We start from the raw sequence: 53,443 nt of genomic DNA, 5'->3' as shown, positions 1-53,443 counted from the left end.
ACGTAGTCGTTGTTGACCAGGCCCGTGGCGGAGATGGTGACCACCCGGCCACTGCCGCTGCTGCTCTCGCCGGCCGATACCCGCAGGGCTTCGACGCGGTGCTCCTGGGAGGGAGCGCGCAGGGGGGCCTCCGGGGCGAACTCGGAGGAAATTCCCGTCTCGTTGCTCACCAGCGCCTTGAACGGTCCTTCGGTCGAGACGATCACCACCCGGCCACCGGCACCACGCACCGGCACCGCTTTGTCCTGGTGGAGCGCCTTGCCCAGGCGGAACTGGGTGCCGCTGGAATCTCCCTTCACTGAGGCTGCAGCTCCGCGAGCGAGCTGCATCAACCAGGAGAACTGACGTCCCTCATGCCCTTTGGAGTAATCCCAGCCGTGCAGGTAGGGCACAGTGTCAAGACCGAAGCGCTCCTGGTATTCGTCGCTGTCGATGTAGGAATCGATCTCTGCGTCATAACCCTGGTCCTGCAGGATCGTGAAGTGATGCAGCATCTCCGCCTTGTTCTGGGGTGCCCGACCCAGCAGATGCTTGTGGTTCAGTTCAATGAAGCGATAGGGATTGCAGTTCTCAAAGAATCTGGATCGATACAGGCCACTCTTGGCCACGGTCCGCACCAGTTCCCGCACGTTGAGAACGCCGTTACGGAACAGGGACTCAGCCCCATTGAGCCGCTCACTGGCCATCACATACTGCTGACCGAGCACCTGCTGATAAACAGCCCGAAGGATCGCTTTGGTGTCCTGTTCGGAGCCGTATGACCAGCTTTCCCTGTTGCGATCATTGGCGAAGCGATCAATACCTAAGGCGGACGCCTGGACCAGTGCCATGGGTAGGAATTCGAGTGGGACGGGAGGAAGAGAAGGGCGACCAGTAGAAACCGAAGCCAGTCGACATGCTGGGAATCGAGGCTTGAATGACGAGCCCTTCGTTCTTGGTGCCTGGCAGACTCTACGCTGAGTTAGCGTTTCCGCGCATTACTCCATAAGCCTTCAACCATCGCAAGATCTCTTCACGATATGGAGTGGCCTGTGGCCATCGCTCCGCATCAGCTCTGGCGGGTTGCTGCAATCCATCGGTCTGACCAGATTGATCACCTCTTTCGGGGCATCAAGGCTGAACTTCTCAGGTCCAGGATAATTGTATGTTGATGAGGGAATGTATAGCCAAAACCTGCTTTTCTGCTATCGCCACCGCTCCACGGAGCTTGAGTTGATTCCCTGGTGAGGGCAGGACCAGCCTGCCTGGTTATCACTCCTCTGCGGCGTGATAACTGCTGCGCACCAGGGGGCCACTGCGCACCTGCTGGAAGCCGAGTTCCCTCGCGATCGCCCCGAGACGCTCGAACTCGGCGGGTTCCCAATAGCGGGCCACCGGCAGGTGGGCCAGAGATGGGCGCATGTACTGGCCCAGGGTGAGGCGCTGGCAGTCGGCCCGCCGCAGGTCTGCCAGGGCCGCCACCACCTCCTCAACGGTTTCGCCCAGCCCCAGCATCAGCCCGGATTTGGTCGGGATATGGGGGGCCAGCTCCCGGGCCGCCGCCAGCAGAGCCAGCGAGTGTTCATAGGTGGCGCCCCGCCGCACCTCCCCCTGCAGCCGTTGCACCGTCTCGAGGTTGTGGTTGAAGCAGACCGGCTCGGCGGCCAGCACGGCGGCGAGCCTATGGCGCTGGGCGGCTTCGCCCTGAGTGCGGAGGGCATGGCCACCCCAGAAATCCGGGGTCAGCACCTCAATCGCGATCAGGGGATTGCGGCGCCTGATCGCGGCCATGGTGGCTGTGAACAGCCCGGCGCCGTGGTCGGCCAGATCGTCGCGAGCCACAGCTGTGAGCACCACATAGCGCAGGCCGAGCTGCTCCACCGCCTCAGCCACCCGCTCCGCTTCCTGGGCATCAAGAGGCGCGGGCGCGCGGCCCTTCTCCACCTGACAGAAGGCGCAGCTGCGGGTGCAGACCGGTCCGCCCAGCAGAAAGGTGGCGGTGCCGGCGGCGTAGCACTCACCTCGGTTGGGGCAGCGCCCTTCTTCGCAGATGGTGTGCAGCCGCTGCCCCTTGACCACGGCCTGCACCGTTTCCAGGGCCGAGGCACTGCCGATCGGGCGGCGCAACCAGGCGGGCAGCCGCTCAGCGGGGGCGATCTGGCTGTACCGGCTGATCGGGCGAAGCATGGCGCTCACTCCATCCGGCGCCGGCCCTCGAGGGCCCGCGCCAGGGTGACTTCATCGGCGTACTCCAGCTCGCTGCCCACCGGCAGCCCATAGGCGATGCGGCTCACCAGGCAGAACGGACGCAGCAGCCGGGCCAGGTAGAGGCTGGTGGTGTCTCCTTCCACGCTCGGCGGCAGGGCCAGGATCACCTCCGTCGTTGTCTCCTGGTCCACCCGGTTCACCAGCGGTTGGATCTGCAGCAGTTCAGGTCCGATGCCATCCATCGGCGAAATCAGCCCGCCGAGAACGTGGTAGCTCCCCTTGTATTCGCGGGTGCGCTCCAGGGCAAGCAGGTCGCGGGAGTCGGACACCACACAGAGCTGGCCATTGCGCCGTTCCTCATTGCTGCAGATGTCACAGAGCGGCTCGGCCGAAAGGTGGAAGCAGCGGCTGCATTGACCCACCTGGCGGCGGGCCGCGATCAGGGCGTCGGCGAAGGCGTGCACCTGTTCTTCGGGCTGGCGCAGCAGATGCAGGGCCAGGCGCTGGGCGGTGCGCGGACCGATCCCAGGCAGGCGCTCGAACTGATCGATCAGCCGCGCCAGGGGCCTGGTGAAGCCGCTCAGGAATCCGCCGCAAGTCAGCGCAATCTAGGAGCGAGGCCACCGGCAACAATGGTTGTGGTGTGATCCCACCCTTCCCGCTTGCTCGGTACCCCATGGCGCAGCGACCTTTGTTCTCCTGGCTTCTCTCGGCGCAACGGGGCGTGCTCGGCCTGCTGCTGGGAACCCTGCTGGCGCTGGGTGGCCTGAGCGGTTGCAGCGCGGCGGCGGCCGGGCTGAACTCCTTTCAGAGCCCGGACGGCCGCTATGCCTTCCTCTATCCCACCGGCTGGACCCGGGTGGCAGTGAGCAACGGCCCCCAGGTCGTGTTTCACGATCTGATCAACAGCGATGAGACCCTCAGCCTGGTGATCTCGGACGTGAACGCCACCAACGAACTGGAATCCCTCGGCAGCGCTGTGGCAGTGGGCGAAAAACTCGGCCGCATCGTGATCGCCCCGGAGGGCAGCGGCCGTGAGGCTGAGTTGGTGGAGGCAAGCGAGCGCGAGGACGGCGGCCACACCTTCTATGACCTCGAATATGCGGTTCACCTCTCCGACCGCGATCGCCATGAGCTGGCCACTGTGGTGGTCGACCGCGGCCGCCTCTACACCCTGGCGGCAAGCACCAATGAACTGCGCTGGCCGAAAGTGAAGGACCTGTTCCGCAATGTGATCACCTCCTTCACCCTGCAGATCTGACGCCTTGGCCGATGTGCTGGTGATCGGTGCTGGTCTGGCCGGCTCCCTGCTGGCCCTGGCCCTGGCCGAGCGAGGCGCAGTTGTGGAGCTGCTGGATCCGGGCCAGGGGTGTTCTGCCACCGGCCTGAGCTACGGCGGAGTGCCCTGGTGGGCCGGAGCCCCAGGCCCGATGGACCAGCTGATGGCCTCAGCCCCGGCGGCCTGGAGCCACCTGGAGCAGCGCCATGGTCCCCTGGGCTGGAGCCCTTGTTCCCTGCGGCTGCACTGGAGCGATGCCGAAGCCGAAGCCGAAGCCGAAACCGAAGTAGCTGCAGCTGCAGGGCAAGTGGCTTTCGGTCATTCAGGGCTGGATCAGACCCTGGCCCGGGTGGAGGCTCTGGCGCGCCGCCACCTTGGGCCCGACCAGGTGGAGCGGCTGGAGGCCTCGCCTGGCCCGGGGGGGCGGCGGGTGCTGCGGCTGGACTACGGCCGCATCGACTGCCGCCAGCTCTCGCTCGCCCTGCCCCAGGCCTTGGAGCGCGCCGGTGTGCGGCGGCGGTGGGGCCGTTGCTCCCCCCTGCAGGCCGGAGCGCTGCCCGGCCGGCAGGTGGTGCTGGCCGCCGGGGCAGGCTGCCGTGAGCTCTGGTCGGCCTTGCCGGATCGGCTGAGGGTGAGCTGGGCCGGGGTGCTGCGGCTGGAGGACGGCTCGCTCAGCCGCGAGCTGCTGAATACCTCCGCGCTCACCCAGCCCAACGACATCCTCATGCCGCTCTTCGCCCAGCGTCAGGGTCTCGAGCAACGGGCTGATCAGATCGAGCAGCCGGAGTGGGTCGTCGATGCGGGCCTGGCCCCCTGGGGTGAGGGCCTGCTGCTGGGGCAGACCAGCCTGATCAGGCCGGGAACGGCCTGTGGTGCCTCGCCTCAGGCCGCAGCACTGGAGCTGGAGCTGCGCCAAGCTCTGAAACGCATCGATCCCCGACTTGGCCAGGTGCCCGCCAGCTTCCAGCAGGTGCCAGTGAGCTTCAGCAGCAGTGGCACGCCGCTGGCGGGGCCAGTGGCTGGGGCGCCTGGTCTGTGGCTGTTCGCCGGACTGAGCAGCCCCTTCGCCCTGGCACCTGGCCTGGCTGTGCTGCTGGCGGAAGCCATCAGCGGCGCGCCTGGGGCGCTTGAGCGGCTACCGGGGGCCACAGAGGAACCCAATCCTGGCTGGGCCTGAAACTCAGAACAGGAAGCGCTGGCGGCCCTTGCTTTCACCCGGTGTGGCGTGGCTGGCTTCCACATGGCTGGGTGGCCAGTCGGCTTCCCAGTAGCTGATGCCGTTCAGATCGAAGGGTCGGCCGCTCAGGCGCTCCGCATCGAAGCGGGTGGTGGCCATGGCCGTGATCAGTCCGCCGATTTCCATCGGCCCCAGATCCGTTTGGAGGTCCTCTCCGGCAGCTGCGATCAGGCTGGGCAGACGCACCAGGTTCTCGGGTCGCGTCAGTTTGCTGAACAGGGCGGTCAGCACGAGCTTCTGGCGATCGATCCGGCCGATGTCACCCTCTTCATCGTGGCGCCAGCGCAGGAAGCCTTCCAGATCACGGCCCTTGAGGGTCTGCAGGCCTGGCTGAAGATCGATGTAGAGGCCCTGGCTGTTGTCGACGTAGTACATGCGCTTGGGCACGTTCACCTCGACACCGCCGAGCACATCTCCCATGCGGCGGATCGCCCCCAGATTCACCAGCAGGTGATGGTTGATTGGACGGCCCAGGCGCTCAGAGAGTTCCTGCTTGACCGCATCGGCTCCCCCGTAGGCATAAAGGGCGTTGGCTTTGATGCCGCCGTAACGAGCTGAGTCGATGTAGGTGTCTCTCGGCACCTGGGTGACATGGGTGACGCCGTTCTCGATGCGGATCGAGAACATCACATCGGTGTTGCCGCCTCCCACGTCGCTGCCAAGCACCAGAACATCGGTTCCCGGTGCCCCCCAGGCGACGAAGGGATTGCTGAGCTTGCCGGTGAGCCTGGCAGCATGTGAGGCCCAGTCATCGGGCAGGAATGAAGCCAAAGGGCCGGAGAGGGCCAGACCTCCTCCCAGACCCAGCAGCATCGCCAGGACGATGGGCAGGGGGCGGGATCGTTGGCTGGAGGTCATCGGGACCGTAGGGTTTTGGAGCTTCAGGAGCGCTGCGCCGAAACTGTCGTTGCGACGACTTGAAGCCGGTTGAGGGCGTGGACTGAAACGCTGGGCATGATCGATGGCGACAGAGGGGAAGACCCCTTGTCACGTTGATGAAACCTTATTTCATCCTCGCCGATCGGATCTCTTCCGCCCCAGGGCGGCTTGTTCCAGTTCCCTGGCCGGACTGGCTCAGGTCGCGGGCGGTCCCCCCTGGCCCGTCTGGCCGCGCACAAGACGCCTTGCCTCGGGCAGGGCGGGGCTGAGATCCATGGAAGCGAAGGCGGGCAGGTTCTGGCGACGCAACCAGCTGCCCCAATGGAACTCGAGGAAGGGCACCTGGGGCTGGGCGCGGATCAGGCCCTCCTGTTTCAGTTTCCAGACCAGGCTGCGGAAGGGATCGTCCTGCAGGCCGCCCAGGTCCATCGGCAGGCGCTCGGGCGGGAAGGGCCCCCGGCCTTCGCCATCACGCAGGTAGAGCCAACCGCGGCGGTTCAGTTCCTCCAGGCAGTGGGTGCGACTGGCTCCCTCCAGTTCCAGCACGACCGAGCAGAAGGCCGTTGAGCTGGAATCCACTTCAACCAGGGCCCGCAGCCGGTGGTGACGATCGATCATCCAGTACTCCCCGGCACTGCTCACCGCCACTGGCACTGGCCGGGTGCGCAGGTAGCGGACCCGCTCCGCAGCCGTTTCCCTGGCGAAATCCATAGCCCTGGAGCGGACTTCCGCCAGTCCAAGGCAGAGCTGGGTGGGCTGAAGCCTGCTGATCGGCAGCTCCAGCAGATCCAGCCGGGCGAGCGGCGGCAACTCGAAGGGACCGGATGTCTGGGCCATGGGCGAGGGCCCGCCGCCGCTGGCGACCTGAAATCAATTCACTCCATGCTGGTGCATTCAGGCCAGGAGTGCCTCGTCTTCGCGCAGGCCGGCCTGTACTCGCCAGAGCCGGGCGTAGGCCCCGCCGCGGCGCAGCAGCTCGTCGTGGCGGCCTTGCTCGACGATCCGGCCCTGCTCCATCACCACGATTTGATCGGCGTGACGCACGGTGCTGAGCCGGTGGGCGATCACCAGGGTGGTGCGCTCGGCGGTGATCAGGTCGAGTGAGCGCTGGATCGCCGCCTCCGTTTCGTTGTCGACGGCGGCGGTGGCTTCATCGAGGATCAGGACCGGCGGATTCTTGAGAATGGCCCGTGCCAGGGCGATGCGCTGACGTTGACCGCCCGAGAGCCTCTGCCCCCGCTCCCCCACCACGGTGTCGTACCCCTGGGGAAGCGCTTCGATGAAGCCACTGGCTTCGGCCAGGGCTGCGGCTCGGGCAATCGAGGTCTGGCTGGCCGCAAAACTTCCGTAGGCGATGTTCTCTTTCACCGTGCCGTGAAAGAGGAACACCTCCTGACTCACCAGGCCGATGGCATGGCGCAGGTCGCCCAGCTGCAGCTCCTGAATCGGCTGGTCATCCAGCAGGATCTCTCCCTGTTGCACGGCATAGAGCCGCAGCAGCAGTTTCACCAGGGTGCTCTTCCCGGAGCCGGTGGCACCGACGATGCCCACCGTGTGTCCAGCTGGAACCACCAGGGAGAAGTTGACCAGCAGGGGCTCCCGTTCCGCGTAGCCAAAGCTCACCGAGCGGAACTCGATGGCGCCGCGCACGCCGGAGAGGGGGAGGGGCCGCTCGCCGCCGGGGATCGTGATCGGCGTTTCCAGCAGATCCAGCACCCGGTTGCTTGAGGCCATGGCCCGCTGGTAATCGTCAAGCGTGCGGCCCAGGGTGGTGAGGGGCCACAACAGCCGCTGGGTGATGAACACCAGAAAGCTGTATGAACCTACGGCGATTGTGCCTCGCCAGGCCTGAAGTCCACCGATCACCAGGATCGCCAGGAAGGCGAAAAGGATGGCGAATCGGATCAGGGGAATGAAGGCAGCTGACAGACGGATGGCCCGCTGGTTGCTTGTTCTGTAGGCCGAACTCTGGCCCCGGATTCTCTCCAGTTCCCAGGCCTCGGCGGCATAACTCTTGATCGTGAGCATGCCGCCGAGATTGTTCGAGAGGCTGCTGTTGAGATCGCCAGCGCGCTCGCGGACGTCGCGGTAGCGGGGAGCCAACCGTTTCTGGAACAGAATCGAGCCCCAGAGAATCACTGGAATGGGCAGAAAGGCCAAACCTGCCACACCAGGAGAGATGGCCGTCATCACACCACCAACGGCCAGCACCGTGGTGATCAGCTGCAGCAGTTCGTTGGCGCCGTGGTCGAGAAAACGCTCGAGTTGATTGATGTCGTCGTTCAGGACTGCCATCAGCCGGCCGCTGCTGCCGGCCTCGAAGAACGCCATCTCCAACTGCTGCAGGTGGCCATAGGTCTCCAACCTCAGCTCGTGCTGCATGGTCTGGGCAAGGTTGCGCCAGAGCACCCCGTAGAGGTACTCGAACAGAGATTCGGCGCTCCAGATCACAAAGGAGGCCACCGCCAGCGCCGTGAGCTGGGAGGGGACCGTCCTGAACCCCAGATCCGCCAGCCAGGAGGTCTGCTGACGTACCACCACATCCACCGCCAGGCCGATCAGCACCGGTGGGGCCAGATCGAACAGTTTGTTCAGCACCGAACAGCTCGAGGCCAGCCAGATGAGCCGGCGGTGGGGCCTCAGGGCCTGTAGAAGGCGGCTGATCGGTGGGCGCGCAGTCTGGTGGGCCATGAACTCAGGCGGGACTTGCCGACGTCAATGCTTTGGCTTTTTCAAGACTGCCACTCTGAAGCGGCTCGGGTCCCACGGAGCTGTGGAGTGGCCTTGAAGCCTCGAAGGGGCGGTGATGATACAGGGGTGAGACACGCACAGACGCTGTCTCCATTGCTGTGCTGTGATCCAGGACACGGTGTGACGCTTGCGCCACAGGCCCTTTGGCTTGGCGAGGAGCGATCAGGGATTGATGGCGAAGCGTGAAGTGAAGTGGAAGCAAATCCAAGGGATGGAGGCGACCATGGCGGGATGACCCAATGTCATGAAACCAAGACGAAATGATCCCGAAGCAATGGCTGCCCCCATTCCCTGGAGCCTCGCCTGGTGTGAGGACGGTGAGCTCGCTCATCAAGATCGCTTCGATCTCCTGCAGACCCTGGTGCTCTGCGAGACCCCGGAGGTTCAACTCAGTCTGATCGGCGCCATTGAGAAGCTCTCCCTGCGGCAGGTGAGTGTCATGGGTACCGATGATGTCACCGGTCTGTGCTCCTGAGACTGGAACCTGATTCCTGAGGCTGGATCTGGACCGGAGCTCAGAGGCTGTAGCGAGCCATGGTCCGCTGGCGGCAGGTGCTCTGGGCCACATCAAGGCCAGCACCCTGGTTCACCTGATCCACGAAACAGGAGCAGGCGAAAGTGCCAAGCCCCGGCGGGGGAACTTTGCGTGCGGCCTGAAAGGCAGCACTGACGGTGGCAAGACAGAACTTGCTGACGTGCTCATCCCTCTGGCCTGAACTGGCCGAGGCCTTGAGCAGCGCCTCGGCCTCCACGGCTCCCGCAAGCATGAGATCGGCCAGACCTACGAGAGCGAGGCTGGCCAGACGCGAGATCATCCCGATGGGGATGGAGAAAGTGCGCTGGCCGTTCGCCGCTGTGCTGGAGATTGAGGACATGGAGGAGCTGAAGAGAGCGCCGGATCGGCGTGCAGGCCTGACTCAGGCGTTGTGCCGGGTGATCTGAAGCTCTTTGTTCATCACACGCAGGCAGCGCAGAGCCTTGAAAACATCTTCGGGCATCCCACTGGGAAGATCCACAGTGCTGTGCGTGTCGAAGATCTGGATGCGTCCGATGCTGCGTCCGTTCAGGCCGGCTTCGTTGGCGATGGCACCGACAATGTTGCCGGGCTTGACCCTGTCTTGCCAGCCCACCTCAATCCGGAACCTTTCCATGTCGGCATCAGGAGGTGTGGAGGCTTCCAGGCGGCTGCCGCCAGCACGGGATGGTGAGCGGCGATCTCCGCCGCGGCGGTCGTCGTCGCCGCTGCGCTGACGTTCCCGGCTGGGGGCGGGTTGGCGCCAGGTTTCGGTGCCTTGCACCAGCAAGGGGCGGTCGCCCACGGCAAGTTGGAGGGCGGCCAAGGCCAGTTGCTCGGGGGTGGCGCTGATCTCGTTGCCCACCCGCTGCAGGATTTCGCTGAGCAGGGCCAGTTCCTGCTCCTCGGAGCGAGGTGTTCCGACCAGCGCGGTAAGGCGCTCGCGCAGGCGATCGAGCCGGCTCTGGTTGATGTCGGAGTTGGTGGGCACTTCCATCGGGGTGATGGCTTTGCCCACGGCCCGCTCCAGTCCGCCCAGGAAACGGCGCTCCCGGGGGGTGAGGAAGAGGATCGCGTCCCCTTTGCGGCCCGCACGGCCGGTGCGGCCGATGCGGTGGACATAAGCTTCGCTGTCAAAGGGGATGTCGTAGTTGATCACCAGAGTGATCCGATCCACATCCAGCCCCCGGGCGGCCACGTCGGTGGCCACGAGCACGTTCACCTGACCGCTGCGCAGTCGCTCCACCGTGCGCTCCCGCTGGTTCTGAGGCACATCGCCGTTGAGCACGGCCACGTCGTAACCCTGTTGCTCGAGGGCCTCGGAGACGGTGAGGGTGATTGCTTTGGTGCGGGCGAAGATGATCACCCCTTCGCTGCTCTCGGCCTCCAGCACTCGCGTCAGGGCCTCCAGCTTCTGGGCACCGTGGACCACCAGATGGCGCTGGCGGATGGTGCTGTTTTCTGCACCTTTCTGCTGGATGGTGACTTCAGCAGGGTTCTGCAGATACTTACGCGAGAGCCTGCGGATCTCAGAAGGCATGGTGGCTGAGAAGAGCACAACCTGCCGCTGCTCAGGCAGTTGTTCAAGCACCCACTCGACGTCATCGATGAAGCCCATGCGCAGCATTTCGTCGGCCTCATCGAGCACCAGGCAGCGCAGTCCGGAGAGATCCAGTGTTCCCTGGCGCATGTGGTCCATCACCCTCCCCGGGGTGCCCACCACGATCTGCACGCCCCGCTTGAGGCGAACGATCTGGTCACGGAAATCAGCACCGCCGTAGATCGGCAGCACCCGTACCTGGGGGAGCTTGGCGGAGTAACCGTTGAAGGCTTCTGCCACCTGAAGCGCCAGTTCACGGGTGGGTGTGAGCACCAGCACCTGAGGGGTGCGCTGCTGGGGATCGAGACGCGCCAGCAGAGGCAGGGCGAAAGCTGCGGTCTTGCCGGTGCCGGTCTGGGCCTGGCCCACTAGGTCGCGGCCGAGCATCAGCTCGGGAATCGCGGCCTTCTGAATGGGAGACGGGGTGCTGTAGCCGCACTCGGCGATGGCACTCAGAAGCTCAGCTCCCAGACCAAACCCTGCGAATCCACCAGTGGCCGGTGCCTCCTCAGCAGCTTCGCCGGGTTGATCGAGCGGGCCGATCAAGGTTGATTCGACGGCAGTGGCTTCGGCCGACGGTTGCCCCTCAAGGGCACTCAGATCGACGCAGCTGGAGAGTTGGCTGGGCTGGATGGAAGGGGTGGTTGTGATGGGATCGCTCGCGATGGGTTGGATTGGGGATTGGGCGGGATTGTTGCTCAGGTCGATCGAGCACGCAAAGCTCTCGCTCGCGTAGGACTGGGTCACGGTGAGTTGATGGGGCCTTGGCCTGGGAGTTCCTTCAACGCAGGCCGGCAGGTACCCGTATCTCGCGGCCACATGGCCTGAAAAAAGACTGCCTTGCCCTTTATCAAAGGGTGAGTAGTCATCGTAACACCACCCGTTGATGCTCAGCTTTGAGGCGGGTGGTCCACCAGCAGATCAGCCGATCGCCCGTAGTCGTCGGCGAAGCGCTCGATGTCCTCGTCAGTGAGGTCGTCGCCCCGTTGCACTTCCACGATCATCAGCCCCAGGTCTCCGGCGCTGGCACGGTGCATGGCCAGGGTGGGGATCGTCAGGGTGACACCCGGAGCTGCGTTCAGCTGAGCGCCATCGCATTCCAGGATTCCGTTGCCTTCCACAACCACCCAGTGCTCGCTGCGGTGGTGATGGCGTTGAAGGCTGATGCGGCTGGAGGGGTTCAGCCACAGTCGCTTGATCAGGTAACCCTGCGCAGTGGCGATGGTTTCGAACCAGCCCCAGGGGCGTTCACTGCGGATCACGCCACCTGCGCCGGATTCGGTCATGGATGATCAGCCGAAGGCGGCTGGTTTCCAGGCCTGAGCTCTTGCCTGGCTGATTTCGGCGATCTTGTCGTGGGCGTGCAGACGGCGCTGAATCTGGTTGGTGCAGCCCTGCCAAGTGGGTGGGGTGGTGCTGGCGTCGAAGCAGGCTTCGCTGCGGTCATCCAGCATCCGGCCCAGCGTCGGCTCCTCGCCTTGGGGTCCCGGCAACAGAAGGTAGTAGCGGATCATCCGGGCCGGGCTGGGGACTCTTCCAGTCTGTCTCATGGCGGCGGGGGTGTCAGTGCCGAGCCGCCTGGCTCAATGCTCCGCAGCAACAGACGCTCGGCGCCTCTGTAGCAACGGCTTCATCTAAGGGGATGCCTGCCTACTTGGATGGCAGCCAGAAACACGGTTCTTCATGCCCAGCCCCAACCGTCTCGCCGCCATTCAGCGCACCCAGGAACGCCCAGCGGCGGTCACCGCCCCCATCTCCTCCCTTGATGAGATCTGGGCCGTTGACGTCTTCAACCTCTCCAAGATGAAGTCGTCCTTGCCCAAGGACATCTTCAAGTCGGTTCAGAAAACCATTCAGCAGGGCGGCAAGCTCGACGTCACCGTTGCCAACGTGGTGGCTCAGGCGATGAAGGACTGGGCCGTCGGCCGCGGTGCCCTCTATTACGCACACGTCTTCTACCCGCTCACCAATTCCACCGCCGAGAAGCACGACGGCTTCATCTCCACCCAGAGCGACGGCTCAGCCATCTGCGAATTCACCGGCAAGGTGCTGGTCCAGGGTGAACCTGATGGTTCCTCATTCCCCAACGGCGGCATCCGCTCCACCTTCGAGGCTCGCGGCTACACCGCCTGGGACATCACCAGCCCGGCCTTCCTGATGTCGACGCCCAACGGCGTCACCCTCTGCATCCCCACGGTGTTCGTCTCGTGGACAGGCGAGGCCCTCGACAAGAAAACGCCTCTGCTGCGCTCCAACGCGGCCATGAACAAGCAGGCCCAGCGTCTGCTGAAGCTCCTAGGCAACACCGAAGTTGCCCCGGTGAACTCCAGCTGCGGGGCTGAGCAGGAGTACTTCCTGGTGGACAGCGCTTTCGTGAGCCTGCGCCCCGACCTGCTACTTACAGGCCGCACCCTCTTCGGCAATCCCTCGCCCAAGGGCCAGCAGTTCGACGACCACTATTTCGGTGCCATCCCCCAGCGGGTCCAGGTCTTCATGCAGGACGTGGAATACCAGATGTACCGACTGGGCATTCCCGCCAAGACCCGTCACAACGAAGTGGCGCCCGGCCAGTTCGAGATCGCTCCCTTCTTCGAGGCGGCCAACGTGGCCACCGATCACCAGCAGCTCACCATGACGCTGCTCAAGAACACGGCTCGCAAGCACGGCATGAATTGCCTGCTGCATGAGAAGCCCTTCGAGGGCATCAACGGCTCCGGGAAGCACGTGAACTGGTCGGTGGGTAACTCCACCCAGGGCAACCTGCTGGATCCAGGCAGCAGCCCCGAGGAGAACATGCAGTTCCTGCTGTTCTGCGGAGCTGTGATCCGTGGCGTCCATCTCTACGGGCCGCTGCTGCGTGCCGTTGTGGCCACGGCCGGCAACGATCACCGCCTGGGCGCCAACGAAGCACCTCCGGCGATCATCTCCGTGTACCTCGGCAGCCAGCTGGAAGAGGTGTACACGATGATCAAGAACGGCAACCTGGGCAGCACCGATCACGGTGGCCTGATGCAGCTGGGTGTCGACACCCTGCCGGAGTTCCCCAAGGATCCAGGTGATCGCAACCGCACCTCCCCCTTTGCCTTCACCGGCAACCGCTTCGAGTTCAGGGCTGTGGGCTCGAACCAGTCTGTGGCTGGCCCGCTTGTGGCCATGAACACGATGATGGCGGACTCGCTCCAATACATCTGTGATGAGATGGAGGCGAAGATGGCTGCCGGAGCCAGCCTCCAGGACGCCGCCACGGCTGTGCTCAAGGTGATCATGGAGCAGCACGGTGATGTCGTCTTCGGCGGAGACGGTTACTCCAGCGAGTGGCACCAGATGGCCGTCAACGAGCGGGGCCTGGAGAACCTGCCCACCACCGCCGATGCCCTGCTCGTGCTCGAGAGGGACAACGTCAAGGACCTGTTCGCGCGCACGGGGGTGCTCACCCCGGTGGAACTGCAGAGCCGCTTTGAGGTGTATGCGGAGCAGTACGTGCTTGCGGTGGAAGTGGAGGCCAAGCTGGCCCTTCAGATCGCCCGCACCCAGATTTATCCCGCGGTCATGGACTATCTCGGCGGTCTGGCCAATTCCCTGCGCTACCAGGAAGATCTGGGCCTACCTCCCGATCGCGCCATGGCTGGCCGTATCGCCAGCCTCAACCAGGAGCTCCTGGCCAACTGCACGGCACTGGAGGCGGCCGTCAAGAATCCACCCCACGGCCCCGTGGACCACATGCGCCACTGCGCTGACACCCTGCTGCCACTGATGCACAAGATCCGTGAGGCTGTCGACGGACTGGAGACCCTGGTGGATGACAAAACCTGGCCGCTGCCCACTTACCAGGAGATGCTCTTCGTCCGCTGAGTCTGTGCGGCAGTCATCAGGCGGGCAGCCACCCCTGGCCTTCGGGGGTGATCAGCACCGCTTGCTGCCGGGCCCTTGTCAATGCTGTGTAGAGAAGCCGCTGGTCCCAGCGGCCTTCCCTCTCCGGCATCAGGACCAGCACCTGTTGGTACTGACTGCCTTGCGACTTGTGGATGGTGATCGCGAAAGCCGCCTCCGCCGCGGCCATGCGGCTGGGGTGGACCAGCCGCAATCTTTCGCCAGCACCGCCGCTGCCGCCATTGCTTTCCTCGCCAGGATCCTGGCTTCCCCAGAACAGCAGCCTGCGCTGGCCCTCCGCCATCACCACCACCCCCACATCGCCATTGGCGAGGCCCTGCTCCGGCAGGTTGCGCCCACACAGCACGGGAGTGCCCGGAGGCCAGCCGGCGGGTCCCCGGCTCCAGTCGGCTCCGAGCAGCCGCTGGTTCAGGGATTCCACGCCCCAGCGCCCGCGCCGGGTGGGGGCCAGCACCACGCAGCGCTCCACCTCTTCCAGCAGCTCCTGGGTCAGGCCCTCTGGATCCCCACTCCAGCGGGCGGCCAGCTGAGCCAGCTGCAGCTGATGGGCCCTGAGCCGCTCCAGTAACTCGGCGGGTAATCGGCCTGATGCGCAGCGCCACCAGCTGAGGTTGTCGGAGGCCTCAAGCAGGCTGAGCTGTTGCAGAAATCCAGGGGTGTCTCCTCGCCGCAACCGGCCGGCAGCCAGGGCCAGGGCCCCGTCATTGCGATAGGTGGTGCTCAGCTCAATCGACGCGTCCCCCAAAGCCTGGCGCCTGGCCGGGAGCTGCAGTTCCTGCAGCACCGCCCCTGGGCCCACCGGGGCCAGCTGATCGGGATCCCCAACCAGCAGCAGCTGGGCCTCGGCTGGCAAGGCCTCCAGCAGGGCGGCCATCAGGGGGAGATCCAGCATCGACACCTCATCCACCACCAGCAGATCCAGTGCCAGGGGCCGCTCCCGGTTGCGTCCGAACCCCTCGCCGCGGCTCTCAAGCAGGCGATGCAGGGTGGTGCAGGGACTGGCCGTCAGCTGAGTGGCCAGATCCGGCGGCAGAGTGGATCCTCCGGCGGCGATGGCCTGGCGCAGGCGGGCGGCGGCTTTGCCGGTGGGCGCCGCCAGGTGCAGCCGCCAGCCAGGGCGTTCCTCCAGCACCGCTGCGAGCATCTGCACGATCGTGCTGGTTTTGCCGGTGCCGGGTCCGCCTCCGAGCAGCACCAGGCCCTGACTGAGCAAGGCCACCACCGCCGCCTGTTGATGGGAATCCAGGCCACCCCGCCGCTGGGCCCGCTGCGCGGCGGTCTGCAGGCGCTTTGAGCTCAGGGGCGGCTGCACGCAGGCTGCGGCCCGCTGCTCCAGTTCCGCCATCGTGCTCTCCAGCAGCAACAGCCAGCGCCGCCAGCCCACACCCCGTTCGCTGAGCATCAGCGGTGGCGGGGAGTCGTCAGCTGGCGGCTCAGGCTGCTGCGGGCTCTGGATCCAGCCGCAGCGCACCAGGGCCTGGCGGTGGCCTTCAGGCCAGTGCTCCACGCTGACGATGCCCTCGGGGGCCGCTCCGTCCAGGGGCAGGTGCAACTCACCGCGCACCAGGGCCGCACTCAGAGCCACGATCAGCTCAGCCAGCAATGGATCGCTCTTGATGCCGTAGAGCCTGGGCAGGGCTTCAGCCAGGGCTGGCCCCAGGGGGCCGAGGGTCGGCGGCTGTTGAGTCATCTGTGGAGTCATCGCTGGCCTTCCCGCAGCAGAGCATCAAGGGCCAGGAGGCGATTCAGCGGTGCAGGCTCCACGAACATCCCTGGCACCGACTGCTCCGCGATGGCCTGGCCCGGTGGTGGGCTGACGGCACCGGGGACGCCCCGCAGGAACACATACAGGTAACCGCCGAGATCTCGCTGGGGGTTGTAGCCCGGCAGACGCCAGCCCAGATAGCGGTGCAGGGCCACCAGATAGAGGTGGGCCTGGAGCGGGTAGTGGTGGCTTTCCATCAGTGCTGCCATCTCGGCCCGTCCGTAGTCGAGAGGGCCGCAGGCGAGGGGCTGGCCCTGGGGGTCGCGCTGTCCCAGCCAGTTGCTTTTCCAGTCGGCCACCCACCAGCGCTCCCGCCCATCCGGCCCCGGTGCGGTGAAGACCAGATCGATCGAGCCGGTGAGGAACCCGCGGCTGGCCACGTTCAGTTCCGCCAGCCGTTGGGCGTAAGCCCCGCTGAAGCACCCCTCCGGATGCCGGCTGAACACCTCGGCCAACCCCTGGGCGCGCACCAGGGCACGGCCAGTTGAGGTCTCCGCTCCCAGGGCCAGGGGCAGGTCGAAGGGCATTTCGCGCAGCTGCCGCCGCGGATTCAGCTGGGCCAGACACACAGTCCCCAGTGCCCCGCCCATCGGTGTGTGACGCAGCTGCTCGAGGAACTTCAGGGTGGCCGAGACATGCTCTTGATCCAGTCCAGCCCGCTCCAGCTCTCGCTCCACCAGCGTCCGGTGGAGCGGGTCGTCGCCGGGCTGGCTGTGATCGATCCGCTCCAGGATGCGGTGCAGGCAATCACCGGCAGCGGCGCCGCGGGGAAACATCGCCAGCGGTCCGCTGCGGGGACCCCAGGCATCTGGTCCCCGCTCCGGGCTGACGGGCCCATTGGCCTGAGGATCCGGGCCTGTCGCATCGGTGGCGGCACGATCGATGCCATCGGTTTCGCGGCCCTCCTCCATCGCCTCCGGCGCCAGGGGTCCCCCGTGGGCCCCATGGGTCCAGCTGGAGTAGCTGCTGCGGCCCCAGCCCGAGAGCAGGGGCCAGCGGGGCACCGGTCCGGTGCCCAGTTCTCCGGCCTCTGCAGGGGCTTGCCAGCGCACGGAGTTCTGCTGGCTGGGCTCGCCGCTGATCAGGCTGATCGGCAGGGCTCGCTGCTGGATCGCTTCGTCGAGAAGGTCGAGCCACTCCTGATCGGAGCGACAGGTGTAGACGTCGTCGTCGTTGGGGCCAAGGGGCGGAAGGGGGTGCCCGCTGAACAGCCAGGGGATCAGGGGATTGCTCCCCTGGTCCAGGGCCGGACCGAAGCCGAGCACCAACAGGTCCCGCGCGCGGGTGAGGGCCACGTAGGCCAGCCGTTCCCGCTCCGCCGCCAGCGCGGCCTGCTCCTGCTCCGCCGCCATCTGGCCCGGCCCCCAGCGCTGATCGAGATGCACATCCAGCTGGGGCCCGCTGGCCTGCTCCGGGGTCCAGCGACGCCCGATGCGGCGGTTGCCCCGGCGACTGGCGCTGTTCACCCCCTGCCAGAAATAGGGGCAGATCACCACGGGGAATTCCAGTCCCTTGCTGCGGTGCACCGTCACCACCCCCACGGCGGAAGTCACCGCGTCGCTGTGGGGCAGCTGGTTCTCCGGCACCGTTTCGGGCGGGTGCAATCGCCGCCGCCGCAACCAGTCGGCGCTGGCGGCCGCACCGAGCCGTTGCTGGTGCAGCCGCTCCTGCACCAGCTCCGCGCACTGCTGCAGGTCGGCCAGCCAGCGACCTTGCAGGGAGAGCTGTGCCAGCTCCTCACTGCGCAGCATCTGCCCCAGGGTGGCGAGCAAGCCGTCGCTGGGCAGGCGCTCGGCCAGGCGGGCCAGCTGGCCGGACAGGCGATCCCACTCCTGGCTGCCGGCTGCCGCCAGCTGGCGCGGACTCCAGCCCATCAGGGGGGAGGCGGCCAGCAGCCGCAGGCGTGCGTCGCTGCCGGGCTCCGCCAGGGCATCGAGCAACCGCTGCAGCAGGGCGGCCCCCTCACCGGCGAACACATCCCCCTGACTGAGCAGGCGGCTGGGCAGCCCACGGCGCTCCAGGGCCTCCCTCAGGTCTTCGGCTTGCTGGTGCCGGTCCACCAACAGGCAGATGTCGGAGGGTCGCAGGGGCCGGCTCAGCTCTGCTTCGCCCATCCGCCATCCGCTCAGCAGCAGATCCAGGACCAGGGCCGCCACCCGATCAGCCGTTCGGCTCTCCAGCTCGCTGCGACTGGGGGGCGCTTCGCCAGCGCTTCGATCGTTTCCAAGCCAGAGCAGCTGCAGGGGCTGCTGGCTCGCCGGCAGGATCAACAACTCCCCCCCATCCAGCCGGGCGGCCCGCAGGGGCGGCACCGGCAGGGCTGAGCGGGGCAGGCCCGGGGCCATCAGTCGGTTCAGCGCCTCCAGCAGGGGAGGTGAGGAGCGGAAGTTGCGCATGAGCCGGTGGCTGGCTGCGGCGGTCCTGCTGGCGGCGCGGTAGGTGTCGAGATCGCCGCCCCGGAAGCGGTAGATGGCCTGCTTGGGATCTCCCACCAGCACCAAAAGCTGCCGGGGCCGGGCATCCCCTGCCGCAAAGACCCGCTGAAGGATGCGCCACTGCAGAGGATCGGTGTCCTGGAACTCATCGATCAGCGCGGCCTCGTAGCGCTCTGAGAGGGCCTCGATCAGTGTTGGACGCTGGCTGCCGTCGGCACCGGGATCAAGGCTGCTCAGCAGGTCGCCGTAGCTCATGCGTCCTCCGCGCTGCCGTCGCCGCGCCAGTTCCGCCCGGGCCCAGTGGCAGAAATGGCTGAGCACCGCCTCAGCTGGAGCGTCCACCAGGGCCGCTGCCGCTGCCAGCAATCGGGGACGGGGCAGCCGCAGCACCGGTCCAGCCAGTGCCGCCGCCTGGCTGATCGGTCCTGGGTGGAAGTAGTCGGAAATCCAGCTGGTCTTGTCCTGCAGCAGCTCGGCGTAGGAGCCCGGGCACGGCTGTGCCTGCAGCCAGGCGCTGAGCAGCTGGGCGCGTTTGAGGCGGGGCTTGGCGCTGTAGGGCCCCTTGCTCTTGATTCCTGCCTGCTTGCGTTCTGCCGCTGCCGCGCAGAGAGCCTGTTCCAGCTCCTCACCCTCCTGCTCCCAGAGGGCCTGGAAACGGAGCCAGTCGGACTCCCACTGGCCAAGCCACTGGGGGGGCAGGGGCTGCTCAGGGTCCCAGCCCGGCGGCAGATCAGGGCTGGCCAGGGTCGGATCCCCCTCCAGCGTGGCCAGCAGGGTTTGCAGCCCTTTGATCTCGACACCCCGGCTGATCAGTCCCCGCAGGGCATGGGCCGGCAGGGGCAGCACCTGCTGCTGCCAGTAGTCGTGCACCACCTGCTCCTGCAGCAGCGCCCCGTCATCCTCGAGTTCCACCTCAGGGGCCAGTCCCGCTTCCAGGGCCTGACGCTGCAGGCTGCGGTGGCAGAACCCGTGGATCGTGGTGATGTCGGCGGCATCGAGCTCCTCAAGGGCCAGCAGCAGTTGGGCGCGCAACTGTTCGTAGTCCTCACTGGCGATGCTCCCGAGCCAATCCTTCAGTTCCTGATCAAGTCCCCCATGGCCCGCCGGATCAGGGGTCTGCAGCAACTGCTGGGCCTGCTGCAGCCGCCGGCCGATCCGGTCCCTGAGCTCGGCGGCCGCAGCCTTGGTGAAGGTGACCACCAGCAGCGACCGCAGCGACAGCTGCCGCTCCCCCACCAGCCGCAGCACCAGATGGGCAAGGGTGAAGGTCTTGCCGGTGCCGGCACTGGCTTCGATCAGGTGCACCCCTGGATCCAGCGGGAATCCGTTGGCCGCCAGCTCCCCAGGCGCTGCCGCTGAATGGGTTTCGGCGACGCTCATGGCTTCAGCTGCTGAAGCAGCAGCGGTTCATGCAGGGCCATGGCCAGGGCAGAGAACGCTCCGAAATCGCCCCGGAGGAGGGATTCAGCCGGGCAGTCGCGACCGAAGCAGAGGGCCATTGCCTCCTGCTCCCGTTCACCATCGGTCCAGGGGGGAGCCCCCTCCCAGCACTGCAACGCCTTGGTGGCGCCATCGCCGGGGCGATTGTGCTCGGCCTGGGCATAGGCCCAGCCGGTTTCAGGGGGCACCGGCCAGCAGTGGTGGCGGTGGCTCTGCCGCCAGCGGAGCAACTGCTGGAGCTGCTCTGCCGCGGCCCCCGCTGCGATCGCCTGCAGCCGCTGGGCCACCACGAAATGGTTCTTGTCGCGGGCGATCAGGACGGCCTGCCGCGGGGACTGGCCGCTGGCAGCCGCCAGCAACAGCCGCAGCCAGAGATCGAGACGGTGGGGGAGGCGGGCCCGGGCGGTGTGCACCAGCACCAGCAGATCGTCGCGCCAGTCGAGATCAGCCTCCAGGTCCCAGCCCAGACCTGGATCCTGCCGCTCCTGCCACCGGTGCCGCTGACGCCGGGGTTCCCCCAGCCGCTCGAGGAGCTGCTGCAGCGACGACCAGCGCTGGCTGAGGGCGTCAGCCTCCAGCTCCCCAGCAGTCAGAGGAGGCGCCAGGCCCCGCCCCCGCCACAGCCAGGGCCAGTCGGGCGGGGCGGGCTCATGGCCGCCGCGGGCGAGCTGATCCCGCAGCAGGCGGGAGCGCCGCAGCTCATCGAGGCTGAGGGCTTCGAGGTCCTCGACCGGCTCGGACCATTCCCGCGGCCTCAGGCCCAGTTGCTGCAGCCAGCTCTCCTGGGGCGCCATCAACCAGCGGCGCAGATCCTCAAAGGGATCGTTATGTGGCTCCTGCGCTGGTCCGGTGGTGCCGGACGCAGCCCCCGGCTCAGCTGGCTCCCGTCGGGCAAGGGGTTGAAGGGGTCGCGCTGCCATGGCCGGATCCTCGAGGCGCTGGCGGGCCTGGCGCAGGCGCTGGTCACAGCTGGCGGGCGGTCGCTGACCTGCCGGCAGAAAATTGCGGCGATCGAGCGGACTGACGGGGTGGTCCACCACCAGCCCCTTGAAGCCCTCCGCGCCGAGCTCCGCCTGGAGCTGATCCAGCCACTGGCGCACCGGGGCCGGTGGCGGCAGGGGGTCGCCCCTGCGCTCGTCCCGGCTGCTCCAGCTGATCAGCAGATGATCGCGGGCCGAGAGCAGGGCCTCAAGCAGCACGTAGCGGTCCTGGTCGGCTGGATCGGGGTCCCCCAGCAGGCGCTGGTGCTCCATGGGATGGAAGTCGGGCCGCTGGCGCCGGCGCGGGAACACCTCCGCATCGAGGCCCATCAGCACGATCACCCGGTAGGGGATGGCCCGCATCGGCTCGAGGGCACTGATCGTCAGGGCGCCGCTGCGGTGGCCGAAGCGACCGCTGTCAGCGGCCAGCCGCTCCTGCAGCACCGCTGCCAGCACCGCGGCCGGGATCGTCAGGGTGCACCCGGCGGCACCGGCGGTCCACTCGGCGATGGCCTGGTGAATCGAGATCAGCTCCCAGGCCCTCTCGCCGCCGTCGCCGAACAGATCCTCGAGCAGGTCTCTGAGGCACGGGCCCCAGTCCTCGGCACGGCGGCTGCGGCGTAGCTGGATCAACCACCGCTTGATGCGGGTGAGCAGCAAGATCCAGCGCCCCTGGCTCTCGGGCGTGCCGGAAAGGGGATGGGGCGCGCAGGCGCCGATGGCCAGTCCGGGCTGGTCGGGGAGCACCAGGCCCAGCAACAGTCGGTCGATCGCCCAGCTCAGGCTGTGTTGCTCGCTGCCGCCCCGCTCGGCCCCGTCCAGCCCCCAGCGGAAGCCACTGGTCTGGAGCGCCCTGGTGATGGCGGCAGCCTCCTGGGGCTCCAGTTGATGGTGCTCCTGCAGGACAGTGCTCTCGAGCAGGCCCTCCAGTCCCGAGGCCGTCAGGCGCTCTCCGGCCAGGCGCAGCAACTGCAGCAGGGACTGGGCAATGCCGGCGTCATCGAGCTGACTGCGGTCGGTGAGCCGCCACGGCAGCTCAACTCCTGTGGCGTCGCTGTCGGAGAAGACCGAGGCCAGCAGGGGTGCCAGCTGGTCCACCTGGGGAGTCATCACCAGGATGTGGCGTGGCTCAAGACTGGAGTCAGCGGCCAGCAGCTGCAGCAAGCGATCACGCACGATCTGCACTTGCCGCAGCTTTCCCGGACAGGGGTGGAACTCCAGGGAGTGGTCCTCCGGAGCGCGCTGCAGGGGATGGCCTTCCGCCGGCTGGGCAAGTTGCTCCTGGAGCTGCTCCAGCAGGCTGGGGCTGCGCTGGCTGGAGGATGCCGCCGTGGCCGGTAACAGGAATAGATCCCGCTCCTGGGCGTTGCCCAGCTCCGACTCCCCGGTGCCCTCCAGCAACTGCTGGAATTCCCCGCCCAGGCGGCCGAAGCGAGCCTCGAGCCCAGGGGTCTGCAGCAACCAGTCGAGGCCGAAGGGCTGCTCCACGGCCAGAGCGTCCTGAAGCTCGCGGCGGCGCTCGATGCAGCGCTGCCAGAGGTCGGCGCAGGGGGTGAGCAGGTAAAGGTCCACGGGGACCACCAGGGCCAGGGCCTGGAGCAGCTGCACCTGCACGGGCGGGGCGCTGCTGAGGCCGAAGAGGCGCAGGGGGGAGGAGATGGCTTCGCCGCTGATGCGGCCCTGACGCAGACGCTCGATCAACTCCAGGGCCTGGAGCCCGAAGGGTTTCTGCCCCAGTCGATCCCGCAGGCGCTGAAACAGCAGGGGCTGCCAGGCCAGCGACTCCGGCAGGGAGTCGCCGCGGTTGTCGCCGCAGCCCCCCTGCCACCAGGCCAGGGCCATGGCGGGCCTGTACAGGCAGAGGTCGTCGAGGCCATCGGCGATGGCGCGGGCCAGTTGCCAGAGAGGGGCATCCAACTCGCCCGCGTCGTTGCGATGTTCCAGCCAGCGCCGCAGCGGCGCGGCTTCCGGGGCCTCCACCAGCTGGGGCAGCAACTCCAGCACCGGCCAGACCAGGTCGCTGGCTCGCCAAGGGTCGCTCTCCTCGCTGCTGTCTCCCAGCAGCTGCTGAACAATGGTCCGCAGCTGGCTGCCGGGAAAGGGGAAGCGGATGTTGGCGGCGATGCCCCCCAGCTCGAGGGCCAGCTGCTCCCCCAGCCAGCGGCTGGTGGGCCAGGTGTTGACCACCACCGACACCGTTTCAAAGGGGTCGGGAGGGGCAAGAAGCAGGTGTTGTCCCAGGAGCTGGGCGAGCAGGTCGGCCCGGTTGCTGCGATAGACCGTCAGCATCGAGCCGCTCTCAGCAGGAGCCGGCCACCGCTTTGCCAGAACGCCGTCGGCCCAGGGCCGGCAGCTGGGACTGGATGCTGCGCAGGCCGGGCACGCTGATCAACTCGGCGGTTTCCGGGCAGTAGGCACTGAGCCGACCGCCGTAGCAGGCACCGGTATCGATCTTGACGATGCCGTTGGCACTGCGCTCGACCCGGGCCACGGGGGTGTGCCCGATGATCACATCCCCGAAGCGGCCGTCGTACTGGCTCCAGAAGGGCTGGCGGATGGAGAGGTGGGGCAACCAGGTGCTGGGATCGAAGCCAGCATGGGTGGCAACCCAGCCTCCGCTCCAGTAGGCCAGGGGCAGGCCCTCCAGGCGCTCCCGCCAGAGGCGGCATTGACGGCTGCCCAGCTGTCGGTAGGTGTCGGAACCCGCCAGGGCAGGGTCGCTGGTGCTGTTGACGCGCTGCCTGCTGAGAGCCTTGAGCAGGCTCTGCTCGTGGTTGCCCCGAAGCCATACGGCCCGACCTTCTACCACCAGATCCCAGGCCAGGATCAAGGTGCGCTCGATCTGGGGCCCTCGATTGATCAGATCACCACAGAAGATCAGACGGTCGCCCAGCGGCAGTCGGGTGATCAGGTCCTGGAGAGCCGTGGCGCAGCCATGGACGTCACCGATCACCCAGTGACGGGGGGACTGCGGTGTGGACGCCATGCAAAGGATGCGCCGAAGTGGAACTGCGCTACGACCAGTGTGGCCTCTGATCTCCACTTCTGTCAGCCCGATCGCGATCAGTCCTGGCGAAGATCGTTCACCTGCAGCCCCACACTGGTACGGTCCGACTCATGCGGCTGGGGTCTGATGAATCCTGCTTCCCTTCCGGTGTCCCAGAGAGTTCAGGCGCTGGTGAAGGCCCTGAACGGGGCAAAGCGCACCAATGAAGCGCTCGCTCGCTGTAGTGACGGTGAGGCGATGATCGACGTGCTGGTGGATGCCTCGCGCAAGCTGGGTCTGGGGCTCAGCCGCGATGATCTGCTGGCGACACCACCCATCCGCGACTGGATCTGGTGGAAGAACAAGGAAGCGCTGCTCACCGTCGGTGACAACGTTCCCCGCTATCACCAGGACGGAGGCCGGGGCCGTGCCCCGAAGTCCAGCGATGGTGAAACCCAACCCCGCCGCCGCTTTCTTGGCCTGTTCTGAGCCAGGCCTCCCTGGCAGGTCGAAATCGCCCGGCCAGACGCGGAAGCACAAGCGATCTGCAGTGTCTGTCCAGGGATCTCTCAAGGAAATCATCGGATTTCAGCCGGGTTAGGGCGGGTGCCAACTGACACCATGGACCCACAAAGACGTCAGCACCTCAACACCTTGATGACCACGGATCTCCACTGGCAAAAAAATGGAGAGCTGCATCCTGAGGATCTTGCTCGTCTGAGGGAGCGGCTTCTCGCCGATGCCGCCCTCAACCCACTGCAGGTTCAGCTGCTGGATGGCTGGATGCTCACCAAGCAGAAGCAGGCGGCCTGACAAGCAAGCGAAGGCGGCCTGATCCGTTCAGATCGTTTGCTGAGCCAGGGGGTCCTGAATGGTTGAACTGGGGGCTTGAAAGCTGCCCTTGGCGACGAATTCCAGCCGCAGTTTCAGAAAATCGATGAATTTCGGGTCGGTCGACACCACTGCCGCTGCTGGGTTGGGCACCGTGGTGGCCAGGGTCGAGAGCTCGGGAGCGTTCAGAAAGGCCGGGCGCTTGAGCAGCCAGAAATCGATCGCCTTGCCCACCTCGCCGTAGTTGCGCACCCGTTCGCGCAGAACCTCCTCAAGGGGTTCCTCCACTGTCAGAAATTGCTCACTGGCGGCGATGAAGTGATACGTGGTGGACGGGGAGGCGCTCATGGGGTGCTGCTGAACAAGGGTTCGTGACGTGGATTCTGAATCAGGGCGCGCATCTCTCTCACCGCGCTCTGCAATCCCACCGCAAGGGCTCGGGCCACGATCGTGTGGCCGATGTTCAGTTCCTCCATCCCCTCGATCGCGGCGATCGGCTCCACGTTCTGATACGTGAGGCCATGGCCGGCATTGACCCTCAGCCCCAGGGAGCGGGCCACGAAGCTGCCTTCCTCGAGTCGGGCCAGTTCCCGTGGTTGCTCATCCCAGTGGGCTTCGGCGTAGGCGCCGGTGTGCAGCTCCACCCAGCGGGCGCCGCTGGCACGGCTGGCCTCCAGCTGGGAGACCTCCGGATCCACGAACAGGCTGACGGGAATGCCTGAGTCCTGCAGTCGGCCCACCAGTCCCTGCAGCGTGCCGAGCTGGCTCACCACGTCGAGCCCTCCTTCGGTGGTGACCTCCTGGCGATGTTCAGGCACCAGGGTCACCATGTCCGGGCGAATCCGCAGGGCGATCGCCTCCATCTCAGAGGTGGCCGCCATCTCCAGGTTGAGGCGGCTGCGCACGGTGGCTCGCAGTAACTCCACGTCACGCTCCTGGATGTGGCGCCGGTCCTCGCGCAGGTGCACGGTGATTCCATCGGCGCCCCCCAGCTCAGCCAGCAGCGCCAAGGTGACCGGATCGGGCTCAAGGGCCCTGCGGGCCTGGCGCACGTTGGCGATGTGATCGATATTCACGCCAAGGCTGGCCATGGCTCGCGCAGGGACTCGTTGGCCTTTGATCCTATGGATCAGCTCAGGCCCAACAGGGGCCTTGGCAGGGTCGAGCCCAACCGCAGAGGCAACTGCCCGTGACCTGAAACGAAGCACTGCGGCGCCCTATAGCTTGCATCGATTGGCGAATGCGGCTTCAGGTGACGGCCGAGACGACGCAAGTGATCGAGGGACCAGCAAGGACCGAGCCGAAGCCCAGCTCCAACCTGGTGGCCCGGGAGAGCAGCGTCTGTCGCGGCATCAGTCCCGTCCTGTCCCCGCTGGCGATGCTGGTGACCCAGGACCTCGCCCTGCCCGGCTTCTTCAGCTCGATCGAGGTGCTGGGCCAGCAGCACCTGCCTCTGCAGGGGCCGGTGCTGCTTGCCCCCACCCACCGGGCCCGCTGGGATGCCCTGCTGCTGCCCCACGCCGCTGGCCGCCGGATCAGTGGCCGCGATTGCCGCTTCATGGTCACCGTCACGGAGATGAGGGGGATCCAGGGCTGGTTCCTCGACCGCCTCGGCTGCTTCCCGATCGACCAGAGACGGCCTGGCACCAGTTCACTTCGCTACGCCGTTGATCTGCTGGCCGCCTCAGAGCAGCTGGTGGTGTTTCCGGAGGGCCAGATCCGCCGTCAGGATGGTCCGATCCGGGTGCATCAGGGCCTGGGACGGCTGGCGGTCCTGGCCGCCAGCCAGGGTGTCGATGTGCGTGTGGTTCCGATCGGGATCGGCTACAGCCAGGCCCCCCCGCGCTGCCGGGGCCGGGCTGCCCTGGTCTTTGCCCCCGCCCTGGCCGTGGATGGAGCTGGCGGCCGCTCAGAGGTCCGGGCGCTCAACGACCGGCTGGCGGTGGCGATGCAATCAGCTGAGGAAGCGGCCCGCCTCGCCGTGGGCCGTCCCATCACTCCCCCGTAGAGTCCAACTGCCTTTCGGTGTTGTCCTCCGTGCGCCGGCCCCACCTTGCACTCGGGCTTGCCCTGGCTGCAACCCTGCTGTCTGCTGCTCCGATCCTGCCCCTTCAGGCTCAGGGTGAGCCTCCGAAGGTGCTCGAGGGTTCGGCTGGAACCTTCAACCTCCAGGCCGTCAAGGATCTGCTGAGCCGAGGTGATGCGGCCGTTGCCCGCGGTGACCTGGCTGCCGCCCGCAAGGACTACGACCAGGCCAGGGAGGCCAGCCTGCGTCTGCTCGGCTTCTACCGGGATCTGAGTGGGTCCTTCCGCGGCCTCGATGCGCGCATTCCCCGGGAGATGGATCAGAAAGGCCGCGAGTCGCTGGAACTGCTGGCCCAGTCCAATCTTCGTCTGGCTGCCCTGCTTCGCCGCCAGAACCAGCCCGAGGTGGCCGTGCCCCTGCTGGTCGAGGTGGTCAAGGTGATGACCCCAGCCCGTGAGGAAGGGCGCCGTGCTTACCAGACTCTGGTGGAACTCGGCTTCGCCACCATCCCTTACACCGCCGTCAGCGACGCCCCGGCAACCCGGTAAGGCAGCTGGTCTCTCCGGCTTCTAGATTCCGTCCGGAGTGGATGGAATCTCGGTCATGGTGCAATCGGAGCAGGTGAAAGAAGCGATCTGCGCCAGTCTTCCCGATGCCGAGGTGGAGGTAGAGGACCTCACTGGTGGTGGCGACCATCTCCAGGTGAAAGTGGTGTCCTCCGCCTTTGCCGGTCTCTCGAGGATCAAGCAGCACCAGTTGGTTTACGCGGCCCTGCGCCGTGAGCTGGCCAGCGAGGCCATCCACGCCCTTGCCTTGCAGACCACAACCCCCGTTGGTGTGGGCTGATTTTCCCTTCCTTCCCCCTTCAATCGTTTTACCCCTCGCCTCCATGGACAGCGCCGTCAAGCAACGCATCGACAGCCTCTTGAGCAGCAGCCCGATCGTGGTGTTCATGAAGGGCTCGAAGCTGATGCCCCAGTGCGGGTTTTCCAACAACGTGGTTCAGATCCTCAATTCTCTGGGCATGCCGTTCGAAACGTTTGATGTTCTCTCCGATCCCGAGATTCGTCAGGGCATCAAGGAGTTCTCGGAATGGCCCACCATTCCCCAGGTGTATGTGAACGGCGAGTTCATCGGTGGCTCAGACATCCTGATTGAGATGTACAACTCCGGTGAGCTGCGCGAAACCCTCACTGTTGCCTTGGCCAGCTAGGAACCGAGAGGAAGGCCGACTTCAGTTCTTCCATCCAGGCGATGTCCAGCCGTTTTTCCTGATCAGTTACGGCTGGTTTCGACGTCAGTTGCGGCTGTTCTCGAACAGGGTGCTGACATTGCCGTCGGGGCCGATGAAGCTGGAGGGATCCATGATCCAACGCTCGATCACGTCTTCAAGGCGCCGTTGATCCAGAGGTTGCAGCACGGAGCCGCGGCGTAGGGCATGGAGGTAGCCATCGGCGTAAAGCCTGAGTTCCGAGGGGCTGTGGTAGCGGCTGGCCAGGTCCTGGCAGGCGTCACAGATTGACTGGAAGTGACGGATGGCGTCAGGATTCTGCAGCGAGGTCATGGGGCACAGGCTGTCTGGGCGGGCGTGGCATCGATGGGTATCGACTGCTCACTGCGTGTATCAGGTAGCCTAGGGACTCACCCGTGGCCGCGTGTGGAGCTCACACCCAAGCCTGATTCCATCGATCCAAGCCCCGTCAAGCTGACGCTTGAGCCACGTACCGGCGGGGCCTCCACGTTGAAGCGGGTTCTGGTCGTCGACCCCCATCCGACCCTGCGAACGGTTCTGGCCCAGCGCCTCCGTCAGGATGGATATCTGGCAGCAGCCGTGGCCACGGCTGCTGAAGCCCTCCAGCTCTGCGACGACCAGACTCCTGATCTGCTGGTGAGCGCCGAACTGCTCGAGGAGAGCACTGCTCTGCGCCTGGCGGCCCATCTGCGTTCCCCGGTGATGGTGCTCACGGCCCGCACCGGCGCTGATTCGTTGGTGGCGCTGCTCGATGCTGGCGCCGACGACGTCCTGCGTAAGCCCTTCGGTCTTGAGGAACTGGCGGCCCGCTGTCGCAGCCTGCTGCGTCGCAGCGGTACCGGCCTGCAGGAGCGGGTCTGCGTTGGTCCGCTGGAGGTGCACCTGCTGCTGCGCCAGGTGACCCTGCGCGATCAGCCAGTGGAGCTCAGCCCCCGTGAATTCGCCCTGCTCTGTGCCTTGCTGATGCCACCGGGGATGGTCCGCAGTCGCCAGGAACTGCTGCGCATGGCCTGGCCTCCGTTCAGTGGGGGTCCCCGCTCGGTCGACACCCAGGTGCTCACCCTGCGCCGCAAGCTTGAACTGGCTGGCCTTGGCGAGGGCGGTGGCATCGAAACGGTGCGCCAGCAGGGATACCGCTTCAGCCTGGAAACTCTTCCTGAAGCGCCTGAGGCTTCCCTCAGCCCGGCTGGTGGTGTCCGTCCCCAGAGCGCTAGCGCCAGCTGAAGAACCGGTTCTGCTCAGCTCAACCCTGGGACACTGGCTGTGGGCAAGGCCGCGAGCACGACCAGCTCCCCCAGAAGCATGGCCAGGGTGAGAGCCGCCAGGGCCCAGTAGGTCCATGGCGGGGTGAGACGGCCCACTGCTGATAGATCCAGGCCGGTGGTGCGTTGCACCTGCAGCAGGAATGCGGGGAAGCGATCCACCCGCTGCGGCAGCAGCAGTCGGCGGCCATCCTCTGCCCGAAGGTAGTAAACCCGCCCGCCCTGGCTCGTGCCCAGGCTGGTGAGACCCTCCACCTGCTTCCAGCGAAGCTGCCAGCCCCGTCGCAGCAGCCAGGCGCACCAGCGCGGATGCCCCACCGTGATGCCTTCCTGATCGAGCCTGACCCGCTCACTCAGCAAGGCGGACACCAGCACGAATCCGACCGGCAGAGCAGCGATCAGCCACGGACGCAGGGTTGGGGTGGCCAGAAGTGGCAGGGGCAGCACAAGCGCGAGATAAAGCCCAAGCAGGGTGAAGCGAATCAACGGGGTCACCGGGTAGGTCTGGGATTGATCCGGCGCCGCTCCTGGCGGGTTGGAGGCCATGGAACTCAGCCCAGGCCGAACAGTTCGGCTTCGCGGCCACGCCAGAAGTTGCCCAGTCGCATCAGGTCGTTGTGGGCATCCTGTACCCGGCGCAGATACTCATCGGCCCCAAGCGAATCCTTCTCTTCCTTGAGACGACTCAGACGCAATTGCAGCAGCAGCCAGGGCTTGGTGAGGGCGTCGTTCTGCTCCAGATAGCGGGCTAAATCCTCGTGGCTTGGGGTCGGGACGAAACCCATCGAGCATGACCATCAATGGCGATCACCCTATGGAGCGTGAGCGATGGGCGCGAGCGTGCCGGGGTCGGGTTTCCGGCTTGGCGGCTCAGGCGGGCAGGGCCCAGGGGTTGAGGCCCAGGTCGGCACCCACCCGATGGGCGCAGGCGAAGCCGCTGAAGGCAACCGCGTTCAGCCCCTGACCCGGGAAGCAGGAATCACCCACGAGGTACAGCCCGGGGATGCCGCTGCGGTTGAAGGGCATCGGCAGCAGCCCCGGCAGGCGCATGGTCGGCACCGGGCCATAGCTGCCCTGGTGACGGCCGAGGAAGCGCCGATGACTGCGGGGGGTGCCCACCTCCCGATGGACGATCGCTCCACTCAGGCCGGGCAGAATCTGCTCCAGCCGGTGGATCAGGCGATCGGCTGCGGCTTGCTTTGTCGTGCGGTAGTCGCTGGGGGAGAGCCCCTGCCAGGCCTCCAGGTTCGATGGGGTGAAGGCATGGACGATGTGCCTGCCCTCCGGCGCCAGGTCCGGATCGAGCAGGGTGGGAATCGAGACGAAAACCGTGCCCTGCTCCGCCTCCATGGCACTCCACTCCTCCAGCAGCAGGTGGTGACAGTTGCTGCCGGCAGGAATCGCCTCAGCCTTCACTCCCAGATGCAGTGAAAGGAACGAGGGCGAGGGCTTGTAGCGCCGCCGCCAGGTCTGCTCGGCGGCCGGCACCTGGGCCTCCGCCACCAGCCTGCCGAAGGTGTCCCAACGGGTGGCGTTGGAGATCACCCGGGTGGCACGGATCGTGTCGCCGCCCGCCAGCTCGACCCCCACAGCCTTTCCGCCTTCGATCAGCACCCGGGTCACCCGGGAGCGGTAGCGGATCGCGCCGCCGTGGCGCTCCAGGCCCCGCACCAGGTGGCGCGCGATTGAGCCCACACCGCCGCGGGGGTAGTTGATCCCGCCGGCATGACGGTCGGAGAAAACCATGCCGGCGTTGATCATCGGCGTCAGGTCCGCCGGCATCACCGACCAGCAGAAGCACTCCATGTCGATGAACTTCAGCAGCTCTGGATCCTTGATGTGCCGGCGCGCCACATCGCCCACATTCACCGGCAGCCAGCGGGCCAGGCCAAGGCAGGCCAGCGGTGCCCGCACAAACACCTTGGCCAGGTAGGCCGGATCCTCGAGCGAGAGCAGGGGCATCGCGTCGAGACAGCGAAAGACGCTCCAGCAGGTGTCGTAAAAGCGGCGGATGCCGCTGGCCTCATGGGGGAACAGAGCCGAAAGCCGGTTGATGAAGCTGTCGTAGTCACGATCGACCGCAACGTTCAGCCCGCCGGGAAGGTGGTACTCGAGCTGGGCTGGGTCGGGGATGGTCTCCTGGCGCTCGCCCACATCGGCCAGGGCGCGGGTCAGCAGGTTGGTGTGCCCCTTCTCGCCGAAGCCGAAGATCATCGAAGCGCCCACGTCGAAGGTGTAACCCTCACGCTTGAAGCTGCCGCCCGAACCGCCCGGGATCAGGTAGCGCTCCAGCACCAGCACCCGCGCCCCCTTGGCGGCAAGCTGGGTGGCCGTCACCAGGCCGCCGATGCCGGAGCCGATCACCACGGCATCCCAGTCCTGGGAGGGCGCCGGGCTGGTGGCTGCCGCACTGGCTGGGCTGGAGATGACGCTCACGGGGGTGGGCCTGCTGGCAGGTTTGACCCTAGGCAAAGGTCAGGGCAGCACCGCGGGCTGCAGGCCTGAACGGTGCCAGATCAGCCAGGGCACGGTCGCGGTAGGCGCCGTAGCGGGCCCGCTTCTCCCGGACCCGCACGCTCAGCTCCGGCATCAGGCCGAAGTTGGGGGGCATCGGCTGGAACTTCGCGCTGGGGGCTTCGGCGATGAAGTGGGTGAGGGCGCCGATCATGGTGGTGGGCGGCAGGGCTATCGGGCTCTGACCATGGGCGAGGCGGGCGGCGTTGGTGCCCGCCAGCCAGCCCCCGGCTACGGCGGCGGCATAACCCTCGGTGCCGGTGATCTGCCCCGCCGCCAGCAGGCTGGGCCGCGCCCGGAACTGCAGGGTGGGATCCAGCAGCTGTGGCGACTGCAGGAAGGTGTTGCGGTGCATCACACCGAAGCGCACGAACTCGGCGCTCTCCAGGCCTGGAATCAGACGCAGCACCCGTTTCTGCTCACTCCACCTGAGGTTGGTCTGGAAGCCCACCAGGTTCCAGAGACGGCCGCCTTTGTCTTCCTGGCGCAGCTGCACCACGGCATGGGCCCTCCTGGCGCGGCGCACGTCGCGGTCCTGGAGGTCGCCCCAGCGCGGATCCCAGAGGCCGATCGGTTTGAGCGGGCCGTAGCGCATGGTGTCTTCGCCGCGACGGGCCAGCTCCTCGATCGGCAGGCAGCCCTCGAAGAAGCTGGCGCTCTCCCGCTCGAAATCCTTGAGCTCGGCCTGCTCCGCCGCCAGCAGGGCCTCCCGGAACAGTTCGTACTGCTCCCGGTTCATGGGGCAGTTGATGTAGTCGGCGTCGCCCTTGTCGTAGCGGCTGGCGCGGAAGGCCACCTGCAGGTCGATGCTCTCGCCCGCCACGATCGGACTGGCGGCATCAAAGAAATGGCAGTCGTCGCGGCCGGTGAAGCGGCGTAGATCCTCAGCCAGGTCATCACTGGTGAGGGGTCCAGTGGCGAGAACGGTGATCTCCCCTGGCTCTGGCAGACGCAGCTGCTCCGCCCGCTCCACCTGGATCAGAGGATGAGTTTCAAGGGTGCGGGTGAGTGTGGCGCTGAACTGGCCGCGATCCACCGCCAGCGCGCCGCCGGCCGGAACCGCGTGGCCGTCGGCTGTGCTGATCACCAGTGAACCCAGCTGGCGCAGTTCCTCCTGCAGCAGACCGGCCGCCCGATCACTGGAGAGTGCACCGAAGCTGTTGCTGCAGACGAGCTCAGCGAATTCGGCGCTGTGGTGAGCGGGGGAGCGCCGCACTGGCCGCATCTCCACCAGCCGCACCGGGAGGCCTGCCTGGGCTATCTGCCAGGCCGCTTCAGTGCCGGCCAGGCCGGCACCGATCACCAGGACCATCAGGCGCGGGAACGCTTGAGCATCAGTTGCAACTGACCGACGGCCGCCCGGCCGATGTTGAACACAGCCCAGGCCACGGCGAGCAGGATAGGGGCGGTAACCAGCAGCAGCCGAGCGTCCATCGAAGAGAAATCATCGTTCTCCAATCTTACGGACACCCACCGCCTGCCCATACGGGCTCCCGAGCCGGTTGATCCAAATCGCAGCATTCAGCCAGCGCGGCCGGCATGGGCGGCGGCCAGCTCGCTGTAGCGCAGGGCGTGCTGGAGCTGCTCAGCAGCCTCGCCCTCACTGAGCGTGCGCTTCTCCTTGGCCGGGATGCCAGCCACCAGAGTGCGGGCCGGTACGTCCCGGGTCACCACCGCCCCCGCGGCCACCAGGGCGCCCTCCCCAACCCGCACCCCATTGAGAACGATGGCGCCGATGCCGATCAGGCAGCCATCCTCAAGGGTGGCGCCATGCACCACAGCCCGGTGGCCGATGGTCACCCCCGCGCCGATCAGTACCGGCTGGCCTGGATCCCCGTGCAGCACGGCCCCGTCCTGGACGTTGCTGTTGACCCCGATCTGGATGCTGCAGAGGTCGCCCCGGGCCACAGCCAGCGGCCAGATGCTCGCTCCGGCGCTGATGGCCACATCCCCGATCACCACCGCCGAGGGGGCCACCCAGGCTTCGGGGTGAACGCTGGGCTCGGGCCAGGGGGAGGAGGACATGGCAGCTCGCGGGCAACCGGGGGATCAGCACCCCCTGATGGCTCGACCATGCTCTCTTGGAGGAGGTGCCCCCTGGGTGATACGTTCCAAGGGTGCCCGCGAGGGCAGCCCACCAGGGCGGGTCGCTAGCTCAGCGGTAGAGCACTCGGCTTTTAACCGATTGGTCCTGAGTTCGAATCTCAGGCGACCCATATCCTCAATGATCCAGCTGGCAGACGCCACACCCCTGCCGGCTGAGGCAGGCACGATTGAGCTGATCCAGCGGCGGATCGGCAGGCTCGGAAGAGCTGATCATGGATTGATGTTTTCCAGCGCATCCAGTCCCTTTCGCAACAGCTTTTCTGACTGCTCGCGCAGCCGTTGCTGGTCTGTTTTTCTGACGCAATCCTTGGCCAGGTAGTTGATGCTGCGCGTGGCCGGATGATAGCCAACTGAGCGCAATCTGCAGAGCTCGCGCCCTGGCTTGCCGGCTTCACGCCGAAGCACTTCTCCCTCCAGGCATCGATAGCCACTTGCCCCATCACGCCGGCACAGGGCGAGGTTGCGGAAGACCACATCCTTGCCCTGGGCTTTCATGCGGCTGTTGGCAAAGCTTGTGAACGAGACAGGGTCGTAGCTGAAGGGTGCAGCCATGGCCAGGTCAGCCAGCAGCAGTTTGGCCAGTACCAGCGACGAAGCTGCGGTCCAGCAGAACCATCTGCGCAACGCAGCTGAGTTTCCCATGACTGAATGGCGTCTGAAACTCAACGGTACAGTCGGAAACTGCATTGATTTCATGCTGCATGGCTGAACCCTTGGCTCACTCGGCCTCCATGGATGACAGCTTCCCTCAGGCGCCCAACTGCAGCAACGAGGACTTGCGACGGATCCGTGATGCCCTGCGCTATCTGGGTAGGGATCTACACCGGCGTTCCTACGCTGTAGATGCGCAGAGGCGGCAGTTGCTCTGGGCCGAGATGGACGCCTGTCTGCTGCTGGCGGAGCGGATTGACGCCACGCTCTCCGAGACAGAACCCTGACCGAGTTGAAGGGGGAATCTCTATGGACGGTCGTTGTTTCTTGGGGCGAATGCCCGTTTGACACTGAAGATGATGCGCCGTGATCACCTGGTTGTAATGACGCCATCGACCGCTCTGATGCGGAAGGCCGCCTTTGTCACCACCCGCAAACGGCTGGAACAGCCTGATCTGTTCCAGCTGTTGCTCGATGATCACACCGGGCTGAGCTTCCTTCTGGGGCTACCCCACGCTGTGGAGTTCAGACGGAGCCGAAGGCCACCTGACAGGCTGCATTGAGCAGCTCTGCTTCGGCAGCATTGCTCGGTTCGCGGCCATCCAGAAGGCCCTGGTTGCAATCGGCCGAGAGCTGGTAAGTGCTGCCATCGGCAGTGACGGCGAAGCTGACTCCCTGGGAGCTGGAGGGCTGAACCGAGCCATAGAGCAGCTGGTAGTCGGTGTTGGGAACAACGATGTAAGTGGCGTTGCTGCTGACGGCATTGTCGACAGCATTGTTGATGAGGGCTGCAGTGGCCAGGGAGGCCACACCCCATGTTGCGGCTCTTGCCCCCCACCATCCCCAGGAGGGAGAGGACCAGCCGCCATACCAGCCGGCATTCCAAGGCCGGGCCACGCCCCAGCCCGGGCGAGCCCACCCGGGGTTGACATTCACATTGCCGATGTTGACGCGCCGATTCGTGTCCCAATTCACGTTTCGGTTGATATTCCTATTCACGTCCCGACTGATGTTCCGGTTCACGTCCCGATTCACGTCCCGGTTGATGGATCTGTTGCTGTCGAGATTTCCGCTGCGATTGAAGTCACGGTTGCCGCTTCGATTGAGGTCACGGCTGCCGCCGCGGTTGAGGTCACGGCTGATGTTGTTGGATCCGGAGGGCCGTTGCATGGATGGCCGCGCCGATGGTGACGACACGTTGTTGCTCCAGCCGCCACTTGGTCGGCTGTTGCCACGGTTCAGGCTGGCGCCGCCGCCGCCCATGCCTGTGCGCTCACGGCTGCCACCACCGCCAGCCCGGTGACCGCCGCCACCGCCACCCCGGTTGACAGCGCCACCACCACGGCTGCCACCACCACCGCCACGACTGCCACCTCCACCACGACTCCCGCCGCCGCCGCCACGGCCGCCGCCTCCTCCACGGGCCAGCAACTCAGAACTGATGGGTCCCTGAAGGCCTCCCGGGGAATTCTCCAGCGCCAGCGCTGAGCCTGCCGGGAAGGCGAGCACGCCGGAGAGCAACAGGCTGAAGCCAGCGATTCTTTTCATTTGCGCACCACATCGCAGCCATCGTCGTAGCAGCTGGCATCGACACGGCCGTCGCTGCCGAAGTGGACCATCACGTGGTCACGCCCCTTCATGACCTGGGCATGGTTCTGGAGAATGCTGTTGAGATAATTGGGGTTGACGGCACACAGATCCATGCCGTTGAAACACATTGTGTTGGTGGACAAGCGGGCTTCAGCCCGCTTGAGAGAGGTCCAGGCCTTGAGGTCCTTCGACCAGAGATCCATCCGTACGGGTTGATCGCGCACCCGGATCGTCATCACATCGTCGCCGATCTTGTGGCGGTAGAGGGTGGATTCGCCCTGATTGACCGCTTCGACGACGCAGGCTTTTGCGGGCTCGCCCTTGAGGCTGCACTGGGTTTTGAGGGTGTAGAGAACCTCGCTCTTCCCTTCACCGGCACTCAACACTGCCGTGGAGGTGACTGCCGCCATGGCAAGGCAGCCGCGCAACAGATGGTGACGTAATGACATGAAGCGCGATTGCCGTCGTGGTGACATCAGGGTAAAAGGCGGCACGGTGCCTCAATCGACCTTCCCTCAACGTACCAGTGGGTTCACCGCCTGGCCGCAGAAATAGCGCTGAAAACTTCATGAATAGATGAGTGCATCAACGGAAGCCATCGGTCAATCCCTGGCCCTCAACTATGGGGAGGCCGATGGATGCCCTGGCCTGCCACCAGATATCCGCTGAGGGCGAGGAGCAGAACGCTCAGGCAGAAGAAGGCCAGAGAGGCTCCATCCGTGATCGGCAGGGTGAGCATCGCCTTGAAGGCCGCAACGATCAGCGCCACTACCAGCACCTTCACCAGCTTCTCCTTGAGTTGGTCCAGGTCACGGATGTCCAGCAGTCCATTGCCGGCGTACTCGTCCCTCCTGGCGGCATCGATCGGAGAAATCAGCAGCTCATAGACCCCATAACCGAAGATCAACAGGGCAATGCCGATCAGGTAGAGGTCGATTCCGGAGACCACGCCCCCGAGCAGGTGCGCGACGAATCCCTTGCTGGTGCTGCCAGCGAGCAACTGCAGGATTGAGTTGCCGATTTCCATCGTGCCCAGGGTGAAGGTGACCACCGTGCTCGCCAGGCTCATGATCACGGGCAGGATCGCCACCAGCCGAAGCTTCCAGAGCAGTCGCTCGAACCGTTGCTCCCAGCGCTTGAGGGAACCCTTGCGGGACTGGCTCACGGATCGATGGCGATGGTCAGGAACAGAACTTACGGGCAACGGCTGCCTCGGTCTGTGCTGCCGGTCCCGATACGATCCGGCCATGCCCGAGTCCCAGCCCCACCCCCAATCCCGCACCCAGCTCACCCACCCGCTGCAGGAACCCCCTCAACCGGGCAGCACATCCCCCCGTCGCCGCGAGGAGCCCGGCGCCTCTGCTCAACGGAAGCGATACCTCGCCTCCCTTGATGCGACTGATCCAGAGAGCTGAGGCCTAAGGCCCGCTTCCTCAGCCTGGCGGCGGCGGCGCACTGAAGAATCCAAGCGAATTCAGCCACAGCCCCAGAAGCAGCAGCGGCAGCAACACCCCACCGGCGATCTGGAGTTTCACGGTGGTGGCGGACCGTTCCTTGGGTGCCATGGCAGCGGCTACGCCGGGGTGAGCCGTCATCCTGGAGCACCCGCTCAGCCTGGATGTCTGCTGCCGCCCCAGCTGAGCTGCCGCACCCGCCTCCCTTACCTCCGCTGCGCCTGGCAGTGGTGGGTCACGTGGAGTGGGTCAGCTTCGTGATGGTGGAGCGGCTGCCGTCTGCCGGTCAGATCCAGCACGCGCTCGAAACGCTGGAGCAGCCCGCCGGTGGAGGCGCTGTGGTGGCTGCCCAGTTCAGCCGACTCACGAATCAACCGGTGGCCTTCTACACCGCCCTGGGCCGAGATGCCCTCGGAGAGCGGGCGGCCGCCGAGCTGAGGGCCATGGGGCTGGAACTGCATGTGGCCTGGAGGGAGAGCCCCACCCGTCGGGCGATCACCTTCGTGGAGGCCAGCGGGGAGCGCACCATCACGGTGATTGGCGAGAGGCTCGCTCCAGTCGCCAGCGATCCCCTGCCCTGGGCCGAGCTGGCTGGCTGCGACGGGGTGTTCGTGACCGCCGCCGATGAAGCCGCCCTGCGGCTGGCCCGTCGGGCGCGGGTGCTTGCGGCTACACCCCGGGTCCGTTTGCCGGTTCTGCAGGCGGCCGCCGTCGAGCTCGACGCACTGATCGGCAGTGCCCGCGATCCCGGAGAGAGCTACCAGGACGGGGATCTCTGCCCCGCACCTCGCATCTATGTGGCCACCGAGGCCGAGCAAGGGGGATTCACTGTCCCTGGAGGTCGCTTCAGAGCGATCGAGCGACGCCATCCCCCGGTGGATGCTTACGGGGCTGGCGACTGCTTTGCTGCGGGTTTCACTGCGGGCCTGGCGGCCGGCTGGGAGCGGCCAGAAGCGCTGGCGCTGGCTGTCCGCTGCGGCGCCGCTGCCCTCGATGGCCGCGGCGCCTATGCCTCCCAGTGGGGCGAGTCCCGGCCCCTCTGAGCCAGGCTGGGTTCCGCTCCAGTCCCCGCACAACGCTTTCAGATGGACCCGACACTCGCTGGCACTCCCGACGGGGCGGACCTGCTCCGGATGGAGGCAATCAGCCGCAAGCAAGGAGGTGCTGTTGAGGCTGCCCAGCTGATCGGCAGCTGGCGTCTGCAGCGCACCTGGCCGCGGGGATCAGAGCGGCCGGCTGATCTGGTCAGTGGACTCCTGCGGGCCCTGGGCGCAAGGCTGGTGATCGAAGCCCCTGGCGGGGAGGGCGAGGAGCTGGTGATCCGCAACAGCGTGCAGCTGGGGGGACTTGGGCTCACATTTGCGGGCCAGGCCAGGCTCGAGGGCAAGCGGCCCCTGCTGCTGTTTCGTTTTGAGCGTCTGTGTCTGGCGCTGGGCCCCTGGCGGCCCCTCGATCGCCCACTCCCCCAGCCACTTCCGTTTGCACAGCAACGGGCCGGGGTGCTGCCCTTCTTCGCCCTGATCGGTGGCGGGGCCAAACAGGGCTGGTTGGCAGCCAGGGGCCGTGGCGGCGGTCTGGCGCTCTGGACCCTCGATCCCGCTGATGACAGAGCCCATGGGGCTGCCTAAGTTCAATTCAGAGCCCGGTCCTCCCGACCCTGAAACCCTTCCTGCAGGTTCTGTTCCTCACCTGGGTGCTGTTCCGTTGCCTCGACTGGTACGGCCGTTGGCATGGCTTTAGGGCCAGGAACCGACTCGCCAGTGAGTTCGCCCAGGAACTGCGGCGTCGCGGGCTGATCAGCACCCTGCGCTGAGGCAACTTTCTTGATCTCGGGTTGATGTCGTGCAGGTCAACATTGGCGAAGCTCTGTCACATCTGCCTGCTGCCTGAGGCGTGACCCGTCGGCCGCGGCCACGCTGGAGACAGCCGATGGAGCCCCTCATGCATACCCATGATCTCGAAAACCACGACAACCTCTATGCCCAGGAGGTGCCGATTCATGGCCGTGAACCGGAGCTGGAGGCCCATGACCATGCCTTCTGGGCGATTGCAGCCCTGATGGCCGCCATGGGCATTCTGGGTGGGGTCGCTGCCATGGGTCATGGTGGTCCATTGGGCTGACTTCCCATGACGATCGCCCCCCTTCCCGCGCTCATCACCCTGCTGGCTGTGATCACCTTTCAGGCCACCGCCATGCAGGTGGGTCGGGCGCGCATGCGCCATGGGGTGAAGCCACCGCTGATGAGCGGTCCGCCCGCCTTTGAGCGGGCCATGCGGGTGCAGCAGAACACCCTGGAGCAGATTGTGGTGTTCCTGCCAGCCTTCTGGCTGGCAGTGCTGTTCTCCAACGCCACCGCGGCCTCGGTGCTGGGGGCTGTCTGGGTGCTGGGTCGGGTGCTTTATGCGGTCGGCTATCTGCGGGCTCCGGAGCAGCGGGGATTGGGATTCGCCATCAGCTTCATCGCTACGACAGTGCTGCTGGTGATGGCCCTGGTGGGCAGCGTGATGCTCCTGCTCTGAGCCCCTGGCCTACGCTCCGCTGCCAGGTTGCTGAATCCTCCTGGCCCGCCCAACGTTTCCCCAGAGCACCCGCCTGCGGGGCCGCGATCTTCTAGCTGATCCCTGTCTCAACAAGGGCACGGCCTTCAGCCGCCAGGAACGCCAGACGTTCGGGCTCGATGGCCTTCTGCCCCACGCCGTGGAGAGCCTGGATATCCAGGTGGAGCGCCACTGGCAGGCATTCCTCACTCTGGGGAGCGACCTGGAGAAGTTCCGCTTCGCTGTGGCCCTGCGCCAGGCAAATCTCACCCTGTTCCATCGCTTCCTGGCCGATCACATCGAGGCGGTGATGCCGATCGTGTACACCCCCACCGTGGGAGCAGCGATCCAGCGTTTCAGCCTCGATTACCGCACCCCCTCCGGCGGGGTGTTCCTGGCGGCACCGGATCTGGAGCGGATCGATTCGGTGCTGAGCCAGGCGGCGCCAGGGCCGGTGGATCTGATCCTGATCACTGATTCTCAGGGAATCCTCGGCATCGGCGATCAGGGCATCGGCGGAATTGAGATCTGTCTTGGCAAGCTGGCTGTGTACACCCTCTGCGCCGGGCTTGATCCCTCCCGGGTGCTGCCCTTGGTGCTGGATGTGGGCACCGACCGCCTGCAGCTGCTGGACGACCCTCTCTACCCCGGTTGGCGCCACCCGCGCCTCGATGGCCCCGACTACGACCGCTTCCTGGCCCGCACCGTGGAGGCCCTGCAGCGCCAGTTCCCGGGAGCGCTGCTGCACTGGGAAGACTTCGGCACCGGCCATGCCCACCAGCTGCTGGAGGAGTACCGCGAGCGGGTGCCCAGCTTCAACGACGACATCCAGGGCACTCGCGGAGTGGCTTGCGCGGTGGTGCAGGCTGCCTCCCACGGCGCCGGCCTGCCTCTGGAAGACCACCGCATCGTGGTGTTCGGGGCGGGCACCGCGGGTTGCGGCATCGCCGAGGGTCTGGTGCGCCTGCTCACCAGGGCAGGCTTGAGCGAGCCAGAGGCGCGCCGCCGTATCTGGGCGATCGATCGGGAGGGCCTGGTGCTGACCGATCAGCCCGATCTTTCCCCCATGGCCCAGGCCCTGGCCAGGGATCCTTCCGAGCGCTCGTCGTTCAAGCACGAAGGGCAGGGCCGGATCGGCCTGCTGGAGGTGGTGCGGATTGTGCAACCCACCGTGCTGATCGGCACCTCCACCGTGGCGGGGGCCTTCAGCCGCGAGGTGGTGGAAACGATGGCTGCGGCGGTGGAGCGGCCGATCATCCTGCCCCTCTCCAATCCAACAAGTCTGGCGGAGGCCACTCCGGTCGATCTCTATGCCTGGACCGGCGGTAAGGCCCTGGTGGCCAGCGGTAGCCCGTTTGAGCCGGTGAGCTGGCAGGGCAGCCTTCGCCGCATCGGGCAGTGCAACAACTGCTTCCTTTTCCCCGGCCTGGGCTTCGCCAGCGTGGCGGTGGGAGCCACCCAGGTGAGCGAGGGAATGATCGATGCGGGGCTCGATGCCCTGGCCGACCGAATTCCGGCTTACCGGGATCCGGATGCTCCCTTGATGCCTGAGCTCACCCAGGTGCAGTCGGTGTCTCGGGCGGTGGCGGAAGCGGTGGCACTGGCGGCGGTGCACGAAGGCCTTGCCAGCCGAGCCGCGAGCGCCGAGGAGGCGATCGAGCGGCTCGATCAGGCCACCTGGGCGGCGGCCTACCGGGAGCTGGAAGCGATCTGAGGGCTTGGGGGCCGCGCCCCCGTGCCGGCTTCAGAGGTCGTCTTCGACGTTGGGCTTGATCGTGCAGTCGGCGAGGGGGTAGCTGACGCAGAGCAGGGCGAAGCCTTCGGCGATCTGCTCGTCATCGAGGAAGCTCTGGTCGGATTGATCAACGCTGCCGGAGAGGATCTTGCCGGCGCAGGTGCTGCAGGCACCGGCGCGGCAGGAGTAGGGCAGATCGATTGACTGCTCCTCGGCGGCATCGAGGATGTACTGATCGTCGGGGCAGCTGAACGACTTGCCGTCTTCCAGGGTGATGGTGAAGGAGGCCATGGCTGGGGATCAGCGCAGGATTGCCCACACTTGCTAGGCAACGGATGCCCGCTTTGGGGTAGCCCTCGTGACATTGGGCTGCCATCGCCACGGCAGACGGGTGCGAACCCGCCCCTGTGTGGTGGCTTGAACACAACGTTCAATGCTGACTTGCGCCCCTCCCGCGCTCTGTCCATCAATAGGAGGATGTGACGATCGTCGGAGTTGTCTGTGGTCAGGGTCTTGGTTCCTGCCGAAAGCCGGGGAGGGGAGCGGCGTGTCGCCGCCACACCGGAAACGGTGCGTCGCCTGGTAGCGAAGAACTCCGAGGTATTCATCGAATCGGGCGCTGGTCTGGAGGCCGGATTCAACGACGAGGTTTTCATCGAAGCTGGTGCCTCGATCGTGGTCAAGGGCTGCTCCGACACCTGGAGCGCTGCCGAAGTGGTGCTCTGCGTGCAACCGCCCCTTCAGGACCATGAAGGTGGCAGTGGCGGGCTTGAGCGGCTGGCTTCCGGCTCCCTGCTGGTGGGTCTGCTGGATCCCTACCTGAACCGGGCTCTGATCGAGCGCCTCAACAGCCGTGGGCTCTCGACCCTGGCCCTGGAGTTGCTGCCGCGCATCAGCCGCGCCCAGTCGATGGATGTGCTCTCCTCCCAGGCCAACATCGCCGGCTACAAGGCAGTGCTGCTGGCGGCCGCTGAACTGGATCGCTTCTTCCCGATGCTGATGACCGCCGCCGGCACGGTTCAGCCCGCCAAGGTGTTGGTGCTCGGGGCCGGTGTGGCCGGTCTGCAGGCCGTCGCCACCGCCCGCCGTCTCGGCGCGATGGTGAAGGTGAGCGATGTGCGGCCGGCCGCGAAGGAACAGGTGGAATCCCTGGGGGCGCGCTTCATCGATCCCCCCAGTCGTGAGGCCCCGGGTGAAACCGGCGGCTATGCCCGCGAGGCCGGCGCCGCCTTCCTGGAGGCACAGCGCCAGCAGCTCACCACACACCTGTGCGAAGCCGATGCGGTGATCACCACCGCCCAGGTGCCTGGGCGGCCCGCGCCACTGCTGATCACCGAGGAGATGCTCAAGGCGCTGCGCCCAGGATCGGTGGTGGTCGATCTGGCCGTGTCAACTGGAGGCAACTGCGCCGGCAGCCAGCCGGATCGCACCGTCGAGATCGGCGGGGTGCGCATCATCGGCTCCTCCAACCTGCCCGCTTCGGTTCCCCACCACGCCAGCGCCCTCTACGCGCGCAACCTGGCGGCTTTCCTTGAGCCCCTGTTCTCCGACGACGGCCTTCAACTCAACCCCGAGGATCCATTGCTTGACCCCTGCCTGATTTCCCATCAGGGCGCCTGCCGTAGGCCCGAACTGTGGCCCAGCCTCGAAGAGGTGACGGCATGAGCGTTCCTCTCAGCGGCACCTCCGCCCTCTGGGTGCTGGTGCTCGGCAGCCTGCTGGGGCTTGAACTGATCGGCAAGGTGCCTCCCACCTTGCACACCCCGTTGATGTCTGGAGCAAATGCCATCAGCGGCATCACCCTGCTAGCGGCCCTGGCTCTGATCGGTGAGGCCCCCACCCCGGCCCTGAAGCTGATCGGTGCGGTGGCCCTGGGTTTTGCCCTCTTCAATGTGGTGGGCGGCTTTCTCGTGACGGACCGGATGCTGGCGATGTTCCGCCGCAGGGAGGCGAACTGATGGTTGAACTTTCGATCGAACTGGGCTCGGTACTGCTGCTGGCCTTCGGGCTGAAGGGTCTGGCCAAGATCCGTACAGCCCGCACCGCCAACGGCCTGGCGGCCCTGGCTATTTGCCTGGCGGTGGTGGGATTGCTGCTGCAGCAGGGTCTGGGCGGCTGGCCCTGGATGCTGCTGGGGCTGGGCATCGGTGGAGGCCTCGGGGCCGTGCTTGCCCTGAGGGTGGCAATGACCTCCATGCCTGAAACGGTGGCACTTTTCAATGGCTGCGGCGGCATGTCGTCGCTGCTGGTGGCGATCGGTGCGGTGCAACTGCCCACGCCGCTGAACCTGGTGGGCCAGGTATCGGTGCTGGTGTCGGTCCTGGTGGGTGCGATCACCTTCAGCGGCTCGCTGGTGGCGATGGGCAAGCTGCAGGAGTGGCTGGGCACGCCCGGCTGGACCCTGAGGCCTCAGCGTCATGCGGTGAACATCCTGCTGGCAGTGGCCTGCCTGGTCTGCTGCGTGCTGGTGCTCAAGGGCATGGCGGTGGCCCTGATCCTCCTCACCGTGCTGTCGCTGCTCCTCGGCGTGGGTCTCACCCTTCCCGTTGGCGGCGCCGACATGCCGGTTGTGATCTCCCTGCTCAATTCCTATTCGGGGGTGGCTGCGGCTGCCGCTGGTTTCGTGGTGGGCAGTGAACTGCTGATCGTTGCGGGCGCCATGGTGGGAGCAGCCGGCTTGATTCTCACCCAGGTGATGTGCACGGCCATGAACCGCTCGCTCACATCTGTGCTGTTCGGCGGCGCCCTAGGCGCTGGCTCGAGCGAGCCCGGCGATGGCGCCGGCGGACGCGAGGAGTACACCAACGTCACGTCCTGCAGCCCGGAGGAATGTGCCCTCACCCTGGAGGCTGCTGAGCGCGTGATCTTCGTGCCCGGCTATGGACTGGCCGTAGCCCAGGCCCAGCACAGCCTTAAGGAGCTCGCCCGCCTGCTCGAGCAGCACGGTATCGAGGTGCGCTACGCCATCCACCCGGTGGCCGGCAGGATGCCCGGGCACATGAACGTGCTTCTCGCTGAGGCCGATGTGCCTTACGACCAGCTCGTCGAGATGGATGACATCAACCCCGACTTCCCGCGCACCGATGTGGTGATCGTCCTGGGGGCCAATGATGTGGTCAACCCGCGAGCCAAGAGCGACCCGGCCAGCCCTCTCTACGGCATGCCGGTGCTGGAGGTTGATCAGGCCCGCACTGTGTTTGTGGTCAAGCGCAGCCTCGGCTCCGGATACGCCGGCATCCGCAACGATCTCTTCGAGCTGCCCCAGACCTCGATGGTCTTCGGAGACGCCAAGCAGGTGCTGCAGAGCCTGCTCCAGGAGCTGCGTTCCCTGGGCGTGGGTAAGGTCGCCGTAGGCGCCGGCAACACCCGCTGAGCAAGAAGACCTCCGCGCTCCGCGGCATCCCTACTTCTTCAAGGCAGGCCGGCCGCTTGGGCCTGCCAGCTCCCTCTGATGGCCCTGTGGGTACGCCTTTGGCGGCGGCTCCACGGGGCTTTTTCGTGCAGGAGTGCTGCCAATGGCGCAGCCAGTTCCCTCAGGGCCATGGCCGCATCGATCAGCACGACCGCTGCCCAGACCAGCAGCATCAGCCACTCTCTGCGGGTGTCTTCGCTCAGCTGTGGCTGCCTGGCCTGTGCGGGTGTCGGCAGAACAGCTGTCGCCTGAACTTCTGAGTCCTGAACTGCTGAGTCCTCAACTGGTTGAGGAACCGCCGAAATCTCTGCTCCCGCTTCAATCACCACCCCTGTGGTGAGCAGGGCCTGGCTGGCTTTCCAGGACGTTGGTGGATGCCGCCGCCAGTAGGCCGCCTCTGCAGCGCCTCGACGACCACGGCTGGAGAAGGTGGGAATCATCGCCGCATCAAGACATGGATCCAAGGGCCTGGCCGCTGTTCCCATCGTCACAGCCCCGTTCTCTTAGGGTAGGTGTCTTCTGAGGACTGCTCCGATTTCCCGCCTGACCCACCCAGCTCCGGGAGAGGAGCAGATCAGCCCGACCATTTCAGGGGCCGATCCAGCCGCCTCCGGAAGCCCGGTCCAGGATTTCGCCTCCTTCGGGTTGTCCGAGCCACTGCTGAAGGCCATCGCGCTTAAGGGCTACACCTGTCCGTCGCCGATCCAGGTGCAGTCGATTCCGGCCGTGCTCAGCGGCCGTGATGTGATGGCCGCCGCCCAGACCGGCACCGGCAAGACAGCCGGTTTCACGTTGCCGATGCTGGAGCGCCTGCGCCACGGGCCCCATGCCCGCAACAATCAGGTGCGCGCCCTTGTGCTCACTCCCACTCGCGAGCTGGCGGCCCAGGTGGCGGAGAGCGTCCAGGCCTATGGCCGCTTCCTCGACCTGCGCGGCGATGTGGTGTTCGGTGGCGTCAAGGTCAACCCCCAGATGCAGCGGCTGCGCCGCGGCGCTGATGTGCTGGTGGCCACTCCCGGCCGCCTGATGGACCTCTACCAGCAGAACGCGATCCGCTTCGACCGGCTCGAGATCCTGGTGCTTGATGAAGCCGATCGCATGCTCGACATGGGCTTCATCCGCGACATCCAGAAAATCCTGGCCCTGCTGCCGCCCAAGCGCCAGAACCTGCTGTTCTCCGCCACCTTTAACCCCTCGATCCGCAAGCTGGCCCACGGCCTGCTCCACCAGCCCGTGCAGCTGCAGGCCACACCCGAGAACAGGGCGGCCCCCTTGGTGGAGCAGGTGATGCACCCCTGTGACATGGCGCGCAAGGGCGATCTGCTCTCCCACCTGATCCGCAGCAACAACTGGCAGCAGGTGTTGGTGTTTTCCCGCACCAAGCACGGCGCCAACCGCCTGGCGGAACGCCTGAGCCATGAGGGTGTGGCCGCCATGGCCATCCATGGCAACAAGAGCCAGGGTGCCCGCACCCGGGCCCTGGCCAGCTTCAAGAGCGGTGAGCTGCGGGTGCTGGTGGCCACCGACCTGGCCGCTCGCGGCCTCGACATCGAGCAACTGCCCCATGTGGTGAACCTGGATCTGCCCAACGTGGCCGAGGACTACGTGCACCGCATCGGACGCACCGGGCGGGCCGGCCAGAGCGGCCATGCCCTCTCCCTGGTGGCTGCCGAGGAACACGAACTGCTGCGGGCGATCGAGAAAGTGATCGGCAACGCTCTGCCCCGGGCGGAGATCCCCGGCTTCGAGCCCACCATCCTTTCAGCTCCCCCCCTCGACCTCAGTGGTGGTCGGGGTAAGGGTGGCCGCCGTGGCTCTGGCTCCCCAGCCCCCAGACGCAACAGTTCCCGCAGCGGTTCCCCCCGCAGCCAGCCCATTTCGCGCGAAAGCCGGCCCCGGGGTCGGGGCTGATCTGGGGGTCGACCTGGCTGGCCAATCACAGGCCACGATGCCGTAGGGAGACTTCGAATAGGTTAAACTTGTTTGTTCAGAATTGACCTGATATTCAAAGTGTCACAAGTATGCAGTTGAGCTGGATTCTCTAGATACTCTGCAGTAGTAGCGCAAACATTCAGACGTACAAGCCAGCGTCTATTCTTATACAAAAATGTCCACCTAAGTGCGGCATGCTTTGTTGAGTAAGTGAACATTCAAGACCAGATCAGTGAGCAGTGGCTCCACTGGCGTGATGGTGCGATCGAGTGGCTGGAGCTGCAGCAGAGCTGCCTGACGATCCAGCTGGCGTTCGAGGCCACGCTGCAGCGGGTGGTGGAACTGGATTGCTAGCTAGCAACTGATAGCGGGCCATGAATAGGTTCGCTAGGGCTGCCAACACATTCACCTTGCAGCGGTTCTTGAGCATGCCCCGCAGCCGGGTCTTCTGGAAGCCGAACTGGGGCTTGATCACGCGAAACGGATGCTCACCTTTCGAGCGGATGTGGGCCTTGGCTTTCTCGATCAGATCATCCAGCCTTCCTTCCGGGGTATCGGGTAGGGCGCGCCGCTTCCCCGGCCGCATCGCAACTCGGAAGCCGATGCCCTTGCCCTCCATCTCTGGGCGCTTCTCGATTCCCTGGTAGCCAGCGTCGGCATACACCACCGTCTCTTCGCCGTGAAGGAGGTCTGGTGCTGGCGTGAGGTCATGCACGTTGGCAGCCGTCGTCTCCACCGAGTGGATGAGGCCATTGTCCTTGTCCACACCGATGTGGACTTTCATGCCGTAGGCAAAGCCTTCCGCGAAGCGGTGATGCCACTGCTTGCCCTTGCAGGTCTGGTGCATCTCGGGATCCCTCTCACCCTTCTTGTTCTTGGTGGGGCTGGGCGCAGCGATCAAGGTGGCATCGATGATCGTGCCCTGCTTCATGGCCATGCCGTTGGCCTTGAGGTGGGCTTTCACCGCCTCAAAGATCTGCTTGCCGAGATCGTGCTTCTCCAGCAGGTGGCGGAAGCTGAGGATCGTGGTCTCGTCCGGGATCCTGTCGCTGATCAGTTCGATGTCAGCGAACCGCAGCATCATCGGTACTTCAATCAGCGCATCCTCCATGGCTGGATAACTGAGGTCGTACCACTGCTGCATCAGGTGAATCCGCAGCATGGTCTCCAATGGGTAAGGAGGACGGCCTCCTTTGGCGCTGGCCTTGGGGTAGTAAGACTCGATCAGCTCAATCAGCGGCTTCCAGGGAACAACCGCCTCCATCTGAGCAAGAAATCGCTCGCGTTTGGTGCGCTTCCTAGCCGTGGTTTGCTCGTAATCACCGTAGGCGAAGACTTCCGCGAAGCGGTGACCGAGCTGCTTGCCGCCCATGAACCGCGATGAGTGCTGTGATCACAGGGGAATTGTTGCGTGGATTAGCTGGGTTTTCAAGGGTTTCCTTCGCTACTCCAGGCATCGCTTAATTGCATCCCTCAAAGGATGCACCCACGAAGGGATGCCTGGAGCAAGATCCATCGATGAGGCGGAAAGATTGACAAAGACTTCTTCGAAGTTTGTGGAAGATCCGATGCGTTTGTCTTTCTCTAGATCCGCCTTGGTTAGGGCAAAAGGATTCCTCTCGGCAACAATGAGCAATTGAAGGTAGGCGCCACGTGCCTTCCAGAAGCCTGCTCCGATCTGTCTATTTACATCTTCAAACCAGGAATGTCTCGCCTGGGAGATCTGCTGACGATTATATTCGTCGCCGGAAACTACGGCAACAAAAAAGTCATCATTGCCGGTCAATTGGCTGGACGGACAGTGGAGGATAAGATCAAAACAAGGAGAGAATGGCTGGTCTTTCTCGTGAAACACCAATCCATTGATGTTATGTATCTCTTTGATGAGTCGGCGAAGAAAGTGCCGATAGCAAGGTGAGAGGCGGCTCTTGCTAAGGGCTTCAGCCACCATCTCTTGCAACTCACGAGTGGTGGTGAACTCTCTCCGTAGAACCCCCACATCCCAGTTTTGCACTTTCTGAAGAAAATCTTGCTGACGCGGCTCAATGTCTTCGTTATCGGTGCGGTCAATGAAGGCGTAGATAGGCTTGAACAGTTCACGGGCCCGATCATATTCCTCCTCAGTGGGTGAATGGCTGCTTTTTGCACCAGTCCAGCCGTAGCGGGACCCATAGATCCCCAAGAACGCATCGCAATCTGGGATAACATCGTTGAGGATAACCTCCCTCGGCGCACCCCCAGATGCCACCAGATCTTCAGCGAGAACGGGTTCCATGCCAAGAAAACGCACCGCCTGTTCGGCCGCGGTACGCCGGTCTGAATAATCACGCATTACAGAACTGATGAAGACTCGTGAACCGCCGACAGATCCATGCCCAGTCATTCACTGCACTCCGTTACTGTCTCAATCACCATAGTCCGATTGCCGATGATTTGGTCAGGCGTTACGTTGGTCAACACCGGCTAGGAGTATGGGCCAAATTGTTGATCTGAAGACGTCTCTCAGGTAGACCTTCTATAGCTGATCTTGCGCCAACGCCAACCGGCCCGATGCTTGATCCTCTCGCCAATCGCTTCCAAGCTTCGGACAACAACGGATCCTCGCTCTCGATAGTGTTGGAATCCATACCATCCTCATGCTGTAGGTCTTGGCCTCTGCATGATTCATTCTCTGTTCAGATTGCCAAGTCTTGTTTCTCATGACGGATCTGGTTATTCTATAAGCACTGGACACACTTTTCTTTATGGCTGCACGTCCCCACGCTTTTGTGGTTATGCCCTTTGGTCGCAAGCCAAGCGGCGATGGGGGACTGATCGACTTCAATCGTATCTATGCAGATCTGATTCAGCCCGCCCTCACAAAAGCTGGCCTGGAGCCTTTCCGCGCCGACCAGGAAGAGCGTGCTGGCGATATCCGAACCGATATGTTCCAGGAACTGCTGATCGCCGATCTGGTGGTGGCCGACCTCAGCATCGACAATCCCAACGTCTGGTATGAACTCGGAGTGCGCCATGCGCTGCGCGCTCGTGGAGTGGTGCTGATCTGCGGTGGCAGGGTCACCACGGCCTTTGATCTCTACACCGATCGCAAGTTGCGCTATGGCCTGCTTGATGGTCTTCCCGATCCCGCCACGCTGGCCAGCGACATCGAGGCCCTCAGCAGCATGGTGCAGGCCACCATGGAGAGCTGGCAGGGGCGAAGCATCAGTCCTGTGTACTCCCTGCTGCCCAATCTGCAGGAGCCCGACTGGAAAACCCTGCGCATCGGTGACGTGCGGGAGTTCTGGGAAAAGCATGAGGCCTGGCTGGATCGAATCGATCGCGCCCGCCGTGCCGGCCAGATCGGGGACATGCTCGTGCTCGCCGATGAAGCCCCTGTGGCAGCGTTCCGCGGCGAGGCCTGGATTGCGGCTGGCATCGCTCTGCGCAACGCCGAACGATTCCGCTTTGCCCTCGAGCAGCTCGAGAAGGGCCTGTCCATCGAGCCCACCGACCTCAAGGCGCTTCAGGAGGAGGGCATCTGCCTGCAGCGACTGGCGATCGCCGGGGAGCAGGGCTTCAGCCTCGATCGTGCTCGTGACCACTATAGGAAAACATTAGAGGCGCACCCGAAGGACGCGGAAACCCTGGCCCTTGCCGCCCGAGTGGACAAGGACGCCTGGGTGGAGGAATGGCGCCGGCCCGGCAACACGCCTGAGCAGAATCGGGATACCGCCTCCGAAGCGATCGAGCTGCTGACCCTGGCAATGGAGCAGTACAGCAAAGGGTTCCGCGCTGTTCCGGCTCACTACTACAGCGGCATTAACGCCCTCACGCTGATGTATCTCAACCGGCATCTCACGGATGATCCAAGCCGCGATCACACGATGGAGGTGATGGCGGGGGCAGTGCGCTTTGCTGCCGAGTGCGAAGAAGACGAGGGCGCACAGTACTGGGCGCTGACCACGCTTGCGGATCTGGAGGTTCTGGTGGGGAACCCCGAAACAGTGAAGGTTGCCTATCAAAAGGCGATCGCCCGCAACGACAAAGATCGTTTTGCGCTCGAATCCACCCGCTCCCAGCTCCAGCTTCTGCAGGAACTGGGCTTTCGGCCGGAACCGGTGAGTACCGCGATCGCTCTTCTGGATCGCGCCATCGAGACAACAACACCCCTTAGTGTTCGCTGGCAGCCCCGCCAGGCCATACTGTTCAGCGGCCACATCATGGACGCGCCCGATCGCACCCAGCCCAGGTTCCCTGCCGCCATGGAAGCGGCAGCCACCGAGAGGATCGGTGCTGCACTCGATGCCCTGGGCGCCGGAGCCGAGGACATCGCCTACTGCCAGGCTGCCGCCGGTGGTGATCTGATCTTTCTGGAGGCTGCCCAGCAGAGGCAAGTGCGCTGCCAGATTCTGCTGCCCTTCGATGAGGCAACATTTCTGCAGCGCTCCGTGCTTCCATCAGTGCATGGAGAAGCATGGCGTGATCGCTATTTCGCCATGAAGGACAGACTCACCCTGCCCATTCGCCTGATGCCAGACGAACTGGGACCAACACCAGCGCAGGCGAATGCTTATGAGCGCTGCAATCTCTGGCTCCTCAACTCCACTCTGGCTTGTGGGATTGCTCGTGTGCGGTTCATCGCTCTCTGGAACGGTGCCGGGGGCGATGGCCCTGGTGGTACAGCTCATCTGCATCAAGAAGTGCAACGCCGCACCGGAAGGGTGAGTTGGATCGATACACGCTCACTACCTTGCGCATAGGCCAGCTGATTGCACTACCGATTCACCCATCATGCCTGATATCCCCGCGGATCACCCCATCTTGGCTCGGATGAGCATGCCAGGGCCCAAGAAGATTCTCACCTGCGATGGTGGCGGAATTCGCGGGCTGATCAGCGTGGAGATCCTCGCCAGGCTGGAGGCGGATCTTCGCGCAAAGCTTGGGCAGCCCGATCTGCTACTGGGCGACTATTTCGACTTCATCTGTGGCACCAGCACGGGTGGCATCATCGCCGCTTGCCTGTCCTGTGGTATGTCGGTGAGCCAAGTTCGCGACTTCTACTTGAACAACGGCGCCAGCATGTTCCAACGGGCTGAGTGGTATATGAAATTGCACCAGAAATACGAAGCCGAACCCTTGGCCCTGCTGCTGCAGGAAGCCTTGAGCTGCCAACTCACCGGCGTTGGTTCCATCTTCAACGAGAGCGATCCCCCCGTTGAACTCGGTGATACCAGGCTGCGGGGGCTGCTGATGCTCATGCTGCGTAATCACAGCACGGACTCCCCCTGGCCGGTTTGCAACAACCCGCTAGCAAAATACAATCAGTTGGATCGCGAGGATTGCAACCTGCATCTGCCGCTGTGGCAGCTGGTACGCGCGAGCACAGCGGCGCCCACGTTCTTCCCGCCGGAAGTGGTTACCTTTGCGCCTCGCACCGACAGGGAATACCAGTTCGTGTTCGTGGACGGAGGCGTGACCACCTACAACAACCCGGCCTACCTGGCCTTCCAGATGGCCACCGCCAGCCCATATAAGATAAGTTGGGCAACAGGAGTCGATCAGTTGCTGATTGTTTCGGTGGGTACAGGCAATGCTCCTGCGGCCCGCCCGGATCTGCGCCCAGAGGAGCTCTGGCTACTCGACCATGCCAAGACGATTCCCTCCGCACTGATGAACGCCGCCACGGCGGGCTGGGACATGGTGTGCCGTGTTTTAGGCGAGTGCCGTTTCGGCGGCGAGGTGGACAGCGAGTTCGGCGCCATGATCGAGGCGCCACATACGCCGGCGGAAAAGAGTAACTGGAAAGGCGCCAAGCAGTTTGCCTATGTGCGCTATGACCCCCTCACCAGCCGGGGAGGGCTGGATGATCTGGGCCTCACGGATGTGAGTGACGAAGCTATGGCCCGTATGGATGACGTATCTCTGATTCCCGAGCTGCAGCGTGTGGGATCGGCTTACGGCGAGAAGTATGTGAGCCTCGATCACCTGGTTGGCTTTGCGTGATGGGCAGAACACGGCTGCCCTTCTGAAGCAGTAAGAATCACTCCTGGGTTAAGCGGATTGCTGGCTGGCTGAGGAATCAGGGGCACAATTCGCTAGCCGATGCAGGAGCACTCCCAGGGCTGACTGAAAGTCAATTCATCCCGTCTGCGCGGATTTGACACCAACCCAGCCGAGCATTTGGTTGATGTCATGCGCCACGGCCATCAGGCCA

The 53,443-nt window shown here is 65.2% G+C and carries 58 protein-coding genes, 1 tRNA gene and 1 pseudogene (1 of these 60 cut by a window edge); 27 read left to right on the top strand and 33 right to left on the bottom strand.

Annotated features, from left to right (window positions below):
* The 3 genes from CJZ82_RS09830 to recR form a co-directional block, all read right to left on the bottom strand.
* Positions 1-830, bottom strand: partial view of a phycobilisome rod-core linker polypeptide gene (locus tag CJZ82_RS09830; RefSeq protein WP_094555601.1) — the 5' portion only. The gene continues 106 nt to the left of window position 1, outside the view; only the first 830 of its 936 coding nucleotides appear in the window; it begins with the start codon at positions 828-830; its stop codon lies off the left edge, out of view.
* Positions 831-1,251: 421 nt separating this feature from the next.
* Positions 1,252-2,154, bottom strand: a complete 903-nt coding sequence (gene lipA / locus CJZ82_RS09825) for a lipoyl synthase (RefSeq protein ID WP_094555689.1) — start codon at positions 2,152-2,154, stop codon at positions 1,252-1,254.
* A gap of 17 nt (positions 2,155-2,171) precedes the next feature.
* Entirely contained in the window at positions 2,172-2,720 is a 549-nt protein-coding gene (recR, locus tag CJZ82_RS09820) for a recombination mediator RecR (RefSeq protein WP_304442169.1), read from the bottom strand.
* Between recR and CJZ82_RS18965 the strand changes: the two genes are divergently transcribed.
* The 3 genes from CJZ82_RS18965 to CJZ82_RS09810 are packed head-to-tail and all read left to right on the top strand — an operon-like array spanning position 2,646 to position 4,643.
* Positions 2,646-2,834 (top strand): hypothetical protein, encoded by a 189-nt coding sequence (locus tag CJZ82_RS18965; RefSeq protein ID WP_233130173.1) that lies wholly within the window; start codon positions 2,646-2,648, stop codon positions 2,832-2,834. The genes recR and CJZ82_RS18965 overlap by 75 nt on opposite strands.
* A gap of 29 nt (positions 2,835-2,863) precedes the next feature.
* Entirely contained in the window at positions 2,864-3,448 is a 585-nt protein-coding gene (gene psbP, locus CJZ82_RS09815) for a photosystem II reaction center PsbP (RefSeq protein ID WP_233130172.1), read from the top strand.
* Positions 3,449-3,461: 13 nt separating this feature from the next.
* Positions 3,462-4,643, top strand: coding sequence for an FAD-dependent oxidoreductase (locus CJZ82_RS09810; protein WP_233130187.1), 1,182 nt, complete (start codon positions 3,462-3,464; stop codon positions 4,641-4,643).
* A 3-nt stretch (positions 4,644-4,646) separates the two neighbouring features.
* On the opposite strand, the gene CJZ82_RS09805 is transcribed toward CJZ82_RS09810, so the two are convergent.
* The 3 genes from CJZ82_RS09805 to CJZ82_RS09795 all read right to left on the bottom strand — a co-directional run bounded on the left by CJZ82_RS09805 (position 4,647) and on the right by CJZ82_RS09795 (position 8,273).
* Positions 4,647-5,561: an LCP family protein gene (locus CJZ82_RS09805; RefSeq protein ID WP_094555598.1), complete on the bottom strand. Its 915-nt coding sequence runs from the start codon at positions 5,559-5,561 to the stop codon at positions 4,647-4,649.
* A 216-nt stretch (positions 5,562-5,777) separates the two neighbouring features.
* Positions 5,778-6,419, bottom strand: a complete 642-nt coding sequence (locus tag CJZ82_RS09800; RefSeq protein ID WP_094555597.1) for a ParB/Srx family N-terminal domain-containing protein — start codon at positions 6,417-6,419, stop codon at positions 5,778-5,780.
* 57 nt (positions 6,420-6,476) lie between these two features.
* Entirely contained in the window at positions 6,477-8,273 is a 1,797-nt protein-coding gene (locus CJZ82_RS09795) for an ABC transporter ATP-binding protein (RefSeq protein WP_094555596.1), read from the bottom strand.
* Positions 8,274-8,607: 334 nt separating this feature from the next.
* Here CJZ82_RS09795 and CJZ82_RS09790 point away from each other — a divergent pair, with 334 nt between their 5' ends.
* Positions 8,608-8,808, top strand: a complete 201-nt coding sequence (locus tag CJZ82_RS09790) for a hypothetical protein (RefSeq protein WP_094555595.1) — start codon at positions 8,608-8,610, stop codon at positions 8,806-8,808.
* Positions 8,809-8,848: 40 nt separating this feature from the next.
* Here CJZ82_RS09790 and CJZ82_RS09785 read toward each other — a convergent pair whose 3' ends face one another.
* From CJZ82_RS09785 to CJZ82_RS09770, 4 genes are all read right to left on the bottom strand, one after another.
* Positions 8,849-9,208: a hypothetical protein gene (locus CJZ82_RS09785; protein WP_143593622.1), complete on the bottom strand. Its 360-nt coding sequence runs from the start codon at positions 9,206-9,208 to the stop codon at positions 8,849-8,851.
* Between the two features lie 42 nt (positions 9,209-9,250).
* On the bottom strand, positions 9,251-11,194 hold the full coding sequence (locus CJZ82_RS09780) for a DEAD/DEAH box helicase (protein WP_094555593.1): 1,944 nt from the start codon (positions 11,192-11,194) through the stop codon (positions 9,251-9,253).
* Positions 11,195-11,337: 143 nt separating this feature from the next.
* Positions 11,338-11,733 carry a phosphomannose isomerase type II C-terminal cupin domain gene (locus tag CJZ82_RS09775; RefSeq protein ID WP_198949723.1) on the bottom strand — a complete coding sequence of 132 codons (396 nt, stop codon included), beginning with the start codon at positions 11,731-11,733 and terminating at the stop codon, positions 11,338-11,340.
* 6 nt (positions 11,734-11,739) lie between these two features.
* A complete protein-coding gene (locus tag CJZ82_RS09770; protein ID WP_143593621.1) occupies positions 11,740-11,997 on the bottom strand; it encodes a hypothetical protein in 258 nt (85 codons plus the stop codon).
* Positions 11,998-12,130: 133 nt separating this feature from the next.
* Between CJZ82_RS09770 and CJZ82_RS09765 the strand changes: the two genes are divergently transcribed.
* The gene (locus tag CJZ82_RS09765; protein WP_094555591.1) at positions 12,131-14,299 is read left to right on the top strand and encodes a glutamine synthetase III; all 2,169 of its coding nucleotides are present in this window, start codon (positions 12,131-12,133) and stop codon (positions 14,297-14,299) included.
* Between the two features lie 16 nt (positions 14,300-14,315).
* On the opposite strand, the gene CJZ82_RS09760 is transcribed toward CJZ82_RS09765, so the two are convergent.
* The 4 genes from CJZ82_RS09760 to CJZ82_RS09745 are packed head-to-tail and all read right to left on the bottom strand — an operon-like array spanning position 14,316 to position 23,944.
* Positions 14,316-16,040, bottom strand: a complete 1,725-nt coding sequence (locus CJZ82_RS09760; RefSeq protein WP_094555590.1) for an ATP-dependent RecD-like DNA helicase — start codon at positions 16,038-16,040, stop codon at positions 14,316-14,318.
* Entirely contained in the window at positions 16,037-19,918 is a 3,882-nt protein-coding gene (locus CJZ82_RS09755; protein ID WP_094555589.1) for a UvrD-helicase domain-containing protein, read from the bottom strand. Before CJZ82_RS09755 ends, CJZ82_RS09760 begins: the two co-directional genes overlap by 4 nt.
* Positions 19,915-23,247, bottom strand: coding sequence for an exodeoxyribonuclease V subunit gamma (locus tag CJZ82_RS09750; RefSeq protein WP_094555588.1), 3,333 nt, complete (start codon positions 23,245-23,247; stop codon positions 19,915-19,917). The genes CJZ82_RS09755 and CJZ82_RS09750 overlap by 4 nt, the downstream gene beginning before the upstream one ends.
* Positions 23,248-23,257: 10 nt before the next feature.
* Positions 23,258-23,944, bottom strand: a complete 687-nt coding sequence (locus CJZ82_RS09745) for a metallophosphoesterase (protein WP_094555587.1) — start codon at positions 23,942-23,944, stop codon at positions 23,258-23,260.
* A gap of 147 nt (positions 23,945-24,091) precedes the next feature.
* Here CJZ82_RS09745 and CJZ82_RS09740 point away from each other — a divergent pair, with 147 nt between their 5' ends.
* Both CJZ82_RS09740 and CJZ82_RS18385 read left to right on the top strand, forming a co-directional pair.
* Positions 24,092-24,433, top strand: coding sequence for a hypothetical protein (locus CJZ82_RS09740; RefSeq protein WP_094555586.1), 342 nt, complete (start codon positions 24,092-24,094; stop codon positions 24,431-24,433).
* 168 nt (positions 24,434-24,601) lie between these two features.
* Complete coding sequence (locus tag CJZ82_RS18385; RefSeq protein WP_158218539.1) at positions 24,602-24,757, top strand: hypothetical protein; 156 nt, start codon at positions 24,602-24,604, stop codon at positions 24,755-24,757.
* Positions 24,758-24,784: 27 nt separating this feature from the next.
* Here CJZ82_RS18385 and CJZ82_RS09735 read toward each other — a convergent pair whose 3' ends face one another.
* Together CJZ82_RS09735 and CJZ82_RS09730 are read right to left on the bottom strand one after the other, a co-directional pair.
* Entirely contained in the window at positions 24,785-25,123 is a 339-nt protein-coding gene (locus tag CJZ82_RS09735) for an MgPME-cyclase complex family protein (RefSeq protein WP_094555585.1), read from the bottom strand.
* Positions 25,120-25,866, bottom strand: a complete 747-nt coding sequence (locus CJZ82_RS09730; protein WP_094555584.1) for a pyridoxine 5'-phosphate synthase — start codon at positions 25,864-25,866, stop codon at positions 25,120-25,122. Before CJZ82_RS09730 ends, CJZ82_RS09735 begins: the two co-directional genes overlap by 4 nt.
* A gap of 149 nt (positions 25,867-26,015) precedes the next feature.
* Here CJZ82_RS09730 and CJZ82_RS09725 point away from each other — a divergent pair, with 149 nt between their 5' ends.
* The 4 genes from CJZ82_RS09725 to grxD are packed head-to-tail and all read left to right on the top strand — an operon-like array spanning position 26,016 to position 28,014.
* Positions 26,016-26,783 (top strand): 1-acyl-sn-glycerol-3-phosphate acyltransferase, encoded by a 768-nt coding sequence (locus CJZ82_RS09725; protein WP_198949722.1) that lies wholly within the window; start codon positions 26,016-26,018, stop codon positions 26,781-26,783.
* 17 nt (positions 26,784-26,800) lie between these two features.
* Positions 26,801-27,349 carry a hypothetical protein gene (locus CJZ82_RS09720; protein WP_094555583.1) on the top strand — a complete coding sequence of 183 codons (549 nt, stop codon included), beginning with the start codon at positions 26,801-26,803 and terminating at the stop codon, positions 27,347-27,349.
* Positions 27,350-27,404: 55 nt separating this feature from the next.
* A complete protein-coding gene (locus CJZ82_RS09715) occupies positions 27,405-27,647 on the top strand; it encodes a BolA family protein (protein ID WP_006170541.1) in 243 nt (80 codons plus the stop codon).
* Between the two features lie 43 nt (positions 27,648-27,690).
* Positions 27,691-28,014, top strand: coding sequence for a Grx4 family monothiol glutaredoxin (gene grxD, locus CJZ82_RS09710; protein WP_094555582.1), 324 nt, complete (start codon positions 27,691-27,693; stop codon positions 28,012-28,014).
* Between the two features lie 84 nt (positions 28,015-28,098).
* Here grxD and CJZ82_RS09705 read toward each other — a convergent pair whose 3' ends face one another.
* Entirely contained in the window at positions 28,099-28,365 is a 267-nt protein-coding gene (locus tag CJZ82_RS09705) for a DUF6761 family protein (RefSeq protein ID WP_094555581.1), read from the bottom strand.
* A 141-nt stretch (positions 28,366-28,506) separates the two neighbouring features.
* Here CJZ82_RS09705 and CJZ82_RS09700 point away from each other — a divergent pair, with 141 nt between their 5' ends.
* Positions 28,507-29,277 (top strand): response regulator transcription factor, encoded by a 771-nt coding sequence (locus CJZ82_RS09700; protein ID WP_094555685.1) that lies wholly within the window; start codon positions 28,507-28,509, stop codon positions 29,275-29,277.
* A gap of 14 nt (positions 29,278-29,291) precedes the next feature.
* Here the strand turns inward: CJZ82_RS09700 and CJZ82_RS09695 are convergent, their stop codons facing one another.
* From CJZ82_RS09695 to CJZ82_RS09670, 6 genes are all read right to left on the bottom strand, one after another.
* Positions 29,292-29,861 (bottom strand): hypothetical protein, encoded by a 570-nt coding sequence (locus CJZ82_RS09695; protein ID WP_094555580.1) that lies wholly within the window; start codon positions 29,859-29,861, stop codon positions 29,292-29,294.
* A 5-nt stretch (positions 29,862-29,866) separates the two neighbouring features.
* Complete coding sequence (locus CJZ82_RS09690; protein WP_094555579.1) at positions 29,867-30,100, bottom strand: hypothetical protein; 234 nt, start codon at positions 30,098-30,100, stop codon at positions 29,867-29,869.
* An 85-nt stretch (positions 30,101-30,185) separates the two neighbouring features.
* Positions 30,186-31,751: a carotenoid isomerase gene (crtH, locus tag CJZ82_RS09685; RefSeq protein ID WP_094555578.1), complete on the bottom strand. Its 1,566-nt coding sequence runs from the start codon at positions 31,749-31,751 to the stop codon at positions 30,186-30,188.
* Between the two features lie 28 nt (positions 31,752-31,779).
* The gene (trmFO, locus tag CJZ82_RS09680) at positions 31,780-33,141 is read right to left on the bottom strand and encodes an FADH(2)-oxidizing methylenetetrahydrofolate--tRNA-(uracil(54)-C(5))-methyltransferase TrmFO (protein ID WP_094555577.1); all 1,362 of its coding nucleotides are present in this window, start codon (positions 33,139-33,141) and stop codon (positions 31,780-31,782) included.
* Positions 33,141-33,263 carry a photosystem II protein Y gene (locus CJZ82_RS09675; RefSeq protein WP_094555684.1) on the bottom strand — a complete coding sequence of 41 codons (123 nt, stop codon included), beginning with the start codon at positions 33,261-33,263 and terminating at the stop codon, positions 33,141-33,143. The genes trmFO and CJZ82_RS09675 overlap by 1 nt, the downstream gene beginning before the upstream one ends.
* Positions 33,264-33,350: 87 nt before the next feature.
* Positions 33,351-33,854: a gamma carbonic anhydrase family protein gene (locus CJZ82_RS09670; protein WP_094555576.1), complete on the bottom strand. Its 504-nt coding sequence runs from the start codon at positions 33,852-33,854 to the stop codon at positions 33,351-33,353.
* A 119-nt stretch (positions 33,855-33,973) separates the two neighbouring features.
* Between CJZ82_RS09670 and CJZ82_RS09665 the strand changes: the two genes are divergently transcribed.
* Positions 33,974-34,045 (top strand) — tRNA-Lys (locus CJZ82_RS09665).
* A gap of 100 nt (positions 34,046-34,145) precedes the next feature.
* On the opposite strand, the gene CJZ82_RS09660 is transcribed toward CJZ82_RS09665, so the two are convergent.
* The gene (locus CJZ82_RS09660) at positions 34,146-34,487 is read right to left on the bottom strand and encodes a hypothetical protein (protein ID WP_143593620.1); all 342 of its coding nucleotides are present in this window, start codon (positions 34,485-34,487) and stop codon (positions 34,146-34,148) included.
* Between CJZ82_RS09660 and CJZ82_RS18960 the strand changes: the two genes are divergently transcribed.
* Entirely contained in the window at positions 34,486-34,644 is a 159-nt protein-coding gene (locus CJZ82_RS18960) for a hypothetical protein (protein ID WP_233130171.1), read from the top strand. The genes CJZ82_RS09660 and CJZ82_RS18960 overlap by 2 nt on opposite strands.
* A gap of 22 nt (positions 34,645-34,666) precedes the next feature.
* Positions 34,667-34,873, top strand: coding sequence for a hypothetical protein (locus CJZ82_RS09655; protein ID WP_143593619.1), 207 nt, complete (start codon positions 34,667-34,669; stop codon positions 34,871-34,873).
* 238 nt (positions 34,874-35,111) lie between these two features.
* On the opposite strand, the gene CJZ82_RS09650 is transcribed toward CJZ82_RS09655, so the two are convergent.
* The 4 genes from CJZ82_RS09650 to CJZ82_RS09640 form a co-directional block, all read right to left on the bottom strand.
* Positions 35,112-35,756 (bottom strand): hypothetical protein, encoded by a 645-nt coding sequence (locus CJZ82_RS09650; RefSeq protein ID WP_094555573.1) that lies wholly within the window; start codon positions 35,754-35,756, stop codon positions 35,112-35,114.
* Between the two features lie 68 nt (positions 35,757-35,824).
* Positions 35,825-36,007, bottom strand: coding sequence for a hypothetical protein (locus tag CJZ82_RS18665; RefSeq protein WP_198949721.1), 183 nt, complete (start codon positions 36,005-36,007; stop codon positions 35,825-35,827).
* 123 nt (positions 36,008-36,130) lie between these two features.
* The gene (locus CJZ82_RS09645) at positions 36,131-36,586 is read right to left on the bottom strand and encodes a hypothetical protein (RefSeq protein WP_233130170.1); all 456 of its coding nucleotides are present in this window, start codon (positions 36,584-36,586) and stop codon (positions 36,131-36,133) included.
* A 206-nt stretch (positions 36,587-36,792) separates the two neighbouring features.
* Complete coding sequence (locus tag CJZ82_RS09640) at positions 36,793-37,341, bottom strand: YqhA family protein (RefSeq protein ID WP_094555571.1); 549 nt, start codon at positions 37,339-37,341, stop codon at positions 36,793-36,795.
* Between the two features lie 82 nt (positions 37,342-37,423).
* Between CJZ82_RS09640 and CJZ82_RS18380 the strand changes: the two genes are divergently transcribed.
* Positions 37,424-37,591 (top strand): hypothetical protein, encoded by a 168-nt coding sequence (locus CJZ82_RS18380; RefSeq protein ID WP_158218536.1) that lies wholly within the window; start codon positions 37,424-37,426, stop codon positions 37,589-37,591.
* A gap of 18 nt (positions 37,592-37,609) precedes the next feature.
* On the opposite strand, the gene CJZ82_RS18660 is transcribed toward CJZ82_RS18380, so the two are convergent.
* Positions 37,610-37,771, bottom strand: a complete 162-nt coding sequence (locus tag CJZ82_RS18660) for a hypothetical protein (RefSeq protein ID WP_198949720.1) — start codon at positions 37,769-37,771, stop codon at positions 37,610-37,612.
* A 23-nt stretch (positions 37,772-37,794) separates the two neighbouring features.
* Between CJZ82_RS18660 and CJZ82_RS09635 the strand changes: the two genes are divergently transcribed.
* The 5 genes from CJZ82_RS09635 to CJZ82_RS09615 all read left to right on the top strand — a co-directional run bounded on the left by CJZ82_RS09635 (position 37,795) and on the right by CJZ82_RS09615 (position 41,882).
* The gene (locus CJZ82_RS09635) at positions 37,795-38,673 is read left to right on the top strand and encodes a PfkB family carbohydrate kinase (protein ID WP_094555570.1); all 879 of its coding nucleotides are present in this window, start codon (positions 37,795-37,797) and stop codon (positions 38,671-38,673) included.
* Between the two features lie 42 nt (positions 38,674-38,715).
* On the top strand, positions 38,716-39,258 hold the full coding sequence (locus CJZ82_RS09630) for a hypothetical protein (RefSeq protein WP_233130169.1): 543 nt from the start codon (positions 38,716-38,718) through the stop codon (positions 39,256-39,258).
* A gap of 301 nt (positions 39,259-39,559) precedes the next feature.
* Complete coding sequence (locus CJZ82_RS09625; RefSeq protein ID WP_233130168.1) at positions 39,560-39,751, top strand: hypothetical protein; 192 nt, start codon at positions 39,560-39,562, stop codon at positions 39,749-39,751.
* A gap of 6 nt (positions 39,752-39,757) precedes the next feature.
* Complete coding sequence (locus CJZ82_RS09620; RefSeq protein ID WP_094555569.1) at positions 39,758-40,150, top strand: MAPEG family protein; 393 nt, start codon at positions 39,758-39,760, stop codon at positions 40,148-40,150.
* A 34-nt stretch (positions 40,151-40,184) separates the two neighbouring features.
* Complete coding sequence (locus tag CJZ82_RS09615) at positions 40,185-41,882, top strand: NAD-dependent malic enzyme (protein WP_143593618.1); 1,698 nt, start codon at positions 40,185-40,187, stop codon at positions 41,880-41,882.
* A 30-nt stretch (positions 41,883-41,912) separates the two neighbouring features.
* Here CJZ82_RS09615 and CJZ82_RS09610 read toward each other — a convergent pair whose 3' ends face one another.
* Complete coding sequence (locus tag CJZ82_RS09610; RefSeq protein ID WP_094555567.1) at positions 41,913-42,194, bottom strand: 2Fe-2S iron-sulfur cluster-binding protein; 282 nt, start codon at positions 42,192-42,194, stop codon at positions 41,913-41,915.
* A gap of 222 nt (positions 42,195-42,416) precedes the next feature.
* On the opposite strand from CJZ82_RS09610, the gene CJZ82_RS09605 reads away from it, so the two are divergent.
* The 3 genes from CJZ82_RS09605 to CJZ82_RS09595 are packed head-to-tail and all read left to right on the top strand — an operon-like array spanning position 42,417 to position 45,276.
* The gene (locus tag CJZ82_RS09605; RefSeq protein WP_094555681.1) at positions 42,417-43,568 is read left to right on the top strand and encodes an NAD(P) transhydrogenase subunit alpha; all 1,152 of its coding nucleotides are present in this window, start codon (positions 42,417-42,419) and stop codon (positions 43,566-43,568) included.
* On the top strand, positions 43,565-43,861 hold the full coding sequence (locus tag CJZ82_RS09600) for an NAD(P) transhydrogenase subunit alpha (protein WP_094555566.1): 297 nt from the start codon (positions 43,565-43,567) through the stop codon (positions 43,859-43,861). The genes CJZ82_RS09605 and CJZ82_RS09600 overlap by 4 nt, the downstream gene beginning before the upstream one ends.
* The gene (locus CJZ82_RS09595; protein WP_094555565.1) at positions 43,861-45,276 is read left to right on the top strand and encodes an NAD(P)(+) transhydrogenase (Re/Si-specific) subunit beta; all 1,416 of its coding nucleotides are present in this window, start codon (positions 43,861-43,863) and stop codon (positions 45,274-45,276) included. Before CJZ82_RS09600 ends, CJZ82_RS09595 begins: the two co-directional genes overlap by 1 nt.
* A gap of 38 nt (positions 45,277-45,314) precedes the next feature.
* Here the strand turns inward: CJZ82_RS09595 and CJZ82_RS09590 are convergent, their stop codons facing one another.
* A complete protein-coding gene (locus tag CJZ82_RS09590; protein ID WP_094555564.1) occupies positions 45,315-45,755 on the bottom strand; it encodes a hypothetical protein in 441 nt (146 codons plus the stop codon).
* A gap of 205 nt (positions 45,756-45,960) precedes the next feature.
* Between CJZ82_RS09590 and CJZ82_RS09585 the strand changes: the two genes are divergently transcribed.
* A complete protein-coding gene (locus CJZ82_RS09585) occupies positions 45,961-47,226 on the top strand; it encodes a DEAD/DEAH box helicase (protein WP_094555563.1) in 1,266 nt (421 codons plus the stop codon).
* A gap of 370 nt (positions 47,227-47,596) precedes the next feature.
* On the opposite strand, the pseudogene CJZ82_RS09580 reads toward CJZ82_RS09585, so the two are convergent.
* Together CJZ82_RS09580 and CJZ82_RS09575 are read right to left on the bottom strand one after the other, a co-directional pair.
* Positions 47,597-48,619 (bottom strand): annotated as a pseudogene (locus CJZ82_RS09580) (IS5 family transposase); the annotation flags it as partial.
* 72 nt (positions 48,620-48,691) lie between these two features.
* Positions 48,692-49,630: a DUF4062 domain-containing protein gene (locus CJZ82_RS09575; RefSeq protein ID WP_094555562.1), complete on the bottom strand. Its 939-nt coding sequence runs from the start codon at positions 49,628-49,630 to the stop codon at positions 48,692-48,694.
* A gap of 361 nt (positions 49,631-49,991) precedes the next feature.
* Here CJZ82_RS09575 and CJZ82_RS09570 point away from each other — a divergent pair, with 361 nt between their 5' ends.
* Together CJZ82_RS09570 and CJZ82_RS09565 are read left to right on the top strand one after the other, a co-directional pair.
* Positions 49,992-51,989, top strand: a complete 1,998-nt coding sequence (locus CJZ82_RS09570; RefSeq protein ID WP_233130167.1) for a TRAFs-binding domain-containing protein — start codon at positions 49,992-49,994, stop codon at positions 51,987-51,989.
* A gap of 31 nt (positions 51,990-52,020) precedes the next feature.
* The gene (locus CJZ82_RS09565; protein WP_233130166.1) at positions 52,021-53,232 is read left to right on the top strand and encodes a patatin-like phospholipase family protein; all 1,212 of its coding nucleotides are present in this window, start codon (positions 52,021-52,023) and stop codon (positions 53,230-53,232) included.
* The last annotated feature ends 211 nt before the right edge of the window (positions 53,233-53,443 follow it).

It is taken from the genome of Synechococcus sp. 1G10 (assembly GCF_002252625.1).
Lineage (GTDB): Bacteria > Cyanobacteriota > Cyanobacteriia > PCC-6307 > Cyanobiaceae > Regnicoccus_A.
This window is presented reverse-complemented; position numbering and strand designations above follow the sequence as displayed.

What these genes read in the sequence shown, in the direction of transcription:
- psbP (WP_233130172.1), top strand. Translation starts at nt 2,864, where the DNA reads ATGGCGCAGCGACCTTTGTTCTCCTGGCTTCTCTCGGCGCAACGGGGC.
- CJZ82_RS09805 (WP_094555598.1), bottom strand. Translation starts at nt 5,561, where the DNA reads ATGACCTCCAGCCAACGATCCCGCCCCCTGCCCATCGTCCTGGCGATG.
- CJZ82_RS09800 (WP_094555597.1), bottom strand. Translation starts at nt 6,419, where the DNA reads ATGGCCCAGACATCCGGTCCCTTCGAGTTGCCGCCGCTCGCCCGGCTG.
- CJZ82_RS09795 (WP_094555596.1), bottom strand. Translation starts at nt 8,273, where the DNA reads ATGGCCCACCAGACTGCGCGCCCACCGATCAGCCGCCTTCTACAGGCC.
- CJZ82_RS09790 (WP_094555595.1), top strand. Translation starts at nt 8,608, where the DNA reads ATGGCTGCCCCCATTCCCTGGAGCCTCGCCTGGTGTGAGGACGGTGAG.
- CJZ82_RS09785 (WP_143593622.1), bottom strand. Translation starts at nt 9,208, where the DNA reads ATGTCCTCAATCTCCAGCACAGCGGCGAACGGCCAGCGCACTTTCTCC.
- CJZ82_RS09775 (WP_198949723.1), bottom strand. Translation starts at nt 11,733, where the DNA reads ATGACCGAATCCGGCGCAGGTGGCGTGATCCGCAGTGAACGCCCCTGG.
- CJZ82_RS09770 (WP_143593621.1), bottom strand. Translation starts at nt 11,997, where the DNA reads ATGAGACAGACTGGAAGAGTCCCCAGCCCGGCCCGGATGATCCGCTAC.
- CJZ82_RS09765 (WP_094555591.1), top strand. Translation starts at nt 12,131, where the DNA reads ATGCCCAGCCCCAACCGTCTCGCCGCCATTCAGCGCACCCAGGAACGC.
- CJZ82_RS09760 (WP_094555590.1), bottom strand. Translation starts at nt 16,040, where the DNA reads ATGACTCCACAGATGACTCAACAGCCGCCGACCCTCGGCCCCCTGGGG.
- CJZ82_RS09755 (WP_094555589.1), bottom strand. Translation starts at nt 19,918, where the DNA reads ATGAGCGTCGCCGAAACCCATTCAGCGGCAGCGCCTGGGGAGCTGGCG.
- CJZ82_RS09750 (WP_094555588.1), bottom strand. Translation starts at nt 23,247, where the DNA reads ATGCTGACGGTCTATCGCAGCAACCGGGCCGACCTGCTCGCCCAGCTC.
- CJZ82_RS09745 (WP_094555587.1), bottom strand. Translation starts at nt 23,944, where the DNA reads ATGGCGTCCACACCGCAGTCCCCCCGTCACTGGGTGATCGGTGACGTC.
- CJZ82_RS09740 (WP_094555586.1), top strand. Translation starts at nt 24,092, where the DNA reads ATGAATCCTGCTTCCCTTCCGGTGTCCCAGAGAGTTCAGGCGCTGGTG.
- CJZ82_RS18385 (WP_158218539.1), top strand. Translation starts at nt 24,602, where the DNA reads ATGACCACGGATCTCCACTGGCAAAAAAATGGAGAGCTGCATCCTGAG.
- CJZ82_RS09735 (WP_094555585.1), bottom strand. Translation starts at nt 25,123, where the DNA reads ATGAGCGCCTCCCCGTCCACCACGTATCACTTCATCGCCGCCAGTGAG.
- CJZ82_RS09730 (WP_094555584.1), bottom strand. Translation starts at nt 25,866, where the DNA reads ATGGCCAGCCTTGGCGTGAATATCGATCACATCGCCAACGTGCGCCAG.
- CJZ82_RS09725 (WP_198949722.1), top strand. Translation starts at nt 26,016, where the DNA reads ATGCGGCTTCAGGTGACGGCCGAGACGACGCAAGTGATCGAGGGACCA.
- CJZ82_RS09715 (WP_006170541.1), top strand. Translation starts at nt 27,405, where the DNA reads ATGGTGCAATCGGAGCAGGTGAAAGAAGCGATCTGCGCCAGTCTTCCC.
- grxD (WP_094555582.1), top strand. Translation starts at nt 27,691, where the DNA reads ATGGACAGCGCCGTCAAGCAACGCATCGACAGCCTCTTGAGCAGCAGC.
- CJZ82_RS09705 (WP_094555581.1), bottom strand. Translation starts at nt 28,365, where the DNA reads ATGACCTCGCTGCAGAATCCTGACGCCATCCGTCACTTCCAGTCAATC.
- CJZ82_RS09695 (WP_094555580.1), bottom strand. Translation starts at nt 29,861, where the DNA reads ATGGCCTCCAACCCGCCAGGAGCGGCGCCGGATCAATCCCAGACCTAC.
- CJZ82_RS09690 (WP_094555579.1), bottom strand. Translation starts at nt 30,100, where the DNA reads ATGGGTTTCGTCCCGACCCCAAGCCACGAGGATTTAGCCCGCTATCTG.
- trmFO (WP_094555577.1), bottom strand. Translation starts at nt 33,141, where the DNA reads ATGGTCCTGGTGATCGGTGCCGGCCTGGCCGGCACTGAAGCGGCCTGG.
- CJZ82_RS09675 (WP_094555684.1), bottom strand. Translation starts at nt 33,263, where the DNA reads ATGGACGCTCGGCTGCTGCTGGTTACCGCCCCTATCCTGCTCGCCGTG.
- CJZ82_RS09670 (WP_094555576.1), bottom strand. Translation starts at nt 33,854, where the DNA reads ATGTCCTCCTCCCCCTGGCCCGAGCCCAGCGTTCACCCCGAAGCCTGG.
- CJZ82_RS18960 (WP_233130171.1), top strand. Translation starts at nt 34,486, where the DNA reads ATGGCCAGGTCAGCCAGCAGCAGTTTGGCCAGTACCAGCGACGAAGCT.
- CJZ82_RS09660 (WP_143593620.1), bottom strand. Translation starts at nt 34,487, where the DNA reads ATGGCTGCACCCTTCAGCTACGACCCTGTCTCGTTCACAAGCTTTGCC.
- CJZ82_RS09655 (WP_143593619.1), top strand. Translation starts at nt 34,667, where the DNA reads ATGGATGACAGCTTCCCTCAGGCGCCCAACTGCAGCAACGAGGACTTG.
- CJZ82_RS09650 (WP_094555573.1), bottom strand. Translation starts at nt 35,756, where the DNA reads ATGCAACGGCCCTCCGGATCCAACAACATCAGCCGTGACCTCAACCGC.
- CJZ82_RS09645 (WP_233130170.1), bottom strand. Translation starts at nt 36,586, where the DNA reads ATGGCGGCAGTCACCTCCACGGCAGTGTTGAGTGCCGGTGAAGGGAAG.
- CJZ82_RS18380 (WP_158218536.1), top strand. Translation starts at nt 37,424, where the DNA reads ATGCCCGAGTCCCAGCCCCACCCCCAATCCCGCACCCAGCTCACCCAC.
- CJZ82_RS18660 (WP_198949720.1), bottom strand. Translation starts at nt 37,771, where the DNA reads ATGACGGCTCACCCCGGCGTAGCCGCTGCCATGGCACCCAAGGAACGG.
- CJZ82_RS09635 (WP_094555570.1), top strand. Translation starts at nt 37,795, where the DNA reads ATGTCTGCTGCCGCCCCAGCTGAGCTGCCGCACCCGCCTCCCTTACCT.
- CJZ82_RS09630 (WP_233130169.1), top strand. Translation starts at nt 38,716, where the DNA reads ATGGACCCGACACTCGCTGGCACTCCCGACGGGGCGGACCTGCTCCGG.
- CJZ82_RS09625 (WP_233130168.1), top strand. Translation starts at nt 39,560, where the DNA reads ATGGAGCCCCTCATGCATACCCATGATCTCGAAAACCACGACAACCTC.
- CJZ82_RS09620 (WP_094555569.1), top strand. Translation starts at nt 39,758, where the DNA reads ATGACGATCGCCCCCCTTCCCGCGCTCATCACCCTGCTGGCTGTGATC.
- CJZ82_RS09610 (WP_094555567.1), bottom strand. Translation starts at nt 42,194, where the DNA reads ATGGCCTCCTTCACCATCACCCTGGAAGACGGCAAGTCGTTCAGCTGC.
- CJZ82_RS09600 (WP_094555566.1), top strand. Translation starts at nt 43,565, where the DNA reads ATGAGCGTTCCTCTCAGCGGCACCTCCGCCCTCTGGGTGCTGGTGCTC.
- CJZ82_RS09595 (WP_094555565.1), top strand. Translation starts at nt 43,861, where the DNA reads ATGGTTGAACTTTCGATCGAACTGGGCTCGGTACTGCTGCTGGCCTTC.
- CJZ82_RS09590 (WP_094555564.1), bottom strand. Translation starts at nt 45,755, where the DNA reads ATGATTCCCACCTTCTCCAGCCGTGGTCGTCGAGGCGCTGCAGAGGCG.
- CJZ82_RS09575 (WP_094555562.1), bottom strand. Translation starts at nt 49,630, where the DNA reads ATGACTGGGCATGGATCTGTCGGCGGTTCACGAGTCTTCATCAGTTCT.
- CJZ82_RS09570 (WP_233130167.1), top strand. Translation starts at nt 49,992, where the DNA reads ATGGCTGCACGTCCCCACGCTTTTGTGGTTATGCCCTTTGGTCGCAAG.
- CJZ82_RS09565 (WP_233130166.1), top strand. Translation starts at nt 52,021, where the DNA reads ATGCCTGATATCCCCGCGGATCACCCCATCTTGGCTCGGATGAGCATG.